Source organism: Streptomyces sp. NPDC059477 (assembly GCF_042749375.1).
In the GTDB taxonomy this organism is placed as follows: Bacteria; Actinomycetota; Actinomycetes; order Streptomycetales; family Streptomycetaceae; genus Streptomyces.
Map to the genome: position 1 here is coordinate 1 of NZ_JBHYUG010000044.1, position 57671 is coordinate 57671.

The following is a 57671-nucleotide window of genomic DNA, read 5'->3' on the forward strand; positions in this document are numbered from 1 at the left end:
CACTGGGACCGCAGGCTGGATGCGCGGCTGGCGGCTGCGCTGATGGGTATCCAGGCGATCAAGGGTGTGGAGGTGGGTGACGGTTTCGAGCTGGCGCGGGTGCCCGGTTCGCGGGCGCACGACGAGATCGTGAACACGCCCGAGGGTGTCCGGCGGGTGTCGGGGCGTTCGGGTGGTACCGAGGGTGGTCTGTCGACGGGTGAGCTGCTGCGGGTGCGGGCGGCGATGAAGCCGATCGCGACGGTGCCGAACGCTTTGCGGACGGTGGATGTGACGACGGGTGAGGCGGCGCAGGCCCATCATCAGCGGTCGGATGTCTCCGCCGTCCCGGCCGCCGGGATCGTCGCCGAGGCGATGGTCGCGCTGGTCCTGGCCGACGCGGTCGCGGAGAAGTTCGGCGGCGACAGCGTTCCCGAGACCCGCCGCAACGTCACCTCCTACCTCGACCAGCTGGCCATCCGGTGAGCGGCCCGCTGGTCGTGCTGGTCGGCCCGATGGGGGTCGGCAAGTCCACCGTGGGCGGACTGCTCGCCGAGCGGCTGGGCGTGGTGTTCCGCGACACGGACGCGGACATCGTGGCCGCGCGGGGCAAGGAGATCGCGGACATCTTCGTGGAGGAGGGCGAGGCCGCCTTCCGGACGCTGGAGAAGCAGGCCGTACGCCAGGCACTCGCCGAGCACGACGGCGTACTGGCCCTCGGCGGCGGCGCGATCCTCGACGCGGACACCCGGCTGAACCTCGCGGGCCTCCCGGTCGTCTATCTCTCCATGGACGTCGAGGAAGCGGTCCGGCGCACCGGGCTGAACGCGGCCCGGCCACTGCTGGCGATCAACCCGCGCAAACAGTGGCGGGAACTGATGGAGGCCCGGCGGCAGTTGTACGAGGGGGTCGCCCGCTCGGTGGTGGCCACCGACGGCCGTACCCCCGAAGAGGTCACCCAGGATGTGCTGGACGTGCTGGAACTGAAGACCGCCACCGCCGGGGCCCACCCGGACACCCCGCAGGAGGACGTCGTGACAGCGTCGGTGACGAGGATCCAGGTCGGCGGTACGGCGGGCAGCGAGCCGTACGAGGTCCTGGTGGGCCGTCAGCTCCTCGGTGAACTCGGCGGGCTGATCGGCGAGAAGGCCAAGCGGGTCGCCGTGCTGCACCCCGAGGCACTCGCCGAGACCGGGGACGCGCTCCGCGCCGACCTGGCCGGACAGGGGTACGAGGCCGTCGCCATCCAGGTGCCCAACGCCGAGGAGGCCAAGACCGCCGAGGTCGCCGCCTACTGCTGGAAGGCGCTCGGCCAGTCCGGGTTCACCCGCACCGATGTGATCATCGGCGTGGGCGGCGGCTCCACCACCGACCTGGCCGGGTTCGTCGCCGCGACCTGGCTGCGCGGCGTGCGCTGGATCGCCGTACCGACGACCGTGCTCGGCATGGTCGACGCGGCGGTCGGCGGCAAGACCGGCATCAACACCGCCGAGGGCAAGAATCTGGTGGGCTCCTTCCACCCGCCCGCCGGGGTGCTGTGCGACCTGGCCGCGCTGGACACCCTGCCGGTCAACGACTTCGTCTCCGGGCTCGCCGAGATCATCAAGGCCGGGTTCATCGCCGACCCGGTGATCCTCCAGCTCATCGAGGCCGACCCGGAGGGCGCCCGCAGCCCGGCCGGACCGCACACCGCCGAGCTGATCGAGCGGTCCATCAAGGTCAAGGCCGAGGTGGTCTCCTCGGACCTGAAGGAATCCGGTCTGCGCGAGATCCTCAATTACGGTCACACCCTCGCGCACGCCATCGAGAAGAACGAGCGCTACCAGTGGCGGCACGGCGCCGCCGTGGCCGTCGGCATGCACTTCGCCGCCGAACTCGGCCGGGTCGCGGGCCGCCTCGACGACGCCACGGCCGACCGGCACCGCACCATCCTGGAAGCCGTCGGGCTGCCCCTGCACTACCGCCATGACCAGTGGCCCAAGCTGCTGGAGACCATGAAGGTCGACAAGAAGTCCCGCGGCGACCTGCTCCGCTTCATCGTGCTGGACGGTCTCGCCAAGCCGACCGTCCTGGAGGGCCCCGACCCTGCCGTGCTGCTCGCCGCGTACGGCGAGGTGGGGGAGTAGGTCCGCTCGGGTTCCTCGCGTCCGTTCCGCCTTGCGGCGGCGGGCACTCGGGGCCGTTCCCGGCCGTTCACCATACGACGGCCGGGGGCGGTACGGTTCGGTGGCGACGGGGTGCGCGCCCCGCCGCCGGTACCCATCGCCATGTCGCGCGTGACCCGCGGGGCGACGAAGCCCGCCCGCAGGCGCACGCGCCGAGAACGACGAGACGGAGTGGTACCGGATGCAGCACGCAGGGGGGTATCCGCTGCCGCCCCACCAGCCGGGGCAGGGCCCGTCGTCCGGCTGGTCACCCGCCGCGCACCAACCCATGGGCCGCCCTCAGGCCCCCCGCGGTTCCGGCCCCGTGCCCGTTCCACCGCCCCCGCCGGTCCCCGGCTTCACCGCGCCTCCCCCTCACCCGGCGCCGGCCCCGGAGAGCACCGGCCATGTCACGCTGCCGCCCGGCGGCCCCGTGGGCATGCCCGGCCCCCTCCCGGCGACGGCCGCCCCGGACCCGCTGACCACCACGCTCGCCGTGCTGCTGATCGGCCCCGCGGGCGCCGGGAAGACCAGCGTCGCCAAGTACTGGGCCGACCACCGCCGGGTCCCCACCGCCCACATCAGCCTCGACGACGTCCGCGAGTGGGTCCGCGCCGGTTTCGCCGACCCCCAGTCCGGGTGGAACGACCACTCCGAGGCCCAGTACCGCCTGGCCCGCCGCACCTGCGGCTTCGCCGCCCGCAACTTCCTCGCCAACGGCATCTCCTGCATCCTCGACGACGCCGTGTTCCCCGACCGCCCGGTCGTCGGCCTCGGCGGCTGGAAACGTCATGTCGGCCCCGGCCTGCTCCCGGTCGTCCTCCTCCCCGGCCTGGAGATCGTCCTGGAGCGCAACGCGGAACGCCACGGCAATCGCCGCCTCAGCGACGAGGAGGTCGCCCGCATCCACGGCCGCATGGCCGGCTGGTACGGCTCCGGCCTCCCGATCATCGACAATTCCCACCTGGATGTCCCCACCACCTCCCACATCCTCAACGAGGTCCTGGCCCGCTCAATAGCAAGCCCCCCGAACTGGTAAGGGGCGGGGGAAACAGGGGAGCGGGTACGGGGGCGCGATCAGCCCCGCCCTGAGCCGCCCACCCCGGGCGCCGTCCCCGACCAGTTCCGCGCTGAGCTGCCCATCCCGGGCACCGGCCCGACCTGTCAGGGGCGCGGGGAACTGCGCGAGACGCCCCACCGGCCCGCACCCGGCGACAACCCGGTCCCCCCCACAGAACCGCCCCCGCCGACAACCCGGCACCACCCCGAACCACATCCCCCAACCCCCTTCGGCGCACGCCAACCGGCACAAACCCCCCATCCCTCCTACGCTCGACACATGTCAGAGGTGTACGCGACCCGCCGAGCCCGGCTGAGGGAACACAGCAACGCCAGCGGCAGCGCCACCGCGCTGGTCACCCGCCCCGCCAACGTGCGCTACCTCGCCGGCGCCGCCCCGCAGGGCTCCGCGCTGCTGCTGGGCAAGCGCGAGGACTTCCTGGTCTGCGCCGGCCCACCGGACGAGCAGGCGGGCGACGGCCGCCCCGACGGCACCCTCCGCCTGCACCTGCTGGAAGGAACCGGCGACTGCGCCGTGGCCGGGGCCGGCCTCGCCGCGGCCCAGGGCGCCGACTCCCTCGCCGTCGAGGAGCACCACCTCACCGTCGCCCGGCACCGGGCCATCGGCTCGGTCGCCCCCGGCCTGCGGCTGACCGACGTCGGCGGAGTGGTGGAACAACTCCGCGTGATCAAGGACGAGGAGGAGATCTCCTGTCTGCGCATCGGCGCCGAGATCGCCGACCAGGCCCTCGGTGAACTGCTGGAGTCGATCCTCGTGGGCCGCACGGAACGCCACCTCGCCCTCGAACTGGAGCGCCGCCTGGTCGACCACGGCGCCGACGGCCCCGCCTTCGCCACCTCCGTCGCCACCGGCCCGCACGCCGGCCGCCGTGGCCACCGCCCCACCGACCGCCGGGTGGAGGAGGGCGACTTCCTCTCCGTGTGCCTGGGCGCGACGTACCGCGGCTACCGCTGCGAGATCGGCCGCACGTTCGTCATCGGGACCTCCCCCGCGGACTGGCAGATCGAGCTGTACGACCTGGTCTTCGCGGCGCAGCGGGCCGGACGCGAGTCGCTGGTGCCGGGCGCCGCCTGCCGTGACGTGGACCGCGCCGCCCGGCAGGTGCTGGACCGGGCCGGGTACGGCGCGGGACTCCCGGCGCTCACCGGACACGGCGTCGGACTCGAAATCGACGAGGACCCGCAGATCGCCCCCGCGGCCATGGGTAAACTGGACGCTTGCGTGCCGGTCACCGTCGAACCCGGGGTCCACCTCCCGGGCCGGGGCGGCGTCCGGATCGATGACACGCTCGTCGTCCGCCCCGAGGCGGACGGCGGACCCGAGCTACTTACCATCACGACCAAGGAGCTGCTCGCGTTGTAGGCGCGTGCCCCGGGGTCGTCCACGTCAGTCCAGGAGATTGAAGCAACCGTGGCTTCCACGAACGACCTCAAGAACGGCATGGTGCTCAAGCTCGACGGCGGCCAGCTGTGGTCCGTTGTCGAGTTCCAGCACGTCAAGCCCGGCAAGGGCCCCGCTTTCGTGCGCACCAAGCTGAAGAACGTGCTGTCCGGCAAGGTGGTCGACAAGACCTTCAACGCCGGCGTCAAGGTCGAGACGGCCACCGTCGACAAGCGCGACATGCAGTTCTCCTACATGGACGGCGACTACTTCGTCTTCATGGACATGGAGACCTACGACCAGCTGCACATCGACCGCAAGACCGTCGGTGACGCCGCCAACTTCCTGATCGAGGGCTTCGAGGCCACGGTCGCGCAGAACGAGGGCAGTGTGCTCTTCGTGGAGCTGCCCACCGCCGTCGAGCTGAACATCGCCGAGACCGAGCCGGGCCTCCAGGGCGACCGCTCCACCGGCGGCACCAAGCCCGCCAAGCTGGAGACGGGCTACGAGATCCAGGTCCCGCTCTTCATCGCCAGCGGCGAGAAGATCAAGGTCGACACCCGCTCCGGCGACTACCTCGGCCGGGTGAACAGCTAACCGTGGCTGCCCGCAACACGGCCCGCAAGCGCGCCTTCCAGATCCTCTTCGAGGGCGATCAACGCGACGCCGGCGTCCTGACGGTGCTCGCGGACTGGATCCGGCACTCCCGGACCGACCCGCGCCAGCCCCCGGTGAGCGAGTACACGATGGAGCTGGTGGAGGGGTACGCGGAGCACGCGACCCGGATCGACGAGCTGATCTCGCAGTACGCCGTCGGCTGGACGCTGGACCGCATGCCGGTCGTCGACCGCAACATCCTGCGCCTGGGCGCGTACGAACTGATCTGGGTGGACGGGACGCCGGACGCGGTCGTGCTGGACGAGATGGTGCAGCTCGCGAAGGAGTTCTCGACGGACGAGTCCCCGTCGTTCGTCAATGGGCTGCTCGGGCGGCTGAAGGAACTCAAGCCGTCGCTGCGCCGGGAAGGTGCGTAGGCGGCGGACCGGTGGGTGCCGTCGGAAGGGGTTCGTGGGGAGTGGTGGCCGTAGCGTCGCCGGGTGCCGGTCCGGTGGGGCGTCTCGCGCAGTTCCCCGCGCCCCCAGGTCTCTCCGCCCGCCCGGCACGCAGAAGGGCCCCCAGTGGTCACTGGGGGCCCTTCTCATGTCCACGGGCGGCTCACGCGCGTGGTCCGCGGGGGCTCACACGCGTACCGGGCGGCATCGCCTGTGCCTGCGCAGGCGTACATCCGTACGCCGGTAGGGCGGCGGAGGCACAGGCCCGCACGACAGCGGCTCGCACCCGTACGGCAGCCGTTCGCGTCCGTACGGCGGCGGCTCGCGCCCGGATACCTGGCGACGGCACGTTTCTGCTGGGCCCGCCCCGACGGACCGGTGCCCAAGGGACCGGCCCGCCGGACTGGTCCTGCTGGACCGGCCCCGCCGGATTGCCTTCGCCGGACCCGCGGAGCGCTCAGCTCTCGTCGGCGTGGGAGACCGCGCGGCGCGCGTCCGCGTCCAGGACGCCCCAGCTGATCAGCTGCTCGGTGAGGACCGAGGGCGACTGGTCGTAGATCACGGCGAGTGTGCGCAGGTCGTCCTGGCGGATCGACAGCACCTTGCCGTTGTAGTCGCCGCGCTGGGACTGGATCGTCGCCGCGTAGCGCTGGAGGGGGCCCGCCTTCTCGGCCGGGACCGTGGCCAGCCGCTCCAGGTCGAGGACCAGCTTGGGCGGCGGCTCGGCGGCGCCGCCGGGTGTGGTGCCCGGCAGCAGCTCCTGCACCGGCACGCCGTAGAAGTCCGCCAGCTCGGCGAGGCGCTGCACGGTCACCGCGCGGTCACCGCGCTCGTACGAACCGACCACTACGGCCTTCCAGCGGCCCTGGGACTTCTCCTCGACACCGTGGAGGGAAAGGCCCTGCTGGGTGCGGATGGCCCGGAGCTTGGCCCCGAGCTGTTTGGCGTATTCGCTGGACATATAGCTCCCCGGCACTGTGTCTACGCGGCCGGCTCGGGTGCCGAGCCGCGCGGCTGGTAACTCACTGTGAGGTTACGCAGCGTTACTCTGCTGCGTCAAGCCGAATGGTCCGCACCGACTCTTCCGTGGTAGTGCCGACCGATTGCGCCAAGCGGGTGATCCGGGGTCCTCGGGAGGGTGATCCGGGGTGACCTGGGGGTGTGCCGCAACGTTTCGCGCGGGCCTGCTACCGTAAACGGCGCAATCTCGACGTCCTTTAAGGTCCGTCCCGTGAGGCGGAGAAGGAGGTCCGTTTCGTATGGACAAGCAGCAAGATCAGCAGCAGGACGAGCAGCGGGAAGCGGAGCACGGCGCGTCCGCGTCCGAGGCGCGGCCCGTGCTCGAAGGCCCCGACATCGCGCGGGTCCTGACCCGTATCGCCCACGAGATCGTCGAACGCGCCAAGGGCGCCGACGACGTGGTGCTCCTCGGCATTCCGACCCGCGGCGTCCATCTCGCCCGCCGGCTCGCCGCCAAGCTCGAAGAGATCACCGAGCGCAAGGTCCCCTGCGGCGCCCTGGACATCACCATGTACCGCGACGACCTGCGCATGCACCCGCCGCGCGCCCTGGCCCGCACCGAGATCCCCGGTGACGGCGTCGACGGCCGGCTCGTCGTCCTCGTCGACGACGTGCTGTTCTCCGGCCGCACCATCCGCGCAGCCCTGGACGCGCTGAACGACATCGGGCGCCCGCGCGCGGTGCAGCTCGCCGTCCTGGTCGACCGCGGCCACCGCGAACTGCCCATCCGCGCGGACTACGTCGGCAAGAACCTCCCCACGTCGCTGCGGGAGACGGTCAAGGTCCAGCTCGCCGAGGAGGACGGTCGCGACACCGTGCTGCTCGGCGTCAAGCCGGCCGCCCCGGGCGGGCGTCGGTAGCGAGCGAGCGGCGTACGGCCCGTGCCGTACGCCGTACCCGTGTGCCCCGCTCCTCGCCACCCCGATCCGCCTCGCCCGAATTCTCCCGATACTGAACTGCCTTACGGAGCCTGAAAGATGCAGCGTCATCTCATCTCGGCAGCCGACCTGACCCGCGACGACGCCGTGCTGATCCTCGACACCGCCGAGGAGATGGCCCGGGTCGCGGACCGGCCGATCAAGAAGCTGCCGACCCTGCGCGGTCGCACCGTCGTCAATCTCTTCTTCGAGGACTCGACCCGGACCCGGATCTCCTTCGAGGCCGCCGAGAAGCGGTTGTCCGCGGACGTCATCAACTTCACCGCCAAGGGGTCGAGCGTCTCCAAGGGCGAGTCCCTGAAGGACACCGCCCAGACCCTGGAGGCGATGGGCGTCGACGCCGTCGTCATCCGGCACGGCGCCTCCGGGGCCCCGTACCGGCTCGCCAACTCCGGCTGGATCGACGCGGCCGTGATCAACGCCGGGGACGGCACCCACCAGCACCCCACCCAGGCGCTGCTGGACGCCTTCACCATGCGCCGCCGGCTGGTCGGCCGGGACGCCGGGCTCGGCCAGGACCTCGCCGGGAAGCACATCACCCTCGTCGGCGACATCCTGCACAGCCGGGTCGCCCGCTCCAACGTCGATCTGCTGCACACCCTCGGCGCCCACGTCACCCTGGTCGCCCCGCCCACCCTGCTCCCGGTCGGCATGGCGAACTGGCCCTGCGAGGTGTCGTACGACCTCGACGCGACGCTCCCCAAGTCCGACGCGGTGATGCTGCTGCGCGTCCAGCGCGAGCGGATGAACGCGGCGTTCTTCCCGACCGAGCGGGAGTACTCGCGCCGCTACGGCCTCGACGGCGACCGCATGGCGCGGATGCCGGAGCACGCCATCGTGATGCACCCCGGCCCGATGGTCCGCGGCATGGAGATCTCCGCCGAGGTCGCCGACTCCCCGCGCTGCACCGTCGTCGAGCAGGTCGCGAACGGCGTGTCCATCCGGATGGCCGTGCTGTATCTGCTGCTCGGCGGCAACGAGCCCGCCGTGACCCCGGCCCGTACCGCCGAGTCCGCCGCCCCCGCCGCCCCCGTCACCAAGGAGAAGTAACCGACATGAGCAAGATCCTTATCCGTGGTGCGAAGGTGCTCGGCGGCGAGCCGCAGGACGTGCTGATCGACGGCGGGACGATCGAGGCGGTCGGCGCCGGACTGTCCGCCGAGGGCGCCGAGGTCGTCGAGGCCGGCGGCAAGGTGCTGCTGCCGGGCCTGGTCGACCTGCACACCCATCTGCGCGAGCCGGGCCGCGAGGACTCAGAGACCGTGCTGACCGGCACCCGCGCGGCGGCCTCCGGAGGCTTCACCGCCGTCTTCGCCATGGCCAACACCTTCCCCGTCGCCGACACCGCCGGCGTGGTCGAGCAGGTCTACCGGCTAGGCCGGGAACACGGCTACTGCGACGTCCAGCCGATCGGCGCGGTCACCGTCGGCCTGGAGGGCAAGCAGCTCGCCGAGCTGGGCGCCATGCACGAGTCGGCGGCCGGCGTCACCGTCTTCTCCGACGACGGCAAGTGCGTCGACGACGCGGTGATCATGCGCCGCGCGCTGGAGTACGTGAAGGCGTTCGGCGGGGTCGTCGCCCAGCACGCCCAGGAGCCGCGGCTGACCGAGGGCGCCCAGATGAACGAGGGCGTGGTCTCCGCCGAACTGGGGCTCGGCGGCTGGCCGGCGGTGGCCGAAGAATCGATCATCGCCCGGGATGTCCTGCTCGCCGAACATGTCGGATCCCGCGTCCACATCTGCCATCTGTCGACCGCGGGCTCCGTGGAGATCGTCCGCTGGGCCAAGTCCCGCGGCATCGACGTCACCGCCGAGGTCACCCCGCACCACCTGCTGCTCACCGACGAGCTGGTCCGCAGCTACAACCCGGTGTACAAGGTCAACCCGCCGCTGCGCACCGAGCGCGATGTGCTCGCCCTGCGCGAGGCCCTCGCCGACGGCACCATCGACATCGTCGCCACCGACCACGCCCCGCACCCGCACGAGGACAAGGACTGCGAGTGGGCCGCCGCCGCCATGGGGATGGTGGGCCTGGAGACCGCGTTGTCAGTGGTGCAGGAGACCATGGTGGACACGGGCCTGCTGGACTGGGCCGGCGTCGCCGACCGGATGTCCGCCGGGCCCGCCCGGATCGGACAGGCATCCGGACACGGCCGTCCCGTCTCGGCTGGTGAGCCCGCCAACCTCACCCTCGTCGACACGGAATACCGTGGCCGGGTGGACCCCGCGGGCTTCGCCTCGCGCAGCCGCAACACCCCGTACCAGGGGCGTGAGCTGCCGGGCCGTGTCACGCACACCTGGCTCCGGGGCAAGGCGACGCTCGTCGACGGGAAACTCACGTGACAACTCTGCACGCACTGGCCACCGACCTGCACGGTCTGGCCGCCGACCAGAAGTCGGCCGAGGTGACCGACTGGGCCGCCCGCGTGGGCTGGATCGTGGGCCTCGCCCTGTTCGTCGCGCTCGTGTACTGGCTGATGCGCGAGGGCTGGAAATGGCGCGGCACCCTTCAGGGCGACCTACCGGAGCTGCCCGCCGCGCCGGAGGACCCCGGCCCGGCGACACTGACGATGACCGGCCGCTACCACGGCTCGACCACGGCCGGCCACTGGCTCGACCGCATCGTGGCGCACGGCCTGGGCTCCCGCAGCCGCGCCGAGCTGACCCTGACGGACGCGGGACTGGACGTCGTACGCCCCGGTGCGAACGACTTCTTCGTCCCCGCCGAGCGGCTGCGCGAGGCCCGGCTCGACAAGGGCATCGCGGGCAAGGTGCTCACCGAGGGCGGTCTCCTGATCGTCACCTGGGAGCACGGGGACCGGCTGATCGACTCCGGGTTCCGCTCCGACCGGGCCGCCGAGCACGGGGAATGGGTCCACACGCTCGACAACATGATCAAGAAGACGGAAGGCGCACGATGACAACCTCCACCAGGGGAGCCGTCAAGGTTCCCGCCGTACTCGTCCTGGAGGACGGCCGGATCTTCCGCGGCCGTGCCTACGGGGCCGTGGGGGTGACCTTCGGCGAGGCCGTCTTCTCCACCGGCATGACCGGCTACCAGGAGACCCTCACCGACCCCTCGTACCACCGCCAGGTCGTCGTCATGACCGCCCCGCACGTCGGCAACACGGGCTTCAACGACGAGGACAGCGAGTCGAGGCGCATCTGGGTCTCCGGGTACGTGGTGCGCGACCCCGCGCGCGTGCCGTCCAACTGGCGCTCCCGGCGCTCGCTGGACGAGGAGCTGGCCGCCCAGGGCGTCGTCGGGATCTCCGGCGTCGACACCCGCGCCCTCACCCGGCATCTGCGCGAGCGCGGCGCCATGCGCGTCGGGATCTTCTCCGGCAACGCCCTGCCCGACGACGGCACCATGCTCGCCGAGGTCCGCCAGGCCCCCGAGATGACCGGCGCCGACCTCTCCGCCGAGGTCGCCACCGAGCAGGCGTACGTCGTCCCCGCGATCGGCCCCGACGGCGCAGCCGTCCCGATCGGCACCGCGCGGTTCACCGTCGCCGCCGTGGACCTCGGCATCAAGGGCATGACCCCGCACCGGATGGCCGAGCGCGGCATAGAGGTGCATGTGCTGCCCGCGACGGCGAGCGTCGAGGACGTGTACGCCGTGCGGCCCGACGGCGTGTTCTTCTCCAACGGTCCCGGCGACCCCGCCACCGCCGACCACCCGGTCTCCGTGATGCGGGCGGTGCTGGAGCGCGGCACGCCGCTCTTCGGCATCTGCTTCGGCAACCAGATCCTCGGGCGCGCGCTGGGCTTCGGCACCTACAAGCTGAAGTACGGCCACCGCGGCATCAACCAGCCGGTGCAGGACCGTACGACCGGCAAGGTCGAGGTCACCGCGCACAACCACGGCTTCGCCGTGGACGCCCCGCTCGACCGGATCTCCGAGACCCCCTACGGCCGCGCCGAGGTCTCCCACGTCTGCCTCAACGACGACGTGGTGGAGGGCATCCAGCTCCTGGACCGCCCGGCCTTCAGCGTCCAGTACCACCCCGAAGCGGCAGCCGGCCCGCACGACGCCGCCTACCTCTTCGACCGCTTCACATCCCTGATGGAGGGCCAGCGTGCCTAAGCGCACCGATATCCAGTCCGTCCTGGTCATCGGCTCCGGCCCGATCGTCATCGGCCAGGCAGCCGAGTTCGACTACTCCGGCACGCAGGCGTGCCGCGTCCTGAAGGCCGAGGGCCTGCGCGTCGTCCTGGTCAACTCCAACCCGGCGACGATCATGACGGACCCGGAGATCGCCGACGCCACCTACGTCGAGCCGATCACCCCCGAGTTCGTCGAGAAGATCATCGCCAAGGAGCGCCCCGACGCCCTGCTGCCCACCCTGGGCGGCCAGACGGCCCTGAACACCGCGATCTCGCTGCACGAGAACGGGGTCCTCGCCAAGTACGGCGTCGAGCTGATCGGCGCCAATGTCGAGGCGATCCACAAGGGCGAGGACCGCGAGCAGTTCAAGGTGGTCGTGGAGGCCGTCCGCGCCAAGATCGGGCACGGCGAGTCCGCCCGCTCGGTGATCTGCCACACCATGGACGACGTCCTCGCGGGCGTGGACACCCTCGGCGGCTACCCGGTCGTGGTCCGCCCGTCCTTCACCATGGGCGGCGCCGGCTCCGGATTCGCGCACGACGAGGACGAGCTGCGCCGCATCGCCGGCCAGGGCCTGACCCTCTCGCCGACCACCGAGGTGCTCCTGGAGGAGTCCATCCTCGGCTGGAAGGAGTACGAGCTGGAGCTGATGCGCGACAAGCACGACAACGTCGTGGTGGTCTGCTCCATCGAGAACTTCGACCCCATGGGCGTGCACACCGGCGACTCCATCACCGTCGCCCCCGCCATGACCCTCACCGACCGCGAGTACCAGATCCTGCGGGACATCGGCATCGCCGTGATCCGCGAGGTCGGCGTCGACACCGGCGGCTGCAACATCCAGTTCGCGGTGGACCCCGAGGACGGCCGGGTCATCGTCATCGAGATGAACCCGCGCGTGTCGCGGTCCTCGGCGCTCGCCTCCAAGGCCACCGGCTTCCCCATCGCGAAGATCGCCGCGAAGCTCGCCGTCGGCTACACCCTGGACGAGATCCCCAACGACATCACCCAGGAGACCCCCGCGTCCTTCGAGCCCACGCTCGACTACGTGGTGGTCAAGGCCCCCCGCTTCGCCTTCGAGAAGTTCCCGCAGGCCGACTCCACGCTCACGACCACCATGAAGTCGGTCGGCGAGGCCATGGCCATCGGCCGCAACTTCACCGAGGCGTTCCAGAAGGCCCTGCGCTCGCTGGAGAAGAAGGGCAGCCAGTTCACCTTCACCGGCGCCCCCGGCGACAAGGCGACCCTCCTGGCGGAGGCCGTACGGCCCACGGACGGCCGGATCAACACCGTCATGGAGGCCATCCGCGCGGGCGCCACGCCCGAGGAGGTCTTCGAGGCGACCCGGATCGACCCCTGGTTCGTCGACCAGCTCTTCCTCATCAAGGAGATCGCCGACGAACTGACGGGCGCGCCCGAGCTGACCGCCGAGCTGCTCGCCGAGGCCAAGCGGCACGGCTTCTCCGACCAGCAGATCGGCGAGATCCGCGGCCTGCGCGAGGACGTGGTCCGCGAGGTGCGGCACGCGCTGGGCATCCGCCCGGTCTACAAGACGGTCGACACCTGCGCCGCCGAGTTCGCCGCGCGGACGCCGTACTTCTACTCCTCCTACGACGAGGAGACCGAGGTCGCGCCGCGCGAGAAGCCCGCCGTGATCATCCTGGGCTCCGGCCCGAACCGCATCGGCCAGGGCATCGAGTTCGACTACTCCTGCGTCCACGCCTCCTTCGCGCTGAGCGACGCCGGGTACGAGACGGTGATGGTCAACTGCAACCCCGAGACCGTCTCCACCGACTACGACACCTCCGACCGGCTCTACTTCGAGCCGCTCACCCTGGAGGACGTCCTGGAGATCGTCCACGCGGAGGCGCAGGCCGGGCCGATCGCGGGCGTGATCGTCCAGCTCGGCGGCCAGACCCCGCTCGGCCTGTCCCAGGCGCTCAAGGACAACGGCGTACCGATCGTCGGCACCTCCCCGGAGGCCATCCACGCCGCCGAGGACCGCGGCGCCTTCGGCCGGGTCCTCGCCGAGGCCGGCCTCCCGGCGCCCAAGCACGGCACGGCCACCACCTTCGCCGGCGCCAAGGCCATCGCCGACGAGATCGGCTACCCGGTCCTGGTCCGCCCCTCCTACGTGCTCGGCGGACGCGGCATGGAGATCGTCTACGACGAGACCCGCCTCGCCTCCTACATCGCCGAGTCGACCGAGATCAGCCCCTCCCGGCCGGTGCTGGTCGACCGCTTCCTGGACGACGCCATCGAGATCGACGTCGACGCCCTGTACGACGGCGAGGAGCTGTACCTCGGCGGCGTCATGGAGCACATCGAGGAGGCCGGCATCCACTCCGGCGACTCGGCGTGCGCCCTGCCCCCCATCACGCTGGGCGGCTTCGACATCAAGCGGCTGCGCGCCTCCACGGAGGCCATCGCGCGCGGGGTGGGCGTCCGGGGCCTGATCAACATCCAGTTCGCCATGGCGGGCGACATCCTCTACGTCCTGGAGGCCAACCCGCGCGCGTCCCGCACGGTCCCCTTCACCTCCAAGGCGACCGCCGTGCCGCTGGCCAAGGCCGCCGCGCGGATCTCGCTGGGCGCGACCGTCGCCGAACTGCGCGCCGAGGGCCTGCTCCCGGCCGCCGGTGACGGCGGTGAGCTGCCGCTGGACGCGCCGATCTCCGTCAAGGAGGCCGTGATGCCGTGGTCCCGCTTCCGGGACATCCACGGCCGCGGTGTCGACACGGTCCTCGGCCCGGAGATGCGCTCCACCGGCGAGGTCATGGGCATCGACTCCGCCTTCGGCACGGCGTACGCCAAGTCGCAGGCCGCTGCGTACGGCCCGCTGCCCACCAAGGGCCGCGCCTTCATCTCCGTCGCCAACCGCGACAAGCGCTCGATGATCTTCCCGGCGCGCGAGCTGGTCGCCCACGGCTTCGAGTTGCTGGCCACCTCCGGCACCGCCGAGGTCCTCAAGCGCAACGGCATCCACGCCACGGTCGTGCGCAAGCAGTCCGAGGGCCCCGGGCCGGGCGGCGAGCCGACCATCGTCCAGCTCATCCACGCGGGCGAGGTCGACCTCATCGTCAACACGCCGTACGGCACCGGCGGGCGCCTCGACGGCTACGAGATCCGGACGGCGGCCGTCGCCCGGTCCGTGCCCTGTCTGACCACCGTCCAGGCCCTCGCCGCGGCCGTCCAGGGCATCGACGCCCTGCACCACGGCGATGTGGGGGTCCGGTCCCTCCAGGAACACGCCGAGCATCTGACCGCGGCCCGCGACTAGCAGCCCCGAGGGGGACACCGGAAACGGTGTCCCCCTCTTGCTGAGGACCCTTGCCGAGGGCCCGTTCCTCTCGCTTCTCGCTGAGGACCCGTTCAGGACACCAGGTGTGGTGAAGGACTCCATGTACAAGATCTTCTTCAATCTTCTCTTCCGGCGGATGGACCCCGAGCGGGCCCATCACCTGGCCTTCCGCTGGATCCGGCTCGTCGCGCGCGTCCCCGTGCTGCGGACCTTCGTCGCCGCCGCGCTGGCCCCCCGCCACGAAGAACTGCGGACCGAGGCGCTCGGGCTGCGGATGCACGGGCCGTTCGGGCTCGCCGCCGGGTTCGACAAGAACGCCATCGCCATTGACGGCATGTCCATGCTGGGCTTCGACCATGTCGAGATCGGCACGGTCACCGGCGAGGCACAGCCGGGCAACCCCAGGAAGCGGCTGTTCCGGCTGGCGCCGGACCGGGCGCTGATCAACCGGATGGGCTTCAACAACGACGGCTCGCTCACCGTCGCCGCGCGCCTGGCGTCCCGCGAGCCCGTCTTCCGGACGGTCGTCGGGGTGAACATCGGCAAGACCAAGACGGTGCCGGAGGCCGACGCGGCGAGCGACTACGTGAAGTCGGCCGAACGCCTGGCACCGTACGCGGACTACCTGGTCGTGAACGTCTCCTCGCCCAACACACCCGGACTGCGCAACCTCCAGGCCACCGAGGCGCTGCGCCCGCTGCTGACCGCCGTGCGCGAGGCCGCCGACCGGACCGTCACCGCCCGGCGGGTCCCCCTGCTGGTGAAGATCGCCCCCGACCTCGCCGACGAGGACGTCGACGCCGTCGCCGACCTGGCCGTGGAACTGGGTCTGGACGGAATCATCGCCACCAACACCACCATCGCGCGCGAAGGGCTGGGCCTGCGCTCCGCCCCCTCCCTGACCGAGGAGACCGGCGGACTGTCCGGCGCCCCGCTCAAGACCCGCTCCCTGGAGGTGCTGCGGCGCCTCTACGCGCGCGTGGGCGACCGGATCACCCTGGTCGGCGTCGGCGGCGTCGAGAACGCCGAGGACGCCTGGCAGCGCATCCTGGCCGGCGCCACGCTGGTCCAGGGCTACAGCGCGTTCATCTACGAGGGACCGTTCTACGCCCGCGCGATCCACAAGGGCCTGGCCGCGCGCCTGCGGACCAGCCCGTACGCCACCCTCGCCGACGCGGTCGGCGCCGACGTCAGGAAGGCCGCCCCATGATCCGGGAACCCTTCGGCGCACGGCTGCGCCACGCCATGGACGCGCGCGGGCCGCTGTGCGTCGGCATCGACCCGCACGCCTCGCTGCTCACCGACTGGGGCCTGAACGACGACGTGGCCGGTCTGGAGCGGTTCAGCCGGACGGTCGTGGAGGCCACCGCGGACCGGGTCGCCGTGCTGAAGCCGCAGAGCGCGTTCTTCGAGCGGTTCGGCTCGCGCGGGATCGCCGTGCTGGAGCGGACCGTGGCCGACGCCCGCGCGGCGGGCGCCCTGGTGCTGATGGACGCCAAGCGCGGCGACATCGGCTCCACCATGGCCGCGTACGCCGAGACCTTCCTGCACAAGGACTCCCCGCTGTTCTCGGACGCGCTGACCGTCTCGCCGTTCCTCGGCTACGGCTCGCTCGCCCCGGCCGTGGCGCTCGCGCGCGAGAGCGGCTCCGGCCTGTTCGTGCTGGCGCTGACCTCCAACCCGGAGGGCGGCGAGGTGCAGCGCGCCCTGCGCGCGGACGGCCGGGACGTGGCCGCCACGATGCTGGCCCACCTGGCGGCCGAGAACGCGGCCGAGAACGCGGCGGAGAACGCTGCTGAGAGCACCGGGGAGGAGCCGCTCGGCTCCTTCGGCGCGGTCGTCGGGGCCACGCTGGGCGATCTGTCGTCGTACGACCTCGCCATCGGCGGTCCGCTGCTCGCGCCCGGCATCGGGGCCCAGGGCGCGGCCGTCGCCGATCTGCCCAGGCTGTTCGGGGCGGCGGTGCGCGAGGTGGTGCCGAACGTCAGCCGGGGAGTGCTGCGGCACGGACCCGACGCGGGCGCGCTGCGCGCCGCCGCCGAGCGGTTCGCGGGGGAGGTCCGGGAGGCGCTGGAGGGGGCCGGCTAGGCGCTGGGCAGGGGCCGGCCGGCGGGGCGGCCGGGGACCCGGCGCACGGGTGCGGGAAGTGGTGCCCGGGGGACGGGATCGACGTCCGGGTGGAGTGCTGGATAAACGTCCGATGACTGGCCGGGAGGGCTCTTGAGGCTGGATACATCCTCAAATCCGGGGCAATATGTCTGCAATGTACCGTCCTGCTGGAGGCTGACCAGGACTTTTCCGCTGTTCTCGCTGACTCTGGCGGACTTGACCGCTAGTCTCCGACGAGAGTGAACGGGCAAAGCGTGTTGCTCGTGGCTCCCCAGGTGTGGGGCGATTAGGTTCCTCACCGGTCCGTATCCGACAGTTCGACATCCGAGGTGACGTAGGCGTGGCTCTTCCGCCCCTTACCCCCGAACAGCGCGCAGCCGCGCTCGAAAAGGCCGCCGCGGCTCGCCGGGAGCGGGCCGAGGTCAAGAATCGACTCAAGCACTCCGGCGCCTCCCTGCACGAGGTCATCAAGCAGGGTCAGGAGAACGACGTCATCGGCAAGATGAAGGTCTCCGCGCTCCTGGAGTCGCTCCCCGGCGTGGGCAAGGTCCGCGCCAAGCAGATCATGGAGCGCCTCGGCATCTCCGAGAGCCGTCGTGTGCGCGGTCTCGGGTCCAACCAGATCGCCTCGCTGGAGCGTGAGTTCGGCAGCACCGGCAACTGAGTCCGGACCACTCCGGCTTTGCTGGAATAATCGCAGCATGGCTGCAACATTCCGGGGGACGACCCCCGAGCCCCCGGACGCACGTCCGCGGCTGACCGTGCTCTCCGGCCCCTCCGGGGTCGGCAAGAGCACGGTCGTCGCTCATATGCGCAAGGCACACCCCGAGGTCTGGCTCTCGGTGTCGGCGACGACCCGCAGGCCGCGCCCCGGCGAGCAGCACGGCGTCCACTACTTCTTCGTCACCGACGAGGAGATGGACAAGCTGATCGCCAACGGCGAACTGCTGGAGTGGGCCGAGTTCGCCGGGAACCGCTATGGCACTCCGCGCGCGGCCGTCCATGAACGGCTGGCGGCGGGCGAGCCCGTCCTGCTGGAGATCGACCTCCAGGGCGCCCGGCAGGTCCGTGACTCCATGCCCGAGGCCCAACTGGTGTTCCTGGCGCCGCCCAGCTGGGAGGAGCTGGTGCGCAGACTCACCGGGCGAGGCACCGAACCCCCCGAGGTGATCGAGCGCCGGCTGGAGGCCGCGAAGATCGAGCTGGCGGCCGAGCCGGAGTTCGACACCACCCTGGTCAACACCTCCGTCGAAGACGTGGCGCGCGAGCTGCTAGCCTTGATGGATGTTGTGTAAGCGATCGTGATGTGATCACGACCAGTGCTTCCACTCCTTGAAAGCTTCACCCACCCATCGGAAGGTTAGAGCGTGTCCTCTTCCATCTCCGCGCCCGAGGGCATCATCAACCCGCCGATCGACGAGCTTCTTGAGGCCACCGACTCGAAGTACAGCCTCGTGATCTATGCGGCCAAGCGTGCCCGCCAGATCAACGCGTACTATTCGCAGCTCGGCGAGGGTCTCCTTGAGTACGTCGGTCCGCTGGTGGACACCCACGTCCACGAGAAGCCGCTGTCGATCGCCCTCCGCGAGATCAACGCGGGGCTGCTGACGTCCGAGGCCGTTGACGGCCCGGCGCAGTAAGCGGTCCGCGCGACAGACAGTGACGCCTCAGACATTGATGCGGCATACAGTGACGCGATAGGCAGTAATTCGTACGATTTACTGCTCGCGGCAGACTTTTCCACAGGCCCGGCGACATTTCGCCGGGCCTGTGGTGTGTCATAGAACGCGTACGTGATCGCGAACCCGGGGAGAGACGGTGGACAAGCCCAAGGTCGTGCTGGGGGTCAGCGGTGGCATCGCCGCCTACAAGGCGTGCGAGCTGCTGCGCAGGCTGACCGAGTCCGGCCATGACGTCCGGGTCGTGCCGACCGCGTCGGCACTGCATTTCGTGGGCGCCGCCACCTGGTCCGCGCTCTCCGGCCACCCCGTCTCCACGGAGGTCTGGGACGACGTCCACGAGGTGCCGCACGTGCGCATCGGACAGAGCGCCGACCTCGTCGTGGTCGCCCCCGCCACCGCCGACACCCTCGCCAGGGCCGCCCACGGCCTCGCCGACGACCTGCTCACCAACACCCTGCTCACCGCCCGCTGCCCGGTGGTCTTCGCACCCGCGATGCACACGGAGATGTGGGAACACCCGGCGACCCAGGAGAACGTGGCGACGCTGCGCCGCCGCGGCGCCCTCGTCATCGAACCCGCCGTAGGCCGGCTCACCGGCGTCGACACCGGCAAGGGCCGGCTGCCCGACCCCGCCGAGATCTTCGAGGTCTGCCGCCGGGTGCTCGCCCGGGGCGTGCGCGAGCCCGATCTCGCCGGGCGCCATCTGGTGGTCAGCGCCGGCGGCACCCGCGAGCCGCTCGACCCGGTGCGCTTCCTCGGCAACCGCTCCTCCGGCAAGCAGGGCTACGCCCTCGCCCGCACCGCCGCCGCGCGGGGCGCCCGGGTGACCCTGATCTCCGCCAACGCCGCGCTGCCCGACCCGGCGGGCGTGGACGTGGTCCGGGTCGGCACGGCCGTCCAACTGCGCGAGGCCGTCCTCAAGGCCGCCGCCGATGCCGACGCGGTGGTCATGGCCGCCGCCGTCGCCGATTTCCGGCCCGCCGTGTACGCCCAGGGGAAGATCAAGAAGCGGGACGACCACGGGCCCGACCCCATCACGCTGGTACGGAATCCGGACATCCTCGCGGAGATTTCCGCCGAACGGGCCCGGCCCGGACAGGTGATCGTGGGCTTCGCCGCCGAGACCGACGAGGTGCTCGCCAACGGCCGCGCCAAGCTGGCCCGCAAGGGCTGCGACCTGCTGGTGGTGAACGAGGTGGGGGAGCGCAAGACCTTCGGTTCCGAGGAGAACGAGGCGGTCGTGCTGGGCGCCGACGGCTCCGAGACCCCCGTGCCGTACGGGCCGAAGGAGGCCCTGGCCGAAACCGTGTGGGACCTGGTGGCGCCGAGACTGGGCTGAGGCGCCCACCCCACACCCCCTCGTCGACCCCCGCACAACCCCGCGCACCCCCTCCCCACCGGCCACATTGGCGCGTGGCGGCCCTGGCCAATGCCGCCCGGCATTGGGCAGAATGCCCGTGCCGCAGGTCACAGCGCTTCCGAGAGGCGAGACAGATGGGCCCGCGGCGGAGCGCGACCGATAAACTGTTCTCGGACGCGGGCGGGCGCAGCTCCCGACCCGTCCGCCAATGATCAGCCAGCAGCCGCTGCAACCTCAGGGAGCGTTGTGTCCCGTCGCCTTTTCACCTCGGAGTCCGTGACCGAGGGTCACCCCGACAAGATCGCTGACCAGATCAGCGACACCATTCTCGACGCGCTTCTGCGCGAGGACCCGACCTCCCGGGTCGCGGTCGAGACCCTGATCACGACCGGTCTGGTGCATGTGGCCGGAGAGGTCACCACCAAGGCTTACGCGCCGATCCCGCAGCTGGTCCGGGAGAAGATCCTGGAGATCGGCTACGACTCGTCCAAGAAGGGCTTCGACGGCGCCTCCTGTGGTGTGTCGGTGTCGATCGGCGCGCAGTCCCCGGACATCGCGCAGGGCGTCGACACGGCGTACGAGAACCGGGTCGAAGGCGATGACGACGAGCTGGACAAGCAGGGCGCCGGCGACCAGGGCCTGATGTTCGGCTACGCGTCGGACGAGACGCCGACGCTGATGCCGCTGCCGATCTTCCTGGCGCACCGGCTGTCGAAGCGCCTCTCCGAGGTCCGCAAGAACGGCACGATCCCCTACCTGCGCCCCGACGGCAAGACGCAGGTCACCATCGAGTACGACGGCGACAAGGCGGTCCGTCTGGACACCGTCGTCGTCTCCTCGCAGCACGCGTCGGACATCGACCTGGAGTCGCTGCTCGCCCCGGACATCCGCGAGTTCGTGGTGGAGGTCGAGCTGAAGGCGCTCCTGGACGAGGGCATCAAGCTGGACACCGACGGCTACCGGCTGCTGGTCAACCCGACCGGCCGCTTCGAGATCGGCGGCCCGATGGGCGACGCCGGACTGACCGGCCGGAAGATCATCATCGACACGTACGGCGGCATGGCCCGGCACGGCGGCGGCGCCTTCTCCGGCAAGGACCCGTCCAAGGTCGACCGTTCGGCCGCGTACGCGATGCGCTGGGTCGCGAAGAACGTCGTGGCGGCGGGCCTGGCCTCCCGCTGCGAGGTCCAGGTCGCCTACGCGATCGGCAAGGCCGAGCCGGTCGGCCTGTTCGTGGAGACCTTCGGCACCCACAAGGTCGAGCCGGAGAAGATCGAGAAGGCCATCGACGAGGTCTTCGACCTCCGCCCGGCCGCCATCATCCGCGATCTGAACCTGCTGCGCCCGATCTACGCCCAGACCGCCGCGTACGGCCACTTCGGCCGCGAGCTGCCCGACTTCACGTGGGAGCGCACGGACCGCGTGGACGCGCTGCGCACGGCTGTGGGGCTGTAGGACAACACGGTTCGCGTGAGGCCCGGTTCCCTTCGGGGGGCCGGGCCTCGGCGTTTCGGTCTGCGCGGCGCCCGGGGAACTCGGGGGCCCGGAGGGCTGGAGGGCTGGGGGCGCGAGAGGGAGCCGGGGCCGGGCGGGCGGTCCCGTCGTGTTGGCAGTGCCGTTTGGTAAGAATGCAAGTGTGAGCAGCGAGGATGAGCCGGTGGAGGGTGGGGGCGCGGGGGCGCCGCCGGAGCAGCTCGCGTTCATTCGGGAGAGTGTGCGGCAGGCGAAGGTGCCACGGGCCAAGCCGCGGACCTGGCGGGGGGCCGCGCTGGCGGAGGAATTGCCGGTGGCGCGGGTCCTGGTGGACAAGGGGGTGCTGCATCTCGACCGGTACTTCGACTACGCGGTGCCCCGGGAGCTGGACGCCGAGGCCCAGCCGGGGGTGCGGGTGCGGGTGCGCTTCGGTGCCGGGCGGCACCGGGTGCGGGAGGGGCGGCGCGAGGGCGGGGGGCTGATCGACGGGTTTCTGATCGAGCGGCGGGCCGAGAGCGACTACTCCGGACCGCTGGCCGCCCTGGCGCAGGTCGTGTCCCCCGAGCGGGTGCTGGACCCGGAGTTGCTGGGGCTGGCCCGTGCGGTCGCCGACCGGTACGCCGGGAGCCTGGCCGATGTGCTGCAACTCGCCGTGCCGCCGCGCAACGCGCGCGCCGAGGGCCGCCCCTCGCCGGAACCGTCACCGCCGCCGAAGGCGCCGGAGGCGGGGACCTGGGGGCGGTACGAGAACGGGGGCGCGTTCATCCAGGCGCTGGCCTCCGGCGGCGCTCCCCGCGCCGTGTGGAACGCCCTGCCCGGACCCGAGTGGAGCGAGGAGGTCGCCATTGCCGTCGCCGCCACGCTCGCCTCGGGGCGCGGGGCGCTGGTCGTCGTACCGGACGGGCGGGCCGTCGCGCGGGTCGACGCCGCGCTGAGCGAGGTGCTGGGGGAGGGGCGGCACGCCGTGCTCACGGCGGAGGCGGGGCCCGAGAAGCGGTACCGGCAGTGGCTGGCGGTCCGGCGTGGGTCCGTGCGGGCCGTGGTGGGCACCCGGGCCGCCATGTTCGCGCCCGTGCGCGATCTCGGGCTGGTGGCCATCTGGGACGACGGCGACGACAGCCACAGCGAGCCGCACGCTCCGCAGCCCCATGCGCGTGAAGTGCTGCTGCTGCGGGCCGCACTGGACAAGTGTGCTTTCCTGCTCGGGAGTTGGAGCTGCACGGTCGAGGCCGCGCAGCTCGTGGAGAGCGGCTGGGCGCGGCCCGTCGTGGCGTCCCGGGAGCGGGTGCGGGCGAGCGCGCCCCTGGTGCGGACCGTCGGTGACGGGGATCTCGCGCGGGACGAGGCGGCGCGGGCCGCGCGGCTGCCCAGCCTCGCCTGGCAGGCCGTGCGGGAAGGGCTGCGGCACGGGCCGGTGCTCGTGCAGGTGCCCCGGCGCGGGTACGTGCCGCGGATGGCCTGCGCGCAGTGCCGGGCGCCCGCCCGCTGCCGGCACTGTTCCGGGCCGCTGGAGGCGCGCGCCCAGGGCGAGACGCTCGCGTGCGGGTGGTGCGGGCGGGAGGAGAGCGCCTGGCACTGTCCGGAGTGCGGGTCCTTCCGGCTGCGCGCACAGATCGTGGGGGCGCGCCGGACCGCCGAGGAACTCGGGCGGGCCTTTCCCGCGGTTCCGGTACGGACCTCCGGGCGCGAGCATGTGCTGGACACGGTGCCGGGAGCGCCCGCGCTGGTCGTCAGCACACCGGGGGCCGAGCCCGTCGCCGAGGGGGGCTACGCCGCCGCCCTGCTGCTCGACGGCTGGGCGATGCTCGGACGGCCCGATCTGCGCGCCGGTGAGGACGCGCTGCGGCGCTGGATTGCCGCCGCCGCCCTGGTACGCGGCCAGCCGTCCGGCGGCACCGTCGTGATCGTCGCCGAGCCGACCCTGCGGCCCGTACAGGCGCTGGTGCGCTGGGATCCCGTCGGGCACGCCGTGCGCGAGCTGGCCGAGCGGGCCGAACTGGGGTTCCCGCCCGTCTCCCGGATGGCGTCGCTCTCCGGGCCACCCGAGGCCGTCGCCCAGTTCCTGGCCGCCGCCGGACTTCCGCCGGACGCGGAGCTGCTCGGGCCCGTCCCGGTGCCGGACGCGGCCCCCGGCCGGCCCCGCCGGACCGGTGCTCCACCGCCGGGCGAGCACTGGGACCGGGTGCTGGTACGGGTGCCGCCGGGCAGCGGGGCCGCTCTCGCCTCCGCCCTGAAGACCGCACAGGCGGCTCGGATGGCCAAGGGCGGGGGAGGGGAAGGGGCGGCGGTTCGGGTGCGGGTGGATCCGCCGGATATCGGGTGAGACGGGCGGTGGATCGGAGGGGGGAGCGGGATCGACGGGGCAGGGCTCGGGCCTTCGCCCCGGGGGTAGGGGGAAATGTTCGCCCAAATGGCAGAATCCCGCCCTCCCGGACGAGGCCGGGAGGGCGGGAGATCAGCGGGTGTGCGGGCGGGCGCCGCCGGTCAGCCGTTGCGCGGGCCCGGGAACGCTGTAGGGCGCGGGTCGTCCCGCAGGGACGGGCTGCCCGCGGTCGGCTGGGTCGGCATCGCGCGGGCGGCCGGGACGGTCGGCAGGGCGCCCGGCACGCCGACCGGGCGGCTGCCCGACGGCTCCGTCGCGCGTTCGGCCTCGGCTGCGGCCTGCGCGGTGGCCCGGCGTGAGCCGTAGCGGCGGTGGACCGCCTGCTTGGTGACCCCGAGGGCGGAGCCCACCGCGTCCCACGAGAAACCGAGCGAGCGGTCGAAGTCGACCGCGGCGGTGACCAGGGTCTCGACACTGTCCCGCAGTTCCTGGGCGAGACGGACCGTCGGGGCGGGGGCCCGTCCGTAGACGACGAAGCCCGTGGAGGGGCCCGAGCGGCGCGGGCGGTAGACGTTGCCCAGTTGGGCGGTGAGGGTGCGCAACGCGTCCACCTGCCGGCGGACCCGCTCGATGTCCCGCACCAGCAAGTGCAGGCTGGCCCGAGCCTGGGCGTCGTGGGTTGCGTGGTCGGCCATGAACAAGCCTCTCGAACCGGCGTTGAGGAGAAAGGATCGGGTCGCGACCGCGGCCCGTTGGTCAACTCTTTCTTGACCAACGCGTCTTCGCGCCACGGGTCACGGTTCAGGGGCGTAAGGGCATATGCGTACGCCCCCGGTGGCGGCGCGTGCGCGGGCGGCTCCGTCGCGCAGTGGCCCGCCGCTTACACTGGTGCGCTGCCCGCACCGACAGCCGCGCGCGCCGCCGTGTCGACCCCCGCCCGAGAGGCCCGATCCCCCCTATGAAGCTGGTCTTCGCCGGTACCCCCGAAGTCGCCGTACCCGCGCTGGACGCCCTGCTCGCCTCCGGGCGGCACGAGGTGGCCGCCGTCGTCACGCGGCCCGACGCGCCCGCCGGGCGGGGCCGCCGACTGGTCGCCTCACCGGTGGCCGAGCGGGCGGCGGAGGCCGGCATCGAGGTGCTGAAGCCGGCGAAGCCGCGCGATGCGGACTTCCTGGAGCGGCTGCGCGAGATCGCCCCGGACTGCTGCCCCGTCGTCGCCTACGGGGCGCTGCTGCCCCGCGTCGCCCTCGACGTCCCCGCGCACGGCTGGGTCAATCTGCACTTCTCCCTGCTGCCCGCCTGGCGCGGCGCGGCGCCCGTGCAGCACTCCGTCATGGCGGGCGACGAGATCACCGGCGCGTCCACCTTCCTGATCGAGGAGGGGCTGGACTCCGGGCCGGTGTACGGGACGGTCACCGAGGTCATCCGCCCCACCGACACCAGCGGCGACCTGCTCACCCGGCTAGCCTTCGCGGGCGCGGGGCTGCTCGCCGCGACCATGGACGGCATCGAGGACGGCACCCTGACCGCCGTACCGCAGCCCTCGGACGGTGTCTCCCTCGCCCCGAAGATCGCCGTCGAGGACGCGCACGTCGACTGGGCGGCGCCCGCGCTGCGCGTGGACCGGGTGGTGCGCGGCTGCACGCCCGCGCCCGGCGCCTGGACCGTGTTCCGGGGCGAGCGGCTGAAGCTGATCCAGGTCGCGCCGGTGCCGGAGCGCAAGGAACTCGCCCCGGGGCGGCTGTCCGTCGGCAAGAACAATGTCTACGTCGGCACCGGTTCGCACGCCGTCGAGTTGCTGTGGGTGCAGGCCCAGGGCAAGAAGCCGATGCGGGCGGCCGACTGGGCGCGCGGGGTGCGTGACGCCGACGGTGAGGTGCTCGGGGGGTAATTCCCGCGAGCAATGGCTGCCCGGGGCCCGGCGCTGGTGCGTGGAGGGGGCTCCGGGCGTGCCCCAGAGGCCCTGGGGGGCTCCGGGCGTGTGGGGGGCGCTCGCGAGACCCCCGTGGCGGCGAGGAGCGCCCGCGTGACACCAGCGTGGTCGAGGCGCTCCGGCGCAATCCGGCCGCGCTCGCGGCGGAAACGCGCCCCGCTCCGCGACGTACGCTGGGTGCACCCCACATACACAGATCTACCCACAGCATGCACAGATCGACGGACCCCATCGACGGACCCATCCGGAGCACCTTTTCGTGAGCGACACCGCACGTCGGCCCCGCAAGACGGGCAAGCCCTACCGCCGTCCCCAGAAGGACCCCGTCCGCATCCTCGCCTTCGACGCGCTGCGCGCGGTGGACGAACGGGACGCGTACGCCAACCTCGTCCTGCCCCCGCTGCTGCGCAAGGCGCGGGAGAAGGACGGCTTCGACGGGCGGGACGCGGCGCTGGCGACGGAGCTGGTGTACGGCACGCTGCGCTGGCAGGGGACGTACGACGCGATCATCGCCGCCTGCGTGGACCGGCCGCTGCGCGAGGTGGACCCGCCGGTGCTGGACGTGCTGGCCCTGGGCGCGCACCAATTGCTCGGCACCCGCATCCCCAGTCACGCCGCGGTGTCCGCGACCGTGGAGCTGGCGCGGGTGGTGCTCGGCGACGGACGGGCCAAGTTCGTCAACGCCGTGCTGCGGAAGATCGCGCAGGACGATCTCGACGCCTGGCTGGCGCGGATCGCGCCGCCCTACGACGAGGACCCCGAGGACCATCTCGCCGTCGTGCACTCCCACCCGCGCTGGGTGGTCTCCGCGCTGTGGGACTCGCTCGGCGGGGGCCGCGCCGGGATCGAGGAACTGCTCGCCGCCGACAACGCGCGGCCGGAGGTGACGCTGGTCGCCCGTCCCGGGCGGGCCACGGCCGACGAGCTGCTGCGCGAGGAGGCCGCCGTGCCGGGGCGCTGGTCGCCGTACGCCGTGCGGCTGGCCGAGGGCGGTGAGCCCGGCGCGGTCGAGGCCGTGCGCGAGGGGCGGGCCGGGGTGCAGGACGAGGGCAGTCAGCTGGTCGCGCTGGCCCTCGCGAACGCGCCGGTCGACGGTCCCGATGAGAATTGGCTCGACGGCTGTGCCGGGCCGGGCGGCAAGGCCGCGCTGCTCGCCGCGCTCGCCGCCGGGCGGGGTGCCACCCTGCTGGCCGCCGAGCGGCAGCCGCACCGGGCCGGGCTGGTGGCGCGGGCGCTGGACGGCAACCCCGGCCCGTATCAGGTGATCACCGCCGACGGCACTCGTCCGCCGTGGCGGCCCGGCACCTTCGACCGGGTCCTGATGGACGTACCGTGCACCGGTCTCGGCGCCCTGCGCCGCCGCCCCGAGGCCCGCTGGCGCCGCCGCCCCGACGACCTCGAAGGGTTCGCCCCGCTCCAGCGCGGTCTGCTGCGCACGGCGCTGGAGTCCGTCCGGGTCGGCGGGATCGTCGGCTACGCCACCTGCTCACCGCACCTCGCGGAGACCCGCGCGGTGGTCGCCGACCTGCTCAAGCAGTTCCCCGGCGCCGACCTCATCGACGCCCGCCCGCTGCTGCCCGGCGTACCGGACCTCGGCGAGGGCCCCGACATCCAGCTCTGGCCCCACCTGCACGGCACGGACGCCATGTACCTGGCGCTGCTGCGCCGGACCGCCTGAGGGCTGGGCTGCCGGGCCGTTGTCGTGCCGGTCGGTTCGAGGGTTGCGGTCGTTGCCGCGTCGGCGCGCAGGGGCCGTTGCTGGTCGTTGCTGTGCCGGACCGGCTGAGGGCTGCCGGGCCCGGTGCTGCGCGGGGCTGCCTGACGGCCGCCGGGCCGTTGGTGTGCCGGTCGGCTTGAGGGATGCGGTCGTTGCCGCGTCGGGGCACCGGAGTGTTGCCGGCCAGTGCTGTGCCGAGCCGCCCGAAGGCCCTGGCCACCGCCGCGCCGGGCCGTTTGAACGGTGTCTGGTCGCTGCCGCGCCCCGGGCTGCCCGACGGCCGCGCGCCCCGCTGCCGCGCCCGGGGTCCTGAAAGCGCCCGCGCACTCCTCCCGTCCGGTGGCGCGGGCCCCACGCGGGGCAGGCGGCCGAGCCGCCCCCCCGTGCCTCCTTGCGCCGCGGCGGGCCGCCGCCGCGCTCGGGCTGCTGGCAGGCCGTCCGGTCGGCTGCCCCGCCGGGCCGTCCGAAAGCCGTCCGCACCCCTGCCGTCCAGGGCGGCGCAGAGGCCACGCCGGGCGGACGGTCGGGGTCCGCCCCGTGCCCTTGGCCCGCCCCAAGGGTGATCAAAGCTGTACCGGAGCAGGAGCGATGGACCTCTGCCCCGTACCTCTGGCCCGGCCCCCGCCCCTCCGGCCGCTGCCCCGCCGGGCCGTCCGGAAGCCGCCCGCACCCCCGTCGCCCAAGGAGGCCGCAAGGCCCATGCCCGACGGACGGCCAGGTCCGTCGCGTACCCCCTCGGTCGGTCCTCGTCCGGCATGGGACGCTTAGGGCATGCCCGTTCAGATCAGTCCCAGCATTTTGTCCGCCGACTTCGCGCGTCTCGCCGAGGAGGCCAAGGCGGTGGACGGAGCCGACTGGCTCCATGTCGACGTCATGGACAACCACTTCGTCCCGAACCTCACCCTCGGCGTGCCGGTCGTGGAATCGCTGGCCCGTGCCACGGACACCCCGCTGGACCTGCATCTGATGATCGAGGCGCCGGACCGGTGGGCCCCGCAGTACGTGGAGGCGGGGGCCTCCTCCGTCACCTTCCACGTCGAGGCCGCCGCCGCGCCCGTGCGCCTCGCGCGCGAGATCCGCGCCAAGGGCGCCCGCGCCGCCATGGCGCTCAAGCCCGCGACCCCCATCGAGCCGTACGAGGATCTGCTCCCCGAACTCGACATGCTGCTGATCATGACCGTCGAGCCCGGCTTCGGCGGGCAGGCGTTCCTCGACATCATGCTGCCGAAGATCCGCCGGACCCGTGAGCTGATCGCCAAACACGGACTTGAACTCTGGCTCCAGGTCGACGGCGGGGTGTCGGCGGCCACGATCGAGCGATGCGCCGAGGCCGGCGCGGACGTCTTCGTCGCCGGTTCGGCCGTCTACGGGGCCGCCGACCCGGCCGAGGCGGTCCGTGCCCTGCGCAGTCAGGCCGAGTCGGCCGGCGCCCGCGCCTCCTGGGCGTGCGCGCACCAGCACGGGGTGTGACGAGCGCCGACGCGCGTCCCACTGGACCACCGGCACCGGCAACCCCACCCACCTGCACGGTCCGGGGTGGACCACCCACCCCGGGGCCGGCGGTCGGTCCGGTCCGGGAACTGCCCGACCGGGCAGACACCCGGCCAAGGAAATGTGAACGGCTCCTATCAGGGCTGATCAACTCCGCCGGATCTGCGAGGATGAACGGCGAATCCAGAATGTGAACAGCAGTGAGGAGAACGCCGTGTCGGGTATGTCGGCGGGCCGGTCAGCCATGCGGATGGGACCCGCTGAGCTGGTCCAGGCGGCGGCCATGGCCCGCCGCTTCTACCTTGAGGGCAAATCGAAGATCCAGATCGCGGAGGAGTTCGGCGTCAGCCGCTTCAAGGTGGCCCGGGTCCTGGAGACCGCCCTCGAACGGGATCTCGTACGCATCGAGATCCGCGTCCCGGCCGAGCTGGACGCCGAGCGCTCCGACGCGCTGCGCGCCCGCTACGGCCTGCGGCACGCCGTGGTGGTCGAGTCCCCGGCCGAGGCCGAGGAGACCCCCGACCCCGAGAACCTCGGCGAGGTCGCCGCGGAACTGCTCGGCGAACTCGTCAACGAGGGCGATGTGCTGGGCCTGGCCTGGGGCCGGTCCACCATCCACATGGCCGCCGCGCTGGACAAGCTCCCGCCGTGCACGGTCGTGCAGCTGACCGGGGTCTACGACGCCGGGACCTCCGAGCGCGGCTCGGTGGAGGCCGTGCGCCGCGCCGCCCAGGTGTCCGGCGGCGACGCCCACCCGATCTACGCGCCGATGCTGCTGCCGGACGCGGCCACCGCGACGGCGCTGCGCCAGCAGACCGGCCTCGCGCGTGCCTTCGAGTACTTCGACAAGGTCACCGTGGCCTGTGTGTCCATCGGCTCCTGGGAGCCGGGCATCTCGACCGTGCACGACATGCTCAGCGACGAGGAGCGTGCGCACTACGCCTCGCTCGGTGTCGCCGCCGAGATGGCCGCGCACCTCTTCGACTCCGAGGGCCGCCGGATCGGGCGGGACCTCGGGGAGCGGTGCATCACGGTCAGGGCCGGCCAGCTGCGCCGGGTGCCGGAGGTCGTCGCCATCGCGGGCGGCCAGCGCAAGGCGGCGGCGATCGACGCCGTACTGCGCTCGGGGCTGGTCACCAGCCTGGTCACGGACACCTCGGCGGCCGACTACCTGATGACGGCCGGCGGCCCGCCGCGCTCCGCGCTGAACCGGGCGGACCCCGACGGGCTCTGAGGACTCTGACGGACCCGGACGGGCGGAGTTCGAGTACGTGGACGGAGGCGGTTCCGGCATGACGGCAGTCCAGGTGAGCCTCGACCTCGGCGGGGTCACCGACAAGGCCGGGCTGATGGACCGCTGCGCCCGCGCGCTGGCGCTGCCCGACTGGTTCGGGCGGAACTGGGACGCGCTGGCCGACAGTCTCGCCGACCGTGAGCTGTGGCCCGGGGAGTCGGCGGAGCGGGGGCTGCTGATCGTCGTACGGAACTGGGAGGCGTACGCCGTCGCGCGGCCGGGGGAGTGGGAGACGGCCGTTGAGGTGTTCGGGCAGGCGGCCGGCGCGGGGGCGGGGCTGACCGTGGCGCTGGCGCTTGGAGGAAGCTCCTAGACGTGGGCTGACCAGGCTGGATGATGTGACCTGGTGGGGCGTTCCGGGCGGCATGGGACACTGAAGTACGTGCTCTTCCCCCTGGCTGTCCTGCCCGGGGGCCGCCTCTGAACGACTGGGATGTGCAGCACGTGCGTTTCCTCAACGACATCCGGCCCTCGTACGACCTGACGTACGACGACGTCTTCATGGTGCCGAGCCGGTCCGGCGTCGGCTCGCGGCAGGCCGTGGACCTCAGCTCCCCGGACGGCACGGGCACCACGATTCCGCTGGTCGTCGCCAATATGACCGCCATCGCCGGGCGGCGCATGGCGGAGACGCTGGCGCGGCGGGGCGGGCTCGTGGTCCTGCCGCAGGACATTCCGCTCGACGTGGTCGCCGAGGTCGTCGCCTGGGTCAAGAGCCGTCATCTCGTCCTGGACACGCCGATCGTGCTCGCCCCGCACCAGACCGTCGCCGACGCGCTGGCGCTGCTGCCCAAGCGGGCGCACAACGCGGGCGTCGTGGTCGATGAGGACCAGCGGCCCATCGGGGTCGTCACCGACCAGGATCTGACCGGCGTCGACCGGTTCACCCAGCTCGAAGTGGTCATGTCCAAGGATCTGCTGCTGCTCGACGCGGACATCGATCCGCGCGAGGCGTTCAACCGGCTGGACGGCGCCAACCGGCGGTACGCGCCCGCCGTGGACCGGGAGGGCAGGCTGGCCGGCATCCTCACCCGTACCGGCGCGCTGCGCGCCACGCTCTACACCCCGGCCGTGGACGCCGACGGCAAGCTGCGGATCGCCGCCGCCGTCGGGATCAACGGCGAGGTCGCGCGCAAGGCCGAGCGGCTGCTCGCCGCGGGCGTGGACACCCTCGTCATCGACACGGCGCACGGCCACCAGGAGTCGATGATCAGCGCGGTCAAGCTGGTCCGGGACCTGGACCCGCGGGTGCCGATCGTCGCCGGGAACATCGTGTCCGCCGAGGGCGTCAAGGATCTGGTCGAGGCCGGTGCCGACATCATCAAGGTCGGGGTCGGTCCCGGCGCGATGTGCACGACCCGGATGATGACCGGGGTCGGCCGCCCGCAGTTCTCGGCGGTGCTGGAGTGCGCGGCGGAGGCGAAGAAGTACGGCAAGCACGTATGGGCCGACGGCGGGGTCCGCCACCCGCGCGATGTGGCGATGGCGCTGGCCGCCGGGGCGTCCAATGTGATGGTCGGCTCCTGGTTCGCGGGCACCTACGAGTCGCCCGGCGACCTCCAGCAGGATGCCGGGGGCCGGTTCTACAAGGAGTCCTTCGGCATGGCCTCCGCGCGTGCCGTGGCCAACCGGACCTCCGAGGAGTCGGCGTACGACCGGGCCCGCAAGGCGCTGTTCGAGGAGGGCATCTCCACCTCCCGGATGTTCCTGGACCCGGACCGGCCCGGCGTCGAGGACCTGATCGACTCGATCATCGCGGGCGTCCGCTCCTCCTGCACCTACGCGGGCGCCGCCTCCCTGGAGGAGTTCGCCGAGAAGGCGATCGTCGGCATCCAGAGCGCGGCGGGCTACGCGGAGGGCAAGCCGCTGCACGCGAGCTGGAGCTGAGCCGTCCCGGGGGCAGTCCCGGGGGCAGATCTCTTTCGCCCGGCCCGTGGGCCGACGCCCCGGGCCGGATCCTCGCGCCCTTCTGACCAGGGAAGTGCTGGGATCGAGGAGGGGGCCGGTGCCGTGTTCTACTTCCTCCGTGCTCAACGATCTCGACGAACGCATTCTGCACGCCCTCGCCGAGGACGCCCGCCGCTCCTTCGCGGACATCGGGCAGCTCGTCGGTCTGTCCGCGCCCGCCGTGAAGCGCCGGGTGGACCGGCTGCGGGCGACGGGCGCCATCACCGGCTTCACGGTACGGGTGGACCCGTCGGCGCTCGGCTGGCAGACCGAGGGGTTCGTGGAGATCTACTGCCGGGGCAACACCTCGCCGGAGACCATCCGGCGGGGCCTGGAGCGCTACCAGGAGGTCGTGGCCGCCTCCACCGTCACCGGTGAGGCCGATGCCGTCGCGCAGGTGTTCGCCTCCGACATGCGGCATTTCGAGCGGGTGCTGGAGCGGATCGCCGGGGAGCCGTTCGTGGAGCGGACCAAGTCGGTGCTGGTGCTGTCGCCGCTGCTGAGACGGTTCTCGTCGGGGGCGCCGAGCTGACGAGGGGGTATGGGCGCGGTGCGGTACGGGGGTGCGGACCGTTGGGGGCCGAGGACGGGGCGACGCAATGAATCGCCGTCCCGCCCCCGATCCACGCAATGATCCGCGCACCGGCACGCAACAGCCCCTTCTTGTCCGCGTCTGACCCCGCCTTTACCGTTTTGGGAGACCCCCGCACCCGCCCACCCCGCCGGCCATCCGGTCGCCCGGCGGTGCGTGCGGGCCGTACCCATGCACCCGGCCCCCGCCGCAGCACCCCGCAAGGAGCCCGTACCCCATGACGTCCACCGTGCCCAACGCCGTCGAGCACGCCGGGGAGCGGCAGTCGCCGATCACCATGTTCGGTCCGGACTTCCCGTACGCGTACGACGATTTCCTCGCGCACCCGGCGGGGCTCGGCCAGATACCGGCGACCGGGCACGGCACCGAGGTCGCCGTCATCGGCGGTGGGCTGTCCGGCATCGTCACCGCGTACGAGCTGATGAAGATGGGCCTGCGGCCGGTCGTGTACGAGGCCGACCGGATCGGCGGGCGGCTGCGGACCGTCGGCTTCGAGGGGCCGGGCACCGAGGGGCTCACCGCCGAGATGGGCGCGATGCGCTTCCCGCCCTCCTCCACCGCCCTCCAGCACTACATCGACCTGGTCGGGCTGACCACCCGGCCCTTCCCCAACCCGCTCGCCGAGGCCACCCCGTCGACCGTCGTCGACCTCAAGGGCGAGTCGCACTACGCCGAGACCGTCGCCGACCTCCCACCCGTCTACCGCGAGGTCGCCGACGCCTGGAGCCGGTGTCTGGAGGAGGGCGCCGACTTCTCCGACATGAACCGCGCCCTGCGCGAGCGGGACGTACCGCGCATCCGCGAGATCTGGGCCCGGCTGGTGGAACGCCTCGACAACCAGACGTTCTACGGCTTCCTCTGCGACTCCGACGCCTTCGCGTCCTTCCGGCACCGCGAGATCTTCGGCCAGGTCGGCTTCGGCACCGGCGGCTGGGACACCGACTTCCCCAACTCCATCCTGGAGATCCTGCGGGTCGTCTACACCGAGGCCGACGACCACCACCGGGGCATCGTCGGCGGCTCCCAGCAACTGCCGCTGCGGCTCTGGGAGCGCGAGCCGCGCAAGATCGTGCACTGGGCGCTCGGCACCTCGCTGGCCTCCCTGCACGAGGGCGGCGTCCCCAGGCCCGCCGTCACCCGGCTGCACCGCACCGCCGGGAACCGGATCACCGTCACCGACGCCGACGGCGACATCCGTACCTACCCGGCGGCGGTCTTCACCGCCCAGTCCTGGATGCTGCTCTCCCAGATCGCCTGCGACGACGCGCTGTTCCCGATCGACCACTGGACCGCGATCGAGCGCACCCACTACATGGAGTCCAGCAAGCTGTTCGTCCCCGTCGACCGGCCGTTCTGGCGGGACAAGGACCAGGACACCGGGCGGGACGTGATGTCCATGACGCTCACCGACCGGATGACCCGCGGTACGTATCTCCTGGACGACGGTCCGGACAAACCGGCCGTGATCTGTCTCTCGTACACCTGGTGCGACGACAGTCTGAAGTGGCTGCCGCTGTCCGCGCACGAGCGGATGGAGGTCATGCTGAAGTCGCTCGGCACGATCTATCCCGGCGTCGACATCCGCAAGCACATCATCGGCAACCCGGTGACCGTGTCCTGGGAGAACGAGCCGTATTTCATGGGCGCGTTCAAGGCCAATCTGCCCGGTCACTACCGCTACCAGCGGCGCCTGTTCACCCACTTCATGCAGGACCGGCTGCCCGCCGACAAGCGGGGCCTCTTCCTGGCCGGTGACGACATCTCCTGGACGGCGGGCTGGGCCGAGGGGGCCGTACAGACCGCGCTGAACGCGGTCTGGGGCGTGATGCACCACCTCGGCGGCACCACCGATCCGGCCAACCCCGGCCCCGGCGACCGGTACGACGAGATCGCGCCGGTCGAACTCCCGGAGGACTGAGCGCCGTTCAGCCCGGCAGCGGCGTCAGCATCATGCGGCCCGCGAAGCCGACCGCCGCGTCCAGGCGGTCGGTGAACTCCGCGGCCACGTCCGGCAGGGCGCGCAGCGCCCACAGGGCCCGCGCCGCCGCCCAGGTGGCGTCCCGGGCGTGCTCCAGGCTCCACGCGCTCAGCAGATGGGTCAGCGGATCGGCGATCCGGAGCAGATCGGGACCCGGCATCAGCTCCTCACGGATGTGCTCCTCCAGCGTCGCGAGGAGATCGCCCACCCGGTCGAACTCGTCCTCCAGTTCGGCCGGAGCGCAGTCGAGCGTACGGCAGGCGTCCACCACGGCGAGCGCCAGATCGTGCCCGATGTGCGCATTGACCCCGGCCAGCGCGAACTGCAACGGGCGTACACCGGGATGGCGGCGGAGCTGGAACAGCGGACGCCAGCAGGCGGGTGGCCGGCGCCCCTGTGCCGCCGCGTCGACGGCCGTCAGATAGCGCTCGGCGAACCGTACGTCCAGGGTGGCCGCCACCCGTGGATCGGCGAACCGTACGTCCGGCGTGGTCGCCGCCCGTGGCCCGGCGCACCGGCCGGTGCCGATCTCCTGGGCCACGGCCCGGGTGACCGCGAGATAGACACGGTTGAAGACGGCGACCCCGTCCCGCGCGGGCAGGGTCTCGTCGAGGGTGCGCATCCGTGCGACCACCGCGTCGACGGGTGTGGTGAGGTGTTCCAACGGCGCCATGGGGGCAGGGTCCCAGCCTTGGGCCGCCCGCGGCGCCCAAGGGCCGCCGCTTCCCCAGAACGGGGGACGCGGCCGTCGCGGGGGAGGGGCGAGCGGCCTGCGGGCGAAGGTGAGGGCCGTGAGGGGCGAAGGCGGGGGCAGTGGGGGACGACGGCAGGGGGCAGTGGGGGCCCATGGGGATGACGGGGGCAATGGGGGCGATGGGGACGCGGAGGATCGTACGATGACCGGCTCGCGTGCGCGGCGCCTGGCGGCCCGTCGGGCGGCGCGCAGGCGTGCGGCCGGGCGGCACGCCATGGTGGTGGCGGCTTCGGTGGTGGTGACGGTCGGGGCGGTGGCCGGGCTGCTGGCGGCGAGCGGGGAGCGGCCCCGCCCGGACGAGGCCGGACCCGCCGAGGTCACCGGCACTCCGCGCGTCGAACGCCACCCCGTGTCGTCCGCGCCCGGGCCCGCGCCCTCGCGGTCGGCTGTCATGCCCTCCGCGTCCGCCTCCCCGTCGTCCCGTCCCACCCCGGGACGAACGGTGACGCCGACGCCCGTGCCCCCACCGAGCAGCCCGCCCGCGACCGAACCCCGGACCACCCCCGCCGCCTCCCGTCTCTACCGTCACCCCGAGTCCCAGGTGCTGGACTGGGTCCGCGACAACCCCGGCGATCCGCGCGCCGACCTCATCGAATCGGCGATAGCCGCCCGCCCGGCGGCGGTGTGGTTCACCGGCGACACGCCCGACACCCTCACCGGCCGGGTCCGCGAGGTCACCTCGGGCGCCGCCGCGCAGAACCGGGTCCCGGTGCTGGTGCCGTACGCCGTCCCGAACCGTGACTGCGGCGGGCACTCCCAGGGCGGCGCGCCGGATCTGGCCGCCTACGACGACTGGATCGACGCCTTCGCCGCCGGGCTCGGGGACGCCGAGGTCATCGTGATACTGGAGCCCGACTCGATCGCGCAGTCCGACTGTCTGTCCGAGGACGAGCGCGCCGACCGGTTCGCCTCGCTGGCCCGCGCGGGCCGGGTGCTGAAGGCCGCCGACCCGCGGGCCCGCGTGTACTACGACGCCGGGCACTCCGGCTGGCGTGCCCCCGCCGATCAGGCCGCGCTGCTGCGGCAGGCGGGCGCGGCCTCGCCCGAGTCCTCCGACGGGATCTTCAGCAATGTCTCCAACTTCCACCGCACGGCCGACGAGATCGGCTACGCCCGCCAGGTGCTGGACGCCCTCGGCGGCCCCGACGGGCTCGGCGCGGTCATCGACACCAGCCGCAACGGCAACGGCGCCCCGGCCGACGGCGAGTGGTGCGACCCCGCCGGACGCCGGATCGGTACGGCACCCACGCTCAGCACCGGCGAGGCCCGCGTCGACGCCTACCTGTGGGTGAAGCTCCCCGGCGAGTCCGACGGCTGCAAGGGCACGCCGGGCACGTTCACACCCTCGTACGCCTACGACTTGGCGCGCGGCGTCTGACCGTCGCCGCCCGGTGTGTCGTACGAACTGGTGCCCTCGTCCAGCAGGGGTTCCTGGGTTTTGAGGTGGGCGGGGGCGAAGGCGCGCAGGGCGTGGTAGCCGGTGATGACGACGAGGGTGCCGAGCGCGATGCCGCTGAGGGAGAAGTTGTCGCTGATCTTCAGGGAGACATTGCCGACGCCGATGATGATGCCGGCCGCGGCCGGGACCAGGTTCAGCGGATTGCGCAGGTCGACGTCGGCGTTGATCCAGATCTGCGCGCCGAGCAGGCCGATCATGCCGTACAGGATGACGGTGATGCCGCCGAGCACCCCGCCGGGGATCGCGGCGACGATCGCCCCGAACTTCGGGCACAGACCGAACAGCAGGGCGAAACCGGCGGCGGCCCAGTAGGCGGCCGTCGAGTAGACACGGGTCGCGGCCATCACGCCGATGTTCTCGGAGTACGTGGTGTTGGGCGGGCCGCCGACCGCCGTCGACAGCATGGAGCCGACGCCGTCGGCGGAGATCGCCGTACCGAGTTTGTCGTCGAGGGAGTCGCCGGTCATCTCGCCGACCGCTTTGACGTGCCCGGCGTTCTCCGCGACCAGCGCGATCACGACCGGCAGCGCGACCAGGATCGCCGACCACTCGAAGGACGGGCCGTGGAAGGCGGGCAGCCCGATCCAGTCGGCCTGGCCGACGGCGGAGAAGTCCAGCCGCCAGTGGTCGGTGACCTTGCCGCTCGCGTCGACCGAGTGGATCCGGCCGAAGATCCGGTCGAACGCCCAGGAGACGCCGTACCCGAAGAGCAGGCCCAGGAAGATCGCGATCCGCGACCAGAAGCCGCGCAGACACACCACGGCGAACGCGGTGAACAGCATCACCAGCAGGGCGGTCCACTGGTCCTGCGGCCAGTAGGTGGACGCGGTCACCGGGGCGAGGTTGAAGCCGATCAGCATCACCACCGCGCCGGTGACGATGGGCGGCATCGCCGCGTGGATGATCCGCGCCCCGAACCGCCGCACCGCGAGCCCCACGAGGAACAGCGCGGCGCCGACCACGAAGACCGCGCCGGTCACCGTGGCGCTGCTGCCGCCCTGGGCGCGGATCACGGCGGCGACCCCGACGAACGACAGCGAGCAGCCGAGGTAGCTCGGCACCTTCCCGCGCGTCGCCAGCAGGAACACGACCGTCGCGACGCCCGACATCATGATGGCCAGATTCGGGTCCAGGCCCATCAGGACCGGGGCGACGAAGGACGCGCCGAACATGGCGACCACGTGCTGGGCGCCGAGTCCGGCGGTGCGCGGCCAGGTCAGCCGCTCATCGGGCCGGACCACCGCACCGGGCGCCGGGGTGCGTCCGTCGCCGTGCAGTTTCCAGCGGACGCCGAGATCCATGGGAGGGGTCGCTTTCGTCGTGCGTGCAGGTCAGGACCATTGTCGGGGGTGGGGAGAGGGGGTCGGTGACCGGGGCTGCGGGGGTGGGGGAGGCTCGCGGTTGGGGCCGGCGCCGGTCAGGCGGGTGCGACGCCGCCGTGCCGGGTCCACACCGGGCGCCAGGTGCCCGGCTCCGCCGCCGCGCGTCCCGGCTGGACCGTGGCGAGATGGGCGCGCAGCGGGGGCAGCGCCGGGTGCGGGTTCCCGGCGTGCCAGACCAGGAAGTGCGGGTAGACCGGCGTGGGGTCGCACACCGGGACGAGCCGCATGTCGTAGCCGGTGGGCCAGACCAGCGGGGTGCGCTCGCCGAGGAAGGTCGCGAGGGTGGTGGAGCCGGCGATGGTGTCGATGAGGGCCTCGACACCGAAGTTGGGGCCGATGGTGTCGATGGTCAGCCCGAAGGCGGCGGCCAGTTCCTCGTAGTAGGCGGACCACTCCGTGCCGGGCGCGTTGCCCGGCATCCAGATGCGATGCCCGGCGAGTCGCGCCAGGGGGACGGAGGCCGCGCCCGCGAACTCGTGCCCGGGGCCGGTGAACAGCAGCAGCGGCTCGTCCAGCACCGGCACCGCCGCGATGCCGTCCGGCAGCCGCTGCCCCGGCATGGTCACCGCGCGGAAGGTCGCGTCGATCGTGCCGTCCCGGACGGCGGCGATCGCCGCCTCGGCGCTGGGCAGCGTCACCACGTCCAGGGCGATCTCCGGGTACCGCCGGTGGAAGTCGTGCAGCACCCCGGCCAGCGACAGCCGCCGCCCGATCACATCGACACGCAGGGCCCGGCTGCCGGGGCGTACCGCCGCCGCGGCCCGCTCCTCGGCGAGCAGCAGGGCGCGGGCGTGCGGCAGGAACGCCTGCCCGTCGATGGTGAGTCCGGCGCCCCGGGCGGTCCGGGTGAGCAGCCGCACCCCGACGTCCCGCTCCAGCGCGGCGATCCGCTTGGACACGGCCTGCTGGGTGAGCGCCAGATCCACGGCGGCCTTCTGGAACTGCCCGCTGTCGGCGACGGCGACAAAGGTGCGTACGGCGTTGAGATCCACGCCCTCACCCTAGGCGGACAACGAACGGTTGTGGCGGACGGGTCGACCCGTCGGGTGATCCGGCCCGGCGACCGGCGTTCTGGTGGCCGGATCACCCCCTCCTCACCAGCTACGACCCACCCGGCGAGGTGACCCGCCGAGGCCGGTGTCGTTCGCCCCTCCGCACAACCACTCCGAGTACCCGATGCCCGACGGCGCCCAGAACGACCGCGGCCGACGTCAGGGCTGCGGCTCGGCGACCACCGGGCTCGGGCCCGTCACCTTCGGCCGCTCCCGGTCACCCGAGCGCAGGACCCTGGCGAAGAAGACCAGGCCGCTCGACAGCACGGTCACCAGGGCGAAGGAGATCACCAGACTGGTCAGCTGGGCCAGCCCACCGATCGCGCTGGGCGCGACCAGACCCGAGGTGTACGTGATGGTCGCGACGCCCGCGATGGCCTGGCTCGGGTTGGGCCCGCTGCGCCCGGCGGCGGCGAAGCACAGTGGTACGACCACCGCGATGCCCAGCCCCATCAGGGCGAAGCCGGTCATGGCGACGGCCGGGTGGCCGCCGAGGACGATCAGCAGACCGCCGACGACGGCGAGGAACCCGCCGGAGCGGACCGTGCGGACCGAGCCGTAGCGGTCCACGACCTTGTCACCGGCCAGCCGGGCCACGGCCATGGTGAGGGTGAAGCCGGTCGTGCAGGCCGCCGCGAGCCCGGCCGAGCTGCCGAGCTGGTCCTCCAGATAGATCGCAGACCAGTCCAGGCTGGCGCCCTCCGCGAACACCGCGCAGAACCCGACCGCGCCGATCAGCACCGCCGACTTCGGGGGCAGCGCGAACCGCGGCGGCGGCTCCTCGTTCTCGGCGGGCTGGAGATCCAGTACCCACGTGCAGGCGATGAGCCCCAGCACCGTGAGCACCCCGGCGGCGATCACATGGTGCAGCCGGGCGTCCGTGCCCAGGTGCGCGGCGAGGGTGCCGCCCGCCGAGCCGATCAGGGCGCCCACGCTCCACATGCCGTGCAGGCCGGACATGATCGAGCGGCCGAGGCGGTTCTCTATCTCGACGCCGAGCGCGTTCATGGACACGTCCGCCATGCCGGAGGTCGCGCCGTACACGAACAGGGCGAGACAGAGCGTGGCCATGTTCGGCGACAGCGACGGCAGGATCAGGGACAGCGTCCACAGCGCCAGCAGCGCGCGCAACGCGGTCCGGGCGCCGAAACGGTGACTGATCCGGCCCGCCAGCGGCATCGCCAGCGAGGCGCCGAGCGCCGGGAACGCCAGCGCGAGACCCAGCTGGCCCGCGCTCACCCCTGCGTGGTCCTGGATCCACGGCACCCGGGTCGCGAACGACCCGGTCACCGATCCATGGACCAGGAACACCGCCGCCACGGCGTACCGCGCGTGCCGCACGGCACGCTGATCGTGGATGCCCTTGGTCATCCCGTTCATGCTGGGACCCTCCCCGTTGTGTGTCGTCCCATTCGACGGCGTAAACTATCAGGGTCCCTGCCTGATAGATAGGGGAAATTTCGGCGGCCGTGATCGGCGCGGCCCCGGCCATCTGGGAGGATCCCGGCATGCCCGCATCCCCGAGCACCGCCCGGGTCATCAACGACCGGCTCGCCCTGCGTCTGCTCCAGGACGAGGGGCCGTTGACGGCGGGTCAGCTCAAGCAGCTGACCGGACTGTCCCGGCCGACCGTGGCCGACCTGGTGGAGCGGCTCACCGCCGCCGGGCTGATCGAGGTGGTGGGCGAGGCGGGGGAGCAGCGACGCGGCCCGAACGCCCGGCTGTACGGGATCGTCGCCGGGCTCGCCCATCTGGCCGCGGTCGACGCCCGCACGGAGGGCCTCTCGGTGATCGTCTCCGATCTGCTCGGGGACGTGCTGGCCGGGGCCGCCGTGCCGATCGGCGGTGACCTCGGGACCGGGCCCGCCGTGGAGCAGGCGGTGGCGCTGGTCGAGCGGACCGCCAAGCAGGCCGGGGCCGACCGGCTGCACACGGTGGGCATCGGCGCCCCGGGCCTGATCGACCCGGCCACCGGTGAGCTGCGTGACTCCAAGGGCCTGCCCGCCTGGCACCGCAGACTGGCGGCGGCCCTCCTGGAACGGCTGCCCGGGGCCCGGGTGACCGTCGAGAACGAGACGAATCTGGCCGCCGTCGCCGAGCGGCGCGACGGTGCCGCCCGCGACCGGGACACCTTCGTCCTGCTCTGGCTCGGCCATGGCGCCGGCGCCGCCGTCGTCCTCGACGGCATCCTGCGCCGCGGGGCCTCCGGCGGTACCGGCGAGATCGGCTTCCTCCCGGTCCCGGGCACCTCGGGCCTGCCCTCGGCGCGGGACTGCGAGGGCGGCTTCCACTCCCTGGCGGGCTCGGGGGCGATCGAACGCCTGGCGGCGGAACACGGGCTCACGGCGGCCCCGGCGGCGCCGGGGGAACTGCCGGCCGCCGCCGTTGTCCGCGCGGCGGCCCGGTCCGGTGCCCCGGACGCCGCCCGCTTCCTCGACGTCCTCGCCGACCGCATCGCCATCGGCGTCGCCTCGGTCGCCGCCATCCTGGACCCCGGCTGCGTGGTCCTGGGCGGCGAGGTGGGCCGGGCGGGCGGCCCCACGCTGGCCGGACGGGTGGAGTCCCGGATCCGCCGGATGTCCCCCCTGACCATGGAGGTCCGCCCCAGCGAACTCGGCGGCGACGCGGTCCTGAGAGGCGCCCTCCTCACCGCCCGAGAACAGGCCCAAACCACGGTCTTCGCCCCACGGGACCGCTAGCACACCGCCGCCGTCCTTGCCCTCTCAGCCTTTCAGCGCCGAGAGGGCGACGGCTTTCAACGCCGCGAGGCGACGGCTTTGAGCGCCGTGGGGGCGACGGCTTTCGGCGGCGCGAGGGCATCGGCTTTGAGCGCCGTGGGGGCGACGGCTTTCGGCGGCGCGAGGCGACGGCTTTGAGCGCCGTGAGGGCGACGGTTTTCAGCACCGCGAGGGCATCGGCTTTGAGCGCCGTGGGGGCGACGGTTTTCGGCGGCGCGAGGCGACGGCTTTGAGCGCCGTGAGGGCGACGGTTTTCAGCGCCGTGGGGGCGACGGCTTTCAGCAGTGCGCGGGCATCGGCTTTCAATGCCGCGAGGGCAACGGCTTTTAGGGGCGCGGGGAACTGCGCGAGCAACCACGACGAACGGAAAGCCGCCACACAACCCGCACCACCCCCACCCCCACGCGCCCACCCCCCACCCCTCACCCCTCACCCCCCGAACCTCCCCACCAGGTACTCCTCGAACGTCCCCGTCCCCACAGCCCCCTCCGGCAGCAGATGCCCCCCACCCCGAAGCCCCCGATACACCCGCCCGCCCAACCGCACCTCAACCACCCGCCGCCGCTTCCCCACCGCCTCCAGATAAGCCTCCGCCAGAGACGCGAACGACCGCACCTCGGGCCCACCCACGTCCGCCACCCGCCCGCGCGGCGCCCCCACCGCCAGCCCGGCCAGCCGGTCCGCGACCTCGGCCACCGCGATCGGCTGATCGCTCACCCCCGACGGCACGAACATCACCGGCGCCTTCGCCAGCGCCGCGCACACCCCGGCGACCAGATCGTGGAACTGCGTGGCACGCAGCACGGTCCACCCCAGCCCCGACCCCTCCACCAGCCGCTCCACGGCCAGCTTGGCCCGGTAGTAGCCGAGCGGCACCCGGTCGACGCCGACGATGGAGATATAGACCAGATGCCGGACGCCCGCCGCCCGCGCCGCCCCGATCAACCGCGCCGCCGCCTTCTCGTCGCCCCCGCGAGGCGTGCTCGCGCAGTGCACGACCGTGTCCGCCCCGGCGACGGCCGCGTCCAGCGCGGCACCGCCCACCCGCAGATCGACGGCGTACGGCCGGGCGTGCCGGCTGAGCACCCGCACCTCGTGCCGCTGCGCGCGCAACCGCGCGGCGACGAGCCGGCCGAGCGTTCCGGTACCGCCGGTCACCAGGATCGTGCTCATGCTGTTCAGTCCCTTCCTGACACCCCGCGCCCCCGGCCGGGAACGCCCTGTGCCAGCTCAGACCGAACGGCCCCCGCGGATGTGACAGCGGCCCCGGTGTGGATGACAGCGCCCGCCAAGACGACAGCGACCCACCGAAGGAACGGGCCGTGCGCCCGGCGGCGAGGAAACTAGGAAACCTCCAGCTGCCGCCGTACGAATTCCAGCTTGTCCGGGTTGACCACGGCCCGCACGTCGGTGATCCGGCCGTCCCGGACATCGAACCCCGCGACCGCCATGACCCGCTCCCCGTCCCAGGCGACCAGCGCGGTCCCGCCGTTGATCTCCGCGACCGTGTAGCGGAAGCCGGACATGAGCCGCTGCCCGCCGCCGGTGAGGAAACGCACGACCTTGAGCCGGCCCTCGATGGGCCGGGGGGCCGCGACGGCCTTGCCGCCACCGTCGCCCCACCAGGTGATGTCGTCGGCGAGCAGTTTCTCCAGACCGGCGAGATCGCCCTCGCGGGCGGCGGTGAGGAAGGAGGCGACCAGTTCCGCCTGCCGCTCGGGCGCGGGCTCGAAGCGGCTGCGCCCGGCGGAGATGTGCTCGACGGCCCGCCGGTAGAGCTGACGGCAGTTGGCCTCGCCGAGATCGAGGACCTCGGCGATCTCCCGGTGGCCGTACCCGAACGCCTCGCGCAGTACGTACACCGCGCGTTCGTTCGGGGTGAGCCGCTCCAGCAGGACCAGCATCGCCAGCGACACGGCGTCACGCTGCTCGGCGGATTCGAGCGGTCCGAGGGTGCCGTCGGACGTGAGGACGGGCTCCGGCAGCCAGGTGCCGACGTACCGCTCACGGCGGGCGCGGGCGGAGGTCAGCCGGGTGAGACAGAGGTTGGTGACGACCTTGGCGAGCCAGGCCGCCGGGTGCTCGATCCGGTCGCGGTCGGCGCCGCTGAAGCGCAGATAGGCGTCCTGGACGATGTCCTGGGCCTCGTCGGCCGAACCGAGCATCCGGTAGGCCAGCCCGAACATCCGGGGCCGGTGGCTCTCGAAGACTTCCGCGCCGGTCGACATGGCCCCAGCCTGCCAGAACGGCCCCCGGGCGGCGTGCCGGGGGCCGTGCGGATTGGGGGGACCCGGCGGCGGGCAAGGGCCGTCGTCACCGCCGCCGGGTCCGTCGGGTGGTGTGGGGTCAGCAGGTCCCCTGGTCCTGCCAGACCCCCCATTCACCGGTGGTGCCGGGCTCCTCGCCCTTCGTCCACCACTTGGCCTTCCAGGTGTGCCCCTTGTGGGACACGACCGTGTTGCTGCCGTACTCGGCGGTCGCGCTCCACGCGGCCGGGACGCACGGGCCGGTCGGGGTCGGCGTCGGGGTGCCGCCCGTACCGCCGCCCGGCTCGATCACGGTGGTGCCACGGGCCAGGTCACCGGCGAGCGCGTAGGTCTTGCCGCCGAAGGTCACCGTCCAGTTGGAGGGCGTCGACACCGGCATGTAGTACACGAAGTCCAGCTCGACCGAGGCGCCGGGCGCCAGCGTCTGCCAGGCCGGGAGCTTCAGCGAGACGCGGTGGAAGTCGCCCTTGAGGCCGCCGACATTGCTGCCGGTGTGGCCGCTGCTGACCACGGAGGTGCCCCAGCCGGACTGGTCCTTGGCGTTGTTCGGCGCCGAGGTCGCGTAGTCGAACTGGAACTCCGTGCCGCCGGGCAGCGTCGCCGTCGTGTTGTTGGTGATCTTCAGCTTGGGGCTGATCGGGTAGTTGGTGTCCCCGAGCGGGAACTGCCCGAACTCCACATCGACCTTGACCGCCTCGGTGGGCAGCGCGATGTTCGACTTCTTGGCCCCGTAGGGAGCGGCCGTCCGGTACTTGTCGTACATGAGGGAGATCAGCGTGTCGCCGGCCTCGTACTGGCCCGTGGCCGCGTTCCAGTCGTAGTCGCCGGCCAGCTCCCAGATCATGGTGCCGCCCAGGCCCTTGTCGACCACGTAGTCGGCCTTGACGCCGATGGACTGCTCGTCCTCGGTGGAGATGAACACCTTCTTCTCGGCGTTCCACAGCCAGGGCGCGGCCAGGGTCGGGTCGTACTTGCGGACGTACGTGCCGGTCAGCTGGGTGCTCGCGGGCAGCCCGAACTGGGGCAGATAGTCGGGGACGATCCCCTTCTCCAGGTTCTTGGCGTGCCACATCGGGTTGAACCCGGCCGGGGACTCCACCCCGCCCGTGTCCTTGTCGTGCCAGACGTTGTCGATGCCGACGGCACCGTCACCGCACTTGGTCAGCCCCGACCCGGCCGGGCAGGTGGTCGCGGACGCCTTGCCCCACAGCCCGTCGGTACCGCCCTGGACGTTCTTCCAGCCCCGGGTGTAGGTCGGCACCCCGATGTTGATCCGGCCGGCCGGCATCGACCCGCGGAAGTAGTGGTACGCCCAGTCGGTGTTGAGATAGCCGATCCCGCCGTACTGGCTGGTGGTGTAGATGCCGGAGCCGGCCAGCTCGGGGTCCTTGCCGTCGTCGTAGAGAGCGGCGTTCGGCCCGACATGCTCGTTCCAGGTGCCGTGCAGGTCGTACGACATGATGTTGACGTAGTCCAGGTACTTCTGGACCTGGAAGGTCTCCATCCCGCGCAGCAGATAGCCGGAGGAGGGCGCGGCCACGGTCAGCAGATAGTGCTTGCCGTCGGCGGCGCTCGCGCGGTCCAGCTTCTCGCGCAGGGTCTTCATGAGGGCGGCGTAGCTCTTGTTCAGCCCGGCGCGGTGGGCGTTGGCCACCGGCCAGTCGGCGGGATTCCCGGCGTTGACCATGGAGGTCGGGTACTCGTAGTCGATGTCGAGCCCGTTGAAGCCGTAGGTGCGCAGGAACGCGACCGCCGAGTCGGCGAAGGTGTCGATGCCGGCCTGGTTGACCGAGCCGTCCGTGTTGGTGGTGGTCTTGTAGAAACCGGCGCTGTCGGCCCAGCCGCCGACCGAGATCAGCGTCTTGACGTCCGGGTGCTGCTTCTTGAACTTGGTCAGCAGGTTGAAGTGGCCCTTGTAGGGCAGCGCCGGGTCCATCTCGGCGCCGGGGACACCGGGGAAGGTGATGCCGGTGTTGGGGTTGTCCGCCCCGGCCGCGCCGATGCTGATCTTGTTGGCCGTGTCGATGCCCGCGAACGCGTAGTTGATGTGGGTGATCTTGTCCCACGGGATGTCGCTGGCGAGGTAGGCGGGCCTGCCGTCCTTGCCGGTGCGCCAGTTGGCGAAGTAGCCGATGATCCGGCGCTGGTGGTCCGCGCCCAGTTTCTCGCGGCCCTCGGTGTCGTAGACCGAGCAGTAGGGCACCTCGACGCCGGGCGTGCGGTAGAGGCCGTCGGGGCGACAGGACTCCTGGTCGGCGGCGTGCGAGACATTCGCCGGGAGCCCGGCGAGCAGCAGGCCCGCGACCGCTGCGGCGGCGGCGAGCAGGGCGGGTCTCGCGCGGCCGGCGGACGGGAAGCGTGAGGGGGACGGCACAGTCGGTTCCTCTCCACGGAAGTTGCGACGGACCCTAGAGAGGACTAGACCAGTGCGTCAATAGGTATGGACCAATTGCAACGGCGGCGGATCGGCGGCGAGTTGAGCTGGGATTGTGTGCGAGAGGTGTGCGAGGGATGAGAGAAAGGTGGGAGAAGCCTGTGATTCCGGGGCGGCGGGCCGTGGCAGCAGGTTCCCGGGTGGGGCGCCCCCGCCGATACCCCTTCAGACACCCTTGAGGCGGCCTTGAGTCTCCCTTCAGGTAACCCTTGTGCCTCCCTTCGGGCAGCCCTTGGGGCCCTTCCTGTGGGCCCTTCCCTGTGAGTCCCCGTGCGAGCCCCCTGGTGGCGCCCCTCGTGGCGCCCCTTGTTGCGCCCTTGTGAGTCAGCCCACAAAGCGTCGCCCGTATGGATGTCGCGCTGCCGTGGCACACTGGCTGAGTAACAACAGCAGCGCACTCCGGGGTCGGTGAAAGTCCGAACCGGCGGTTACAGTCCGCGACCCGGTCGCCTCCAGCGGCCGGTTGACCAGGTGAAATTCCTGGACCGACGGTTAAAGTCCGGATGGGAGGCAGTGCGCGGCGGGCGAGTGTGTACCAGTGCGTCGCCGTGGAGAGTTCCGTCCGTGGTCCGGGCGGATCGTCCCAGGCGTCGCCGATGGTGTTCTCGTTCGCGAAGTCTGTCGTCATCGACAGCCCCGGAGTCCGTGCCCGAAGAGGCAGGAGGACCCGGGAAGTGTTCACCGGAATCGTCGAAGAGCTGGGCGAGATCACCGCCGTCGAGAACCTCGACGACGCCTGTCGTTTCCGGCTCCGCGGACCCGTCGTCACCGAGGGTGCCCGGCACGGGGACTCCATCGCCGTCAACGGCGTCTGCCTCACCGTCGTCGAGCACGAGGGCGACGAGTTCACCGCCGACGTCATGGCCGAGACCCTCAAGCGCTCCAGCCTCGGCGCCCTCGCCGTCGGCTCCCGCGTCAACCTCGAACGGCCCACCGCGGTCGGCGCCCGCCTCGGCGGCCACATCGTGCAGGGCCATGTGGACGGCACCGGCACGATCGTCGCGCGCACCCCCTCCGAGCACTGGGAGATCGTGAAGATCTCCCTGCCCGCCGAGCTGACCCGCTACGTGGTCGAGAAGGGCTCCATCACCGTCGACGGCATCAGCCTCACCGTCGTCGACGCGGGCGCCGACCACTTCACCGTCAGCCTGATCCCCACCACCCTCGCCCTGACCACCCTCGGCGTGAAGCAGCCCGGCGACCCCGTCAACCTTGAGGTCGACGTGATCGCCAAGTACGTCGAGCGGCTGCTCGCCGCAGGTCAGGGCACCGACCGGGTCCGCGACGCCACCGCCCCCCGGGAGGATCGGTGAGCGGGCTGAACTCCGAGGCGTTCACCCTGTTCGGCCAGCACATCATCTGGTCGGACATGATCGGCAACGTCCTCGGGCTGATCGCCCTCGCCCTCGGCTGGCGGCGCTCGCTGTGGACCTGGCCGGTGCAGTTCCTGTCCGGCCTGATCCTCTTCGGCGCCTTCTACGGCCACCTCACCGGCAGCGCGGGCAAACAGACGGTCGTCATGGCCGTCGCCCTCTTCGGCTGGTGGCAGTGGCAGCGCGGGCGGGGCCGCGGCCGGGACGGCCGGATCTCCGTCCGCTTCGCCACCTGGCGCGAGCGCGCCGCGATGCTCGCGACCGCCGCCGCCGGAACGGTCGCCGTCGCCCTGCTCTTCACGGCCTTCCCCAGCCTGTCCTGGGACCCCTGGCCCGACGCCTACATTTTCGTCGGCACGGTCGTCGCCATGTACGCCCAGGCGCGCGGCATGGTCGAGTTCTGGTTCGCGTGGCTGCTCGTCGACGTCGTCGGCGTCCCGCTGAACTTCGCGAACGGCTACGCCTTCTCCGGCTTCGTCTACGTCATCTACGGCGCACTCGTCCTGTGGGGCATGCGCGACTGGTGGCTGCGCTCCCGCAAGGAGACGCGGCCCGTCCTGGAAGGAGCGCCGGCATGACCACGGCACCGATCCTCTACTCCACCGACGGCTTCGAGGACTTCGGGCTCGACCCGGTCGAGCAGGCCATCGCCGACATAGCGGCCGGCCGCCCCGTCGTGGTCGTCGACGACGAGGACCGCGAGAACGAGGGCGATCTGGTGATCGCCGCCGAGAAGGCCACACCCGAGATCGTCGCCTTCATGATGAGCGAGTGCCGCGGCCTGATCTGCGCCCCCATGGAGGGCGACGAACTGGAGCGGCTGCACCTGCCGCAGATGGTCCAGGACAACACCGAGTCCATGAAGACCGCCTTCACCGTGAGCGTCGACGCCTGTGCCGAGCACGGCGTGAGCACCGGCATCTCCGCCGCCGACCGCGCCACCACGCTGCGGCTCCTCGCCCACGGCGACGCCGGGCCCGGCGACTTCGTGCGCCCCGGCCACATCTTCCCGCTGCGCGCCCGCCCCGGCGGCGTCCTGGTCCGCAACGGCCACACCGAGGCCGCCGTCGACCTCGCCCGGCTCGCGGGCCTGCGCCCGGCCGGCGCCATCGTGGAGATCGCCGGCGAGGACGGCCGGATGCTGCGGCTGCCCGAGCTGATCCCCTTCGCCCGCAAACACGGCCTGACGATCATCTCCATCGAGGACCTGATCGCCCACCGCCGGGCCGCCGAGCCCACCGTCCGCCGCGAGGCCCGGACCCGGCTGCCCACCGCCCACGGCACCTTCACGGCGTACGGCTACCGCTCGCTCGCCGACGGCGTCGAGCATGTGGCGCTGGTCCACGGCGACCTCGGCGACGGCGAGGACGTCCTGGTCCGGGTGCACAGCGAATGCCTCACCGGCGATGTCTTCCACTCCCTGCGCTGCGACTGCGGTCCCCAGCTGCGCACCTCCATGCAGCGCATCCAGGCCGAGGGCCGGGGCGTGGTGGTCTATCTGCGCGGACACGAGGGCCGTGGCATCGGCCTGCTGTCCAAGCTGCGCGCCTACGAACTCCAGGAGCACGGCCGCGACACCCTGGACGCCAATCTGGAGCTGGGCCTGCCCGCCGACGCCCGGGACTACGCGGCGGGCGCGCAGATCCTCACCGACCTGGGCGTGCGCAGCCTGCGCCTGATGACCAACAACCCCGACAAGACCGACGCCCTCGTCCGCCACGGCCTCACGGTCACCGGACGCGAGCCGATGCCCGTCACCGCGGGCGAGCACAACCTGACCTACCTGCGCACCAAGCGCGACCGGATGGGCCACGACCTGCCCTGGCTGGACACCCCCGCCGACCCGGCGGCCACCTGCGGCAACCAGTGAACCCACCGAACCCACCGATCCCACCGAACCGAATGCACCACCACACCAGAGGAGTCAGCGGAACGTGAGCGGCAACGGCGCACCCGAGCTGTCCGTACGCGATGTGGGTGACCTGCGGGTCGCCGTGATCGCGGCGCAGTGGCACGAGAAGGTGATGGACGGCCTGGTGGAGGGCGCGCTGCGCGCCCTGCGCGACCTGGGCATCGGCGAACCCACCCTGCTCAGGGTGCCCGGCAGCTGGGAACTGCCGGTGGTGGCCAAGACCCTCGCGGGCCGCGGTTACGACGCGGTCGTCGCCCTCGGGGTGGTCATCCGCGGCGGCACCCCGCACTTCGAGTACGTCTGCCAGGGCGTCACCCAGGGTCTCACCCGGGTCGCCGTGGACACCGGCGTCCCGGTCGGCTTCGGTCTGCTCACCTGCGACACCGAGGACCAGGCCCTGGACCGGGCCGGACTGCCGGGCTCCAGCGAGGACAAGGGCCACGAGGCGGTGACCGCGGCGCTCGCCACGGTGGCCGCCCTGCGCTCAGTATCCGAACCGGGGCGTTAGACCGGTCGGCGCAGCGCGTAAAGTGGGCGCCACCATGTCCAAGAAGACGTTCGAGGAGCTGTTCACCGAGCTCCAGCACAAGGCCGCCCACGGCGACCCCACCACCTCCCGCACCGCCGAACTCGTCGGCAAGGGCGTCCACGCCATCGGCAAGAAGGTCGTGGAGGAGGCCGCCGAGGTCTGGATGGCCGCCGAGTACGAGAGCAAGGACGCGGCGGCCGAGGAGATCTCCCAGCTGCTGTACCACGTGCAGGTGATGATGGTCGCGCGCGGCATCTCCCTGGACGACGTCTACGCCCACCTGTAAGCCAGCCGCACCCCCTTTTCCCGCCTCACACGAAGGAAGCCGACCTCATGCTGCGCATCGCCGTCCCGAACAAGGGTTCCCTCTCCGGGCCTGCGGCGGACATGCTGCATGAGGCCGGCTACCAGCAGCGCCGCGAGTCCAAGGAACTGCGGATCGTGGATCCGGTCAACGAGGTCGAGTTCTTCTACCTCCGCCCCCGCGACATCGCGATCTACGTCTCCTCCGGCCGCCTCGACATCGGCGTCACCGGCCGCGATCTGCTGATCGACTCCGGCGCCGGCGCCGAGGAGATCCTCCCGCTCGGCTTCGCCCGCTCCACCTTCCGCTACGCCACCAAGCCCGGCACGGCGACCGGCGTCGCCGACCTCAGCGGCAAGACGGTCGCCACCTCCTACGAGGGCATCGTCGCCAAGCACCTCGCCGACAGTGGCATCGACGCCTCAGTCGTCCACCTCGACGGCGCCGTCGAGACCGCCATCGAACTCGGCGTCGCCGAGGTCATCGCCGATGTCGTGGAGACCGGCACCTCGCTGCGCAACGCCGGTCTGGAGGTGATCGGCGAGCCCATCATGCACTCCGAGGCCATCGTCATCCGCCGTACCGGCGCGGACATCGAGGAGCCCAAGGTGCAGCAGTTCCTGCGCCGCCTCCAGGGCGTCCTGGTGGCCCGGACGTACGTGATGATGGACTACGACATCCGCGCCGAGCACCTCGAAGAGGCCGTCGCGATCACGCCGGGGCTGGAGGGCCCGACCATCTCCCCGCTGCACAACGAGGGCTGGGTCGCCGTCCGCGCGATGGTCCCGTCCAAGGACGCCCAGCGGCTCATGGACGACCTCTACGACATCGGCGCCCGCGCCATCCTGACCACCGCCATCCACGCCTGCCGGCTCTGACCGGCGCGACAGCGATGCCGGAGGAGACAGCGATGCCGGAGGAGACCCCCGTGTCCACGCCCAGCGCCCCCGCGACGCGCCCCCTGCCCGTCACCTTCCGCCCCACCCGCACCCGGGCCGTCCTGCTCACCGCCGCCGTCACGATCTTCCTCGTGGTGTCGGCGATGGCACTGCTCCTCGACCGGCTCAGCACCGCCGAGCGGATCAGCTTCGTGTTCACGGCGCTGATGCTGTCCTGTGTGGTGCTGGTGCTGGCCCGCCCGAAGGTCGTCGCCGACGACACCGGGGTCACGGTCGTCAACTTCGCCAGCAGCCGCCGCCTGGCATGGGCCGAGATCGTCGGGGTCAATCTGCGCGTCGGTGACCCGTGGGTCTTCCTCGATCTGAGCGACGGCACCAGCCTCGCCGTCATCGGGATCCAGCCCGGCATCGCGAAGGAGCAGGCCATCGCCGACGCGCGCACCCTGCGCGCCCTGGTCGAGGACCGCTCCGGACACCCGGCCGGCGCGGCGCACGACTGACCGGGCCGCGTCCACCCTGCCGCGGGCACAGGTGTCGTGATTAATCTGGTGGCGGAGGCGTTTCGCTGCGCCCCCGCCCCTGTGCCGCCGCCCGGCGCGCGGGGGTTCCCGCTACCCGAGGAGTGACCCCCTCCGGCGATGGACGGATCGTCCTGTAGTACCTGCGCCGCCCCCTGTCGACCCAGTGCCCCGCGCACTGGCATCCAGGCCGAGGCGGCGGCACCATGACCCTCCCCCTGCTGCTGCTCGCAGCCGCGTTCCTGCTGATTCTCGCCAACGGCTTCTTCGTCGCCGCCGAGTTCGGCCTCGTCACCGTCGAGCGCCCGGATGCCGAGCGGGCCGCCGCGACCGGCGACCGCCGCGCCGCCACGGTGGTCGCCTCCCTCAAGGAGCTGTCCTTCCAGCTCTCCGGCACCCAGCTCGGCATCACCCTCACCTCCCTGGTCGTCGGCATGCTCGCCGAACCGGCCCTCGCCCGGCTCCTGGACGGCCCGCTGCTCGCCACCGGTCTGCCCGAAGGGGCGGTCCCCGGCGTGGCCGTGGTCATCGGCATGCTGCTGGCGTCCGCCGTGCAGATGGTGGTCGGCGAACTCGTACCGAAGAACTGGGCGGTGTCCCGCCCCCTTGAGGTCGCCCGGTTCGTGGCCGGTCCGCAGCACCACTTCGCCCGCGTCCTGCGGCCGGTCATCGCCGGCCTCAACGCGGTCGCCAACCGGCTGGTCCGTGCCCTGGGCTTCGAACCCGCGGACGAGCTGGCCTCCGCCCGCACCCCCGGCGAACTCGTCTCCCTGGCCCGGCACTCCGCGCGGGCCGGCACCCTGGAACAGGACACCGCGGACCTGTTCGTGCGCACCCTGTCCCTCGGCGGGCTGACCGCCCAGCATGTGATGACCCCCCGGGTGAAGGTGGCCGCGCTCCAGGCGTCGGCGACCGCCGAGGACGTCGTCAACCTGGTCCGTGCCACCGGCCTGTCCCGGTTCCCCGTGTACCGGGAGCGGATCGACGAGATCGTCGGCATGGCCCACCTCAAGGACGCCCTCGCGGTGCCGGTCCACGACCGGCTGCGCACCCCGGTCGCCCGGATCGCCCGCCCCGCGCTGCTGGTCCCGGAGTCCCTGCCGGTACGGCCGCTGCTGGCCCGGCTGCGCAGCGAGCAGCCCATCGCGGTCGTCGTCGACGAGTACGGCGGCACCGCCGGGGTGGTCACCCTGGAGGACATCGTGGAGGAACTCGTCGGCGAGGTCCGCGACGAGCACGACGGCCAGGACCTGCCCGAGCTGTGCGCGGCGCCGCCCGAGGACGGCCGGCCCGCCTGGGACGTCGACGGCAGCTGCCGCGTCGACACCCTCCGCCGGATCGGCCTCCAGCCGCCCGAGGGCCCGTACGAGACGGTCGCCGGGCTGGTCGCCGATCTGCTGGGCCGGATCCCGGCCGTCGGCGACCGTACCGAGCTGCCCGGCTGGCGGCTGGCCGTACGCCAGGTCGGGCACTACCGCGCCGAGCGGGTCCGCCTGGTCCAGGCCGCGCCGGTGCTGGAGGCGGCCCGGTGAGCGTGCTCCAGCTTCTGTTCGCCGGGCTGCTGGTGCTGGCCAACGGCTTCTTCGTCGGCGCCGAGTTCGCCCTGGTCTCGGTCCGCCGCAGCCAGATCGAACCCCTCGGCACGGCCCGCGCCCGCCAGGTCCTGTACGGCCTGGAGCATCTGCCGCAGATGATGGCCGCCGCCCAGTTCGGCATCACGGTCTGCTCGCTGACCCTGGGCGCGGTGGCCGAACCGACCGTGGCCGATCTCCTGGAGCCGCTGTTCGCCTGGATACATCTCCCGCACGCGATGATCCACCCGCTGGGCTATGTCATCGCGCTCGCGGTGGTGGTCTTCTGCCATCTGGTCATCGGCGAGATGGTCCCGAAGAACCTGGCGATGGCCGCCCCCGAGAAGGCGGCCCTGTGGCTGAGCCCCGGCCTGGTCGCCTTCGCCCGGCTGTGCCGGCCGATCACGGTGACGCTCGGCGCCTGCGCCGAGGCCGTGCTCCGGCTCTTCCGGGTGGAACCGAAGGACGAGGTCGAGGCCGTCTTCACCAGCGAACAGCTCAACCGCCTGGTCGGCGACTCCGGCCAGGCCGGACTGCTCGACCCCGAGGAGCAGGAACGCCTGGAGGACGCCCTGGAACTGGGCTCCCGCCCGGTGACGGACGTCCTGCTGGCCCGCGACGATCTGGTGACGGTCGACCCGTCGGTCACCCCGGCCCGGATCGTCGGCCTCACCGCCCGCACCGGCTACTCCCGCTTCCCGGTGGCCGTGGAGGACGGCGCCTTCATGGGCTACATCCACGTCAAGGACGTGCTCGACGAGGAGGACTCGGCACGGGCGGTCCCCCAGCAGGTGTGGCGCCCCATGACGACCCTGCGCCCGGACCTCCCCCTGGACGACGCCCTGACCGTGATGCGCCGGGCGGCCACCCATCTGGCCCAGGTCGCGGACGCGTCCGGCAAGGTGCTCGGCGTGGTGACCCTGGAGGACGTACTCGAAATGCTGGTCGGGGAGGTGACGGACCCGGCCCACCCGGCGGCGAGGCTGCCGGAGCAGGTGCTCGCCACGTAGGTGTGCCGTTCCCCGGGCGGGGGTGCGGGGAGTGCCCCACCCGCCCGCCCGGGGTGTCACAAAGCGGACGGATCCTGTGGTCCCCGACCCGACAGCACCTCTCCGTACGCCTGCATCAGATCCGGCAGCCGGAGTGTCGCGAGGTCGTCCCGGGACAGCGTGCCCGGGTATCCCGACAGCCGCAGATCCCGGTACGCGCAGCTCTTCTCGTACAGCGTGCGCAGGAACCGTCCGTTGCCCAGCTCGTCGATCCACCCCTGATCGACCACGTGCCCGGCGATCGACCGCAGCTCGTCCAGCGCCTCCTCGTCCCACACGTCCCCGTTCTCCGCCGCGAGCACCTCCCCGATCGAGGTGAGTTCCAGGGGGCGGTACGAGGGGAAGTCGACGCGCGTCGTGAAGCGGGACGACAGTCCGGGGTTCGCCGTGAGCAGCCGGTCCATGCCCTCCGGGTACCCGGCGAGGATCACCACGAGATGGTCGCGGTTGTCCTCGGCCCGCTTCAGCAGCACCTGGAGCGCCTCGTCGCCGTACGCGTCCCCCTTGCCGTAGCCGGAGTTGGACAGCGAGTACGCCTCGTCCACGAAGAGGACACCGCCGAGCGCGGAGTCGATCAGCTCGTTCGCCTTGACGGCGGTCTGGCCCAGATACTCGCCGACCAGATCGGCGCGCTGGGCCTCCACCAGATGGTCGCCGCCGAGCAGTCCGAGGGCGTAGAAGACCCGGCCCAGGATGCGCGCGACGGTGGTCTTGCCGGTGCCGGAGGGGCCGGAGAAGACGAAGTGGCGTTTCGGCGGCTGCACCGGCAGCCCCTGCCCGGCGCGCAGCCGGGCCATGTTCAACTGTGCCGACAGGGCCTTGACCTGCCGTTTCACCGGCTCAAGGCCGACCATGCGCTCCAGTTCGGCGAGCGCCTCGTCAAGTAACGCGGCATCGGTCGGCCCGGCTGGCAGTGGCTGTTCGGGACCGGGTGACTTGGCCCGCACCACGGGATCCGGCACCGACGGCACCGGCCCGGCCGACACCGGACCGCCCGGCCCGACCGGATCGGTCAGCTTCAGATTGCGGTCCTCGCCGCCGAACAGCGGATCCAGCCCGTCCGAGTCGAAGCCGTCCGGCCCGGCGCTCGTGAGGGTGAGCGCCGCGAGCCCCTCCGCGTCGTCGTACCCGTCGCCCTCGGCGATCGCGGCGAGCCGGGCCGAGGTGTCCATGAACGCGGGGTCGACGCGGTGCACCGCCCGGTACAGGGGGAGCGCGGCGGCGCTGCGCCCGGTGCCCTCGTGCGCCCGCGCCAGCCAGTAGCGCAGCTCCTTGCGCTGCGGCTGCTCGCTGCGACAGCGCATCAGGGCCGCCGACAGCAGCGGCTCGGCCTGTCCGTACATCTCAAGGCGGACCCGGGCCATCCCGCCGAACAGGCCCGCCTCGATACCGAGCAGTTGATCGCCGAGGAGCGGGTCGGTGTGCCGTACCAACTGCTCCCAGTCCTTGACCAGATACGACCGGCAGGCGTGCAGAAAGCGCACCTGCGGGTCGGTGTCGACCGGCGGGAGCCCGGCGAGCGCCCGGTCCAGCTCGGGGACATGCCGTCCGTCGAGCCAGTGCGAGGCGTGCGCGAGCAGCAGATCACGCGGATTCTCCAGCACCGGCTGCACCCACCAGCCCAGCCAGTACCAGGAGTTGAGTGTCCGGCGGTGCCGGGTGCGCTGTTCGCCGAAGCGGTCCTGGTGCCGGTACATCCGCAGCAGCGCGGTCGTGGTGTCGACCCGTAGCGCGTGCAGTCCCAGCCAGCCGTCCGCCATGCCGGGGTCGATCCTGACCGCGGTCCGGAACTCCTCCTCGGCCTGCGGATAGGCGCCCATCGTGTAGGCGTCCACGCCTCTGAGCCAGGCCAGATCGGCCGGGGCCTCGGGGCCGCCCTGCGTGCCGAAGTCCATCACGTCCCCCCACAAACCGTGCCCCCGTCGGTGTCCCACCGGGCCGTCGCCCGGTGGCCGTCGGCCCCGCCAACCGCTGTGCCGCGGGCCGGAGTTGCCAGGTGCGCGAAGCGGCCGTCCGTAGGCCGCACCGAGGGCATGGTACCCGCGGCGGCACGGCCCGCCGTAGGGTGCCGCACAGGCCATTCGGCGAGGTGGGAGCAGAGACCCGGCAGACCCGGCGCGGAGCCGAGCGGACACGGCACGGCGCACGCGGTGACCGAGGGTGAGCGGGGATCAGCGCCCGGCGCGCGAAAAACGCCGAAAAAGAGAGGGAAAAGAGGGGGAGGGCAGAACGAAGCCCCCGATCACGGGGGAACAACCGGGGGCTTCGCGTCCTGCGGCGGCCTCGATTGGCCGCACATTGAGAACGTAAGTCCTGTACGGCCCTTGGGTCAAGCCGAGTTGAGGCACCGGCACAAGTTGGGGCGCAAGGGTCTTCACAAGTTCAGCACATTGGCGTGGGGTCGTCACCCTCGGTCACAATCTGGTCTGGACCTGCACTCATCACAGGCCCCGGCAGCACCATGTACCCCATGGGCAACTGCCGCACCAGCGCCTCGGCGTAGGGCCGCGAGGGGTCCTCGGCGAAGTG

At 72.2% G+C, this 57671-nt stretch carries 50 protein-coding genes and 1 riboswitch (1 of these 51 running past the window's edge); of the genes, 39 read left to right on the plus strand and 11 right to left on the minus strand.

Annotated features, from left to right (window positions below; all coding sequences use genetic code 11):
• The 6 genes from ACFXAZ_RS22055 to nusB form a co-directional block, all read left to right on the plus strand.
• Positions 1-465 (plus strand): chorismate synthase (locus tag ACFXAZ_RS22055; RefSeq protein ID WP_384593752.1); only part of this gene is annotated, 465 nt, incomplete at its 5' end.
• Positions 462-2105: a 3-dehydroquinate synthase gene (aroB, locus tag ACFXAZ_RS22060; RefSeq protein WP_384593755.1), complete on the plus strand. Its 1644-nt coding sequence runs from the start codon at positions 462-464 to the stop codon at positions 2103-2105. The genes ACFXAZ_RS22055 and aroB, both read left to right, overlap by 4 nt.
• A gap of 220 nt (positions 2106-2325) precedes the next feature.
• Positions 2326-3162 (plus strand): Pro-rich N-terminal domain-containing protein, encoded by an 837-nt coding sequence (locus ACFXAZ_RS22065; protein ID WP_384593758.1) that lies wholly within the window; start codon positions 2326-2328, stop codon positions 3160-3162.
• Positions 3163-3462: 300 nt separating this feature from the next.
• Positions 3463-4566 carry an aminopeptidase P family protein gene (locus ACFXAZ_RS22070; RefSeq protein ID WP_384593763.1) on the plus strand — a complete coding sequence of 368 codons (1104 nt, stop codon included), beginning with the start codon at positions 3463-3465 and terminating at the stop codon, positions 4564-4566.
• Between the two features lie 48 nt (positions 4567-4614).
• Positions 4615-5181: an elongation factor P gene (gene efp, locus ACFXAZ_RS22075; RefSeq protein ID WP_384593766.1), complete on the plus strand. Its 567-nt coding sequence runs from the start codon at positions 4615-4617 to the stop codon at positions 5179-5181.
• A gap of 2 nt (positions 5182-5183) precedes the next feature.
• The gene (gene nusB, locus ACFXAZ_RS22080; RefSeq protein ID WP_384593769.1) at positions 5184-5618 is read left to right on the plus strand and encodes a transcription antitermination factor NusB; all 435 of its coding nucleotides are present in this window, start codon (positions 5184-5186) and stop codon (positions 5616-5618) included.
• A gap of 475 nt (positions 5619-6093) precedes the next feature.
• Here nusB and bldD read toward each other — a convergent pair whose 3' ends face one another.
• Complete coding sequence (gene bldD, locus ACFXAZ_RS22085; protein ID WP_382687538.1) at positions 6094-6597, minus strand: transcriptional regulator BldD; 504 nt, start codon at positions 6595-6597, stop codon at positions 6094-6096.
• Between the two features lie 298 nt (positions 6598-6895).
• On the opposite strand from bldD, the gene pyrR reads away from it, so the two are divergent.
• The 14 genes from pyrR (at position 6896) to ACFXAZ_RS22155 (ending at position 23949) form a co-directional block, all read left to right on the plus strand.
• Positions 6896-7516, plus strand: a complete 621-nt coding sequence (gene pyrR / locus ACFXAZ_RS22090; protein ID WP_384593772.1) for a bifunctional pyr operon transcriptional regulator/uracil phosphoribosyltransferase PyrR — start codon at positions 6896-6898, stop codon at positions 7514-7516.
• Between the two features lie 117 nt (positions 7517-7633).
• Positions 7634-8644: an aspartate carbamoyltransferase catalytic subunit gene (locus tag ACFXAZ_RS22095; protein ID WP_384593775.1), complete on the plus strand. Its 1011-nt coding sequence runs from the start codon at positions 7634-7636 to the stop codon at positions 8642-8644.
• A 5-nt stretch (positions 8645-8649) separates the two neighbouring features.
• Complete coding sequence (locus ACFXAZ_RS22100; RefSeq protein ID WP_384593778.1) at positions 8650-9936, plus strand: dihydroorotase; 1287 nt, start codon at positions 8650-8652, stop codon at positions 9934-9936.
• Entirely contained in the window at positions 9933-10514 is a 582-nt protein-coding gene (locus ACFXAZ_RS22105; RefSeq protein ID WP_384593781.1) for a hypothetical protein, read from the plus strand. Before ACFXAZ_RS22100 ends, ACFXAZ_RS22105 begins: the two co-directional genes overlap by 4 nt.
• The gene (carA, locus tag ACFXAZ_RS22110) at positions 10511-11680 is read left to right on the plus strand and encodes a glutamine-hydrolyzing carbamoyl-phosphate synthase small subunit (RefSeq protein WP_384593784.1); all 1170 of its coding nucleotides are present in this window, start codon (positions 10511-10513) and stop codon (positions 11678-11680) included. Before ACFXAZ_RS22105 ends, carA begins: the two co-directional genes overlap by 4 nt.
• Entirely contained in the window at positions 11673-14981 is a 3309-nt protein-coding gene (carB, locus tag ACFXAZ_RS22115; RefSeq protein ID WP_384593787.1) for a carbamoyl-phosphate synthase large subunit, read from the plus strand. Before carA ends, carB begins: the two co-directional genes overlap by 8 nt.
• Positions 14982-15102: 121 nt before the next feature.
• Positions 15103-16212, plus strand: coding sequence for a quinone-dependent dihydroorotate dehydrogenase (locus tag ACFXAZ_RS22120; RefSeq protein WP_384593896.1), 1110 nt, complete (start codon positions 15103-15105; stop codon positions 16210-16212).
• On the plus strand, positions 16209-17090 hold the full coding sequence (gene pyrF / locus ACFXAZ_RS22125) for an orotidine-5'-phosphate decarboxylase (RefSeq protein ID WP_384593790.1): 882 nt from the start codon (positions 16209-16211) through the stop codon (positions 17088-17090). Before ACFXAZ_RS22120 ends, pyrF begins: the two co-directional genes overlap by 4 nt.
• A gap of 361 nt (positions 17091-17451) precedes the next feature.
• Complete coding sequence (locus ACFXAZ_RS22130) at positions 17452-17775, plus strand: integration host factor (RefSeq protein WP_190206445.1); 324 nt, start codon at positions 17452-17454, stop codon at positions 17773-17775.
• Positions 17776-17812: 37 nt separating this feature from the next.
• Complete coding sequence (gene gmk / locus ACFXAZ_RS22135) at positions 17813-18406, plus strand: guanylate kinase (protein WP_384593794.1); 594 nt, start codon at positions 17813-17815, stop codon at positions 18404-18406.
• A gap of 72 nt (positions 18407-18478) precedes the next feature.
• Positions 18479-18751 carry a DNA-directed RNA polymerase subunit omega gene (gene rpoZ / locus ACFXAZ_RS22140; RefSeq protein WP_106415143.1) on the plus strand — a complete coding sequence of 91 codons (273 nt, stop codon included), beginning with the start codon at positions 18479-18481 and terminating at the stop codon, positions 18749-18751.
• 178 nt (positions 18752-18929) lie between these two features.
• Entirely contained in the window at positions 18930-20132 is a 1203-nt protein-coding gene (coaBC, locus tag ACFXAZ_RS22145; protein WP_384593798.1) for a bifunctional phosphopantothenoylcysteine decarboxylase/phosphopantothenate--cysteine ligase CoaBC, read from the plus strand.
• Between the two features lie 267 nt (positions 20133-20399).
• Positions 20400-21608: a methionine adenosyltransferase gene (gene metK, locus ACFXAZ_RS22150; protein ID WP_382687510.1), complete on the plus strand. Its 1209-nt coding sequence runs from the start codon at positions 20400-20402 to the stop codon at positions 21606-21608.
• Positions 21609-21789: 181 nt separating this feature from the next.
• Positions 21790-23949 carry a primosomal protein N' gene (locus ACFXAZ_RS22155; protein ID WP_384593802.1) on the plus strand — a complete coding sequence of 720 codons (2160 nt, stop codon included), beginning with the start codon at positions 21790-21792 and terminating at the stop codon, positions 23947-23949.
• 161 nt (positions 23950-24110) lie between these two features.
• Here ACFXAZ_RS22155 and ACFXAZ_RS22160 read toward each other — a convergent pair whose 3' ends face one another.
• Positions 24111-24644, minus strand: a complete 534-nt coding sequence (locus ACFXAZ_RS22160) for a hypothetical protein (RefSeq protein ID WP_384593805.1) — start codon at positions 24642-24644, stop codon at positions 24111-24113.
• A gap of 263 nt (positions 24645-24907) precedes the next feature.
• On the opposite strand from ACFXAZ_RS22160, the gene fmt reads away from it, so the two are divergent.
• The 8 genes from fmt to ACFXAZ_RS22200 all read left to right on the plus strand — a co-directional run bounded on the left by fmt (position 24908) and on the right by ACFXAZ_RS22200 (position 34841).
• Entirely contained in the window at positions 24908-25840 is a 933-nt protein-coding gene (gene fmt / locus ACFXAZ_RS22165; protein ID WP_384593808.1) for a methionyl-tRNA formyltransferase, read from the plus strand.
• Positions 25841-26141: 301 nt separating this feature from the next.
• Positions 26142-27560: an RsmB/NOP family class I SAM-dependent RNA methyltransferase gene (locus ACFXAZ_RS22170; protein WP_384593811.1), complete on the plus strand. Its 1419-nt coding sequence runs from the start codon at positions 26142-26144 to the stop codon at positions 27558-27560.
• An 810-nt stretch (positions 27561-28370) separates the two neighbouring features.
• Positions 28371-29069 (plus strand): ribulose-phosphate 3-epimerase, encoded by a 699-nt coding sequence (rpe, locus tag ACFXAZ_RS22175; RefSeq protein ID WP_384593814.1) that lies wholly within the window; start codon positions 28371-28373, stop codon positions 29067-29069.
• A 211-nt stretch (positions 29070-29280) separates the two neighbouring features.
• On the plus strand, positions 29281-30324 hold the full coding sequence (locus ACFXAZ_RS22180; protein ID WP_384593817.1) for a sugar-binding transcriptional regulator: 1044 nt from the start codon (positions 29281-29283) through the stop codon (positions 30322-30324).
• Between the two features lie 58 nt (positions 30325-30382).
• Positions 30383-30697 carry a barstar family protein gene (locus tag ACFXAZ_RS22185; RefSeq protein WP_384593820.1) on the plus strand — a complete coding sequence of 105 codons (315 nt, stop codon included), beginning with the start codon at positions 30383-30385 and terminating at the stop codon, positions 30695-30697.
• Positions 30698-30828: 131 nt separating this feature from the next.
• Entirely contained in the window at positions 30829-32271 is a 1443-nt protein-coding gene (locus tag ACFXAZ_RS22190) for a GuaB1 family IMP dehydrogenase-related protein (protein WP_384593899.1), read from the plus strand.
• 139 nt (positions 32272-32410) lie between these two features.
• Positions 32411-32863 carry an Lrp/AsnC family transcriptional regulator gene (locus ACFXAZ_RS22195; RefSeq protein ID WP_384593902.1) on the plus strand — a complete coding sequence of 151 codons (453 nt, stop codon included), beginning with the start codon at positions 32411-32413 and terminating at the stop codon, positions 32861-32863.
• 277 nt (positions 32864-33140) lie between these two features.
• Positions 33141-34841: a flavin monoamine oxidase family protein gene (locus tag ACFXAZ_RS22200; RefSeq protein WP_384593825.1), complete on the plus strand. Its 1701-nt coding sequence runs from the start codon at positions 33141-33143 to the stop codon at positions 34839-34841.
• 7 nt (positions 34842-34848) lie between these two features.
• On the opposite strand, the gene ACFXAZ_RS22205 is transcribed toward ACFXAZ_RS22200, so the two are convergent.
• Positions 34849-35574: a DUF5995 family protein gene (locus ACFXAZ_RS22205; RefSeq protein ID WP_384593828.1), complete on the minus strand. Its 726-nt coding sequence runs from the start codon at positions 35572-35574 to the stop codon at positions 34849-34851.
• Positions 35575-35869: 295 nt separating this feature from the next.
• Here ACFXAZ_RS22205 and ACFXAZ_RS22210 point away from each other — a divergent pair, with 295 nt between their 5' ends.
• Positions 35870-37033 carry a glycoside hydrolase family 6 protein gene (locus tag ACFXAZ_RS22210; RefSeq protein ID WP_384593905.1) on the plus strand — a complete coding sequence of 388 codons (1164 nt, stop codon included), beginning with the start codon at positions 35870-35872 and terminating at the stop codon, positions 37031-37033.
• Here ACFXAZ_RS22210 and ACFXAZ_RS22215 read toward each other — a convergent pair.
• The 3 genes from ACFXAZ_RS22215 to ACFXAZ_RS22225 form a co-directional block, all read right to left on the minus strand.
• Positions 37009-38415: a uracil-xanthine permease family protein gene (locus ACFXAZ_RS22215; protein WP_384593831.1), complete on the minus strand. Its 1407-nt coding sequence runs from the start codon at positions 38413-38415 to the stop codon at positions 37009-37011. The genes ACFXAZ_RS22210 and ACFXAZ_RS22215 overlap by 25 nt on opposite strands.
• A gap of 116 nt (positions 38416-38531) precedes the next feature.
• Complete coding sequence (locus tag ACFXAZ_RS22220) at positions 38532-39488, minus strand: LysR family transcriptional regulator (RefSeq protein ID WP_384593834.1); 957 nt, start codon at positions 39486-39488, stop codon at positions 38532-38534.
• Positions 39489-39707: 219 nt separating this feature from the next.
• Positions 39708-40919 (minus strand): MFS transporter, encoded by a 1212-nt coding sequence (locus ACFXAZ_RS22225; protein ID WP_384593908.1) that lies wholly within the window; start codon positions 40917-40919, stop codon positions 39708-39710.
• Between the two features lie 137 nt (positions 40920-41056).
• Here ACFXAZ_RS22225 and ACFXAZ_RS22230 point away from each other — a divergent pair, with 137 nt between their 5' ends.
• The gene (locus tag ACFXAZ_RS22230) at positions 41057-42247 is read left to right on the plus strand and encodes an ROK family transcriptional regulator (protein WP_384593837.1); all 1191 of its coding nucleotides are present in this window, start codon (positions 41057-41059) and stop codon (positions 42245-42247) included.
• Between the two features lie 468 nt (positions 42248-42715).
• Here the strand turns inward: ACFXAZ_RS22230 and ACFXAZ_RS22235 are convergent, their stop codons facing one another.
• From ACFXAZ_RS22235 to ACFXAZ_RS22245, 3 genes are all read right to left on the minus strand, one after another.
• The gene (locus ACFXAZ_RS22235; protein WP_384593840.1) at positions 42716-43459 is read right to left on the minus strand and encodes an SDR family oxidoreductase; all 744 of its coding nucleotides are present in this window, start codon (positions 43457-43459) and stop codon (positions 42716-42718) included.
• A 170-nt stretch (positions 43460-43629) separates the two neighbouring features.
• Positions 43630-44514 carry an RNA polymerase sigma-70 factor gene (locus ACFXAZ_RS22240; RefSeq protein WP_384593843.1) on the minus strand — a complete coding sequence of 295 codons (885 nt, stop codon included), beginning with the start codon at positions 44512-44514 and terminating at the stop codon, positions 43630-43632.
• Positions 44515-44632: 118 nt separating this feature from the next.
• Positions 44633-46927 carry a chitinase C-terminal domain-containing protein gene (locus ACFXAZ_RS22245; protein ID WP_384593846.1) on the minus strand — a complete coding sequence of 765 codons (2295 nt, stop codon included), beginning with the start codon at positions 46925-46927 and terminating at the stop codon, positions 44633-44635.
• A 450-nt stretch (positions 46928-47377) separates the two neighbouring features.
• Positions 47378-47508, plus strand: a riboswitch (FMN riboswitch).
• Between the two features lie 153 nt (positions 47509-47661).
• Between ACFXAZ_RS22245 and ACFXAZ_RS22250 the strand changes: the two genes are divergently transcribed.
• From ACFXAZ_RS22250 to ACFXAZ_RS22290, 9 genes are all read left to right on the plus strand, one after another.
• A complete protein-coding gene (locus tag ACFXAZ_RS22250; RefSeq protein ID WP_384593849.1) occupies positions 47662-48300 on the plus strand; it encodes a riboflavin synthase in 639 nt (212 codons plus the stop codon).
• A complete protein-coding gene (locus tag ACFXAZ_RS22255) occupies positions 48297-48938 on the plus strand; it encodes a nicotinamide riboside transporter PnuC (protein WP_384593852.1) in 642 nt (213 codons plus the stop codon). Before ACFXAZ_RS22250 ends, ACFXAZ_RS22255 begins: the two co-directional genes overlap by 4 nt.
• Positions 48935-50230 (plus strand): bifunctional 3,4-dihydroxy-2-butanone-4-phosphate synthase/GTP cyclohydrolase II, encoded by a 1296-nt coding sequence (locus ACFXAZ_RS22260; RefSeq protein WP_384593855.1) that lies wholly within the window; start codon positions 48935-48937, stop codon positions 50228-50230. Before ACFXAZ_RS22255 ends, ACFXAZ_RS22260 begins: the two co-directional genes overlap by 4 nt.
• Before the next feature lie 64 nt (positions 50231-50294).
• Entirely contained in the window at positions 50295-50780 is a 486-nt protein-coding gene (gene ribH / locus ACFXAZ_RS22265) for a 6,7-dimethyl-8-ribityllumazine synthase (RefSeq protein ID WP_384593858.1), read from the plus strand.
• A 34-nt stretch (positions 50781-50814) separates the two neighbouring features.
• Entirely contained in the window at positions 50815-51087 is a 273-nt protein-coding gene (locus ACFXAZ_RS22270; protein ID WP_382693108.1) for a phosphoribosyl-ATP diphosphatase, read from the plus strand.
• 47 nt (positions 51088-51134) lie between these two features.
• Positions 51135-51983 (plus strand): ATP phosphoribosyltransferase, encoded by an 849-nt coding sequence (hisG, locus tag ACFXAZ_RS22275; RefSeq protein WP_384593861.1) that lies wholly within the window; start codon positions 51135-51137, stop codon positions 51981-51983.
• Positions 51984-52015: 32 nt separating this feature from the next.
• Positions 52016-52504, plus strand: coding sequence for a PH domain-containing protein (locus ACFXAZ_RS22280; protein WP_384593864.1), 489 nt, complete (start codon positions 52016-52018; stop codon positions 52502-52504).
• Positions 52505-52728: 224 nt separating this feature from the next.
• Entirely contained in the window at positions 52729-54054 is a 1326-nt protein-coding gene (locus ACFXAZ_RS22285) for a hemolysin family protein (protein WP_384593867.1), read from the plus strand.
• Positions 54051-55103, plus strand: a complete 1053-nt coding sequence (locus ACFXAZ_RS22290) for a hemolysin family protein (RefSeq protein WP_384593870.1) — start codon at positions 54051-54053, stop codon at positions 55101-55103. Before ACFXAZ_RS22285 ends, ACFXAZ_RS22290 begins: the two co-directional genes overlap by 4 nt.
• Positions 55104-55159: 56 nt before the next feature.
• Here ACFXAZ_RS22290 and ACFXAZ_RS22295 read toward each other — a convergent pair whose 3' ends face one another.
• Positions 55160-57037, minus strand: a complete 1878-nt coding sequence (locus tag ACFXAZ_RS22295) for an AAA family ATPase (protein WP_384593873.1) — start codon at positions 57035-57037, stop codon at positions 55160-55162.
• Between the two features lie 487 nt (positions 57038-57524).
• Positions 57525-57671: the final stretch of a uridine kinase gene (locus ACFXAZ_RS22300; protein ID WP_384593910.1), read on the minus strand. Its footprint extends 501 nt past the window's final position; only the last 147 of its 648 coding nucleotides appear in the window; its start codon lies off the right edge, out of view — the gene reads right to left on this strand; the stop codon is at positions 57525-57527.

What these genes read in the sequence shown, in the direction of transcription:
- ACFXAZ_RS22065 (WP_384593758.1), top strand. Translation starts at nt 2,326, where the DNA reads ATGCAGCACGCAGGGGGGTATCCGCTGCCGCCCCACCAGCCGGGGCAG.
- ACFXAZ_RS22070 (WP_384593763.1), top strand. Translation starts at nt 3,463, where the DNA reads ATGTCAGAGGTGTACGCGACCCGCCGAGCCCGGCTGAGGGAACACAGC.
- bldD (WP_382687538.1), bottom strand. Translation starts at nt 6,597, where the DNA reads ATGTCCAGCGAATACGCCAAACAGCTCGGGGCCAAGCTCCGGGCCATC.
- pyrR (WP_384593772.1), top strand. Translation starts at nt 6,896, where the DNA reads ATGGACAAGCAGCAAGATCAGCAGCAGGACGAGCAGCGGGAAGCGGAG.
- ACFXAZ_RS22095 (WP_384593775.1), top strand. Translation starts at nt 7,634, where the DNA reads ATGCAGCGTCATCTCATCTCGGCAGCCGACCTGACCCGCGACGACGCC.
- ACFXAZ_RS22100 (WP_384593778.1), top strand. Translation starts at nt 8,650, where the DNA reads ATGAGCAAGATCCTTATCCGTGGTGCGAAGGTGCTCGGCGGCGAGCCG.
- carA (WP_384593784.1), top strand. Translation starts at nt 10,511, where the DNA reads ATGACAACCTCCACCAGGGGAGCCGTCAAGGTTCCCGCCGTACTCGTC.
- ACFXAZ_RS22120 (WP_384593896.1), top strand. Translation starts at nt 15,103, where the DNA reads ATGTACAAGATCTTCTTCAATCTTCTCTTCCGGCGGATGGACCCCGAG.
- pyrF (WP_384593790.1), top strand. Translation starts at nt 16,209, where the DNA reads ATGATCCGGGAACCCTTCGGCGCACGGCTGCGCCACGCCATGGACGCG.
- gmk (WP_384593794.1), top strand. Translation starts at nt 17,813, where the DNA reads ATGGCTGCAACATTCCGGGGGACGACCCCCGAGCCCCCGGACGCACGT.
- ACFXAZ_RS22160 (WP_384593805.1), bottom strand. Translation starts at nt 24,644, where the DNA reads ATGGCCGACCACGCAACCCACGACGCCCAGGCTCGGGCCAGCCTGCAC.
- fmt (WP_384593808.1), top strand. Translation starts at nt 24,908, where the DNA reads ATGAAGCTGGTCTTCGCCGGTACCCCCGAAGTCGCCGTACCCGCGCTG.
- rpe (WP_384593814.1), top strand. Translation starts at nt 28,371, where the DNA reads ATGCCCGTTCAGATCAGTCCCAGCATTTTGTCCGCCGACTTCGCGCGT.
- ACFXAZ_RS22185 (WP_384593820.1), top strand. Translation starts at nt 30,383, where the DNA reads ATGACGGCAGTCCAGGTGAGCCTCGACCTCGGCGGGGTCACCGACAAG.
- ACFXAZ_RS22200 (WP_384593825.1), top strand. Translation starts at nt 33,141, where the DNA reads ATGACGTCCACCGTGCCCAACGCCGTCGAGCACGCCGGGGAGCGGCAG.
- ACFXAZ_RS22205 (WP_384593828.1), bottom strand. Translation starts at nt 35,574, where the DNA reads ATGGCGCCGTTGGAACACCTCACCACACCCGTCGACGCGGTGGTCGCA.
- ACFXAZ_RS22210 (WP_384593905.1), top strand. Translation starts at nt 35,870, where the DNA reads ATGGTGGTGGCGGCTTCGGTGGTGGTGACGGTCGGGGCGGTGGCCGGG.
- ACFXAZ_RS22215 (WP_384593831.1), bottom strand. Translation starts at nt 38,415, where the DNA reads ATGGATCTCGGCGTCCGCTGGAAACTGCACGGCGACGGACGCACCCCG.
- ACFXAZ_RS22225 (WP_384593908.1), bottom strand. Translation starts at nt 40,919, where the DNA reads ATGACCAAGGGCATCCACGATCAGCGTGCCGTGCGGCACGCGCGGTAC.
- ACFXAZ_RS22230 (WP_384593837.1), top strand. Translation starts at nt 41,057, where the DNA reads ATGCCCGCATCCCCGAGCACCGCCCGGGTCATCAACGACCGGCTCGCC.
- ACFXAZ_RS22235 (WP_384593840.1), bottom strand. Translation starts at nt 43,459, where the DNA reads ATGAGCACGATCCTGGTGACCGGCGGTACCGGAACGCTCGGCCGGCTC.
- ACFXAZ_RS22240 (WP_384593843.1), bottom strand. Translation starts at nt 44,514, where the DNA reads ATGTCGACCGGCGCGGAAGTCTTCGAGAGCCACCGGCCCCGGATGTTC.
- ACFXAZ_RS22260 (WP_384593855.1), top strand. Translation starts at nt 48,935, where the DNA reads ATGACCACGGCACCGATCCTCTACTCCACCGACGGCTTCGAGGACTTC.
- ACFXAZ_RS22270 (WP_382693108.1), top strand. Translation starts at nt 50,815, where the DNA reads ATGTCCAAGAAGACGTTCGAGGAGCTGTTCACCGAGCTCCAGCACAAG.
- hisG (WP_384593861.1), top strand. Translation starts at nt 51,135, where the DNA reads ATGCTGCGCATCGCCGTCCCGAACAAGGGTTCCCTCTCCGGGCCTGCG.
- ACFXAZ_RS22280 (WP_384593864.1), top strand. Translation starts at nt 52,016, where the DNA reads ATGCCGGAGGAGACCCCCGTGTCCACGCCCAGCGCCCCCGCGACGCGC.
- ACFXAZ_RS22285 (WP_384593867.1), top strand. Translation starts at nt 52,729, where the DNA reads ATGACCCTCCCCCTGCTGCTGCTCGCAGCCGCGTTCCTGCTGATTCTC.
- ACFXAZ_RS22295 (WP_384593873.1), bottom strand. Translation starts at nt 57,037, where the DNA reads ATGGACTTCGGCACGCAGGGCGGCCCCGAGGCCCCGGCCGATCTGGCC.